Origin of the sequence: Prevotella sp. tf2-5, from assembly GCF_900115435.1 — a bacterium.
Taxonomy (GTDB): domain Bacteria; phylum Bacteroidota; class Bacteroidia; order Bacteroidales; family Bacteroidaceae; genus Prevotella.
On record NZ_FOWK01000011.1, the window covers coordinates 1 to 57,671 of the forward strand.

Genomic DNA, 57,671 nt, shown 5'->3' on the forward strand with positions numbered 1-57,671 from the left:
CGTTGATAATTGTTCTCTTCCATAGTTCTTTGCTTTTTATGATGCAAAGATACAATGTTTTTCCGATTTAGCAAAACATTCCAATCAAAAACTTGTCAAAGAGCGCCGTTGTTATTTTATTACTTTTTATTCCATTGGCTTAATCATTGATTCGATGAACTGGATTTTCTCATCAGTCAGTTTGTATTTCTTGTAGAGTTCTTCGTCCGTCCATGGCTTTGAGAAGTCTTGGAGGGGGACGAATTGGAAACTATCTTTTGTTATATGTATAGAAGTAAGAGCCTGTAACAAAAGGAATCGAAATGTTTTCGTTGAAACATAAGTGCACATATTATTTGCTTCCGATTCACAATCATAAGTGCCCATTATTAAATATGTTTCTGTACAAACTTCATTGGGAGTCAATACCTGTAGTGAAGAAACAACTTGATAATCGCCATTAGATGAAGGTTTATTACCACCAGACATTGCATAAGTAATGATAACTTTATATTTTTTTAAAAGCTTTTCTCTATCTGTTATTAATTGCTTAGGATAAAAACCTTTCCCTTGACTGGATAACAAAATAACATCATCATTACTATTCTTAGTAACATTTCCTCTTCAACGAGGATGAGTATTAAGAAGGCATCTTAGAAAAAAGCCCTGGCATCATGTTGGTGCCAGGGCTTTTTTGCTAACGAATGTCGATGTCTAAGCCTTCGTCACTTTGAGGGAAGACCAACCCGTCGTCTGTCAGATTGCTATCCAGCAATTCATACAGACTGGTACAGATAATGCCGCTGTATTTCAGCTCGAGTACTACTACGTCGGGTTTTATATATTGTTTTTTCATATTCTTTTCTGTTTGAGAAATTACCATTCTTTATCAATAATCACTTAACCACGACTACTTGTCCATTGTGGATGTAGAGACCCTTTGACAATTTACTATTTGAAATCTGACGGCCCTGCAAGTCGTACCAGCGGTTGGCTCTGTTGTTGCCTTTTTCTTGTTCGATGGTGACGATGCCAGTAACGGTGTCTCCGTCGAAGTTCATCTCGAAGGAACGTACTTGGCTGGCAATGCTGGTGTCGACCTTGAAAATGGCGCGGAAGGCATTGACGGTCTTGTTGGCACTGGGCCAGTAGAGCTTGTTATCTGCGCCAAGGTAGAGGCTGCCCTTGTCGCCGCCAGTGAGCACTACGGGGTCGTAGTTGCCGATGAAGGTCACCTTGCCGTCCTCACTGACAAGCTTCGTCTCGTCGGGGTCATCGTTGAAAATGGTGAAATTGTTGAAAACAGGGCTTTCGATATTGTCGCCACTTGCCCACTTTACGAGATAAGGTACGCCGGCCTCTATCCAGTCGGTCTCTTCGAAGTAGAGCGAGAGCACACCAGTAGAGGCATCATAGCCGGTCTTCTTGTCGCCATACGTACCCTCCACATCCAGCGTCATCACCGTAGCGCCTTCAAGCGGTGTGCCGGTGAAGTCATAGATGTCAAATGGCAGACAAAGCGTGTTCCACTTGCCGTCTTTGTAGAGTGTGCGACCGTTGAGCTCAACGTTGACAGGACATAAAATGTTTTCGCTGATGGCTTCGGTGTTGTCACTGCCGTTCTGGAGGGTGAGGTCATCGACGACGTCATAGCTGTCGGTAAATTCATAGGTATGCCCGTCAGAGTTGGTCCAGTTGCAAGTAGCGTTGTAACGCGTGCCGATGATGATTTCCACCTCTTGGTCATCTACCGTCATCGTTTCCGTCAGGTATTCCGAGGTGATGTTCATTTTATTTGAGGAGCCTGATGTCTCCGATGCTACGGTCTCACCTTTGTGTTTGATGGTCACCGTTGCCTGTGCGCCACCGGCAGTCCTTATCCATGTCCATGAGGTGGTATAGACTTTGGCGAAACGGGCGTAGTACTTGGCATAGTCCATGCCAGCCTCAGCGGTTATCGATGTCTGTGGCTGAACGAGGCCGTCCGGTGTGTGACACCATTTGTTTTCATTCTCTTCTGTGGGATCCTTCTCCCATCCTTTGAACTCGTAGCCCTCGGGCACGCTGCAGGCTGGCATAGTGAACTGCTTGCCGGCACCTACGATTTTCAGAATGCCAGCTGCGTAAGTATTCTCTGTTGTTCCAGGATTATGGATGCCGATCTGTACCATTGAATTCTTGCCACAGACGCAGGTCACGTCGTAGTGACTTTCCTTCCATGTAGCGTTGCAGTAGCGGCAATGCTTGGTGTGGGTATTCTTGTCATCAATGGTGTAATAGATAGCCTCTGTTTTGTCGCTGCCGTCGGCAGGCGCAGTATGTAGGCAGGCTTCCACCTTTGCCCATGTACGATACTGGCATGCAGCCTCGCGCTCGGCGTTGGTGAACACACGCTCAGTATTGGTTTTGAGCTCATAATTGCCTCTCTCTTTACGTGTTGCAGTTCCGGCCATGACCTTCAGGTTGTCGGCAAAGGTGATGGTGCCCTTGTCCTTGCCTCTGTAGCCGCCGATAGCTGAGCATTTCTCACCACCGCGTGCTTCTACCGTGCCACCGTAGATGTGTACGTCGCCACCCTTGCCACCGTCGGCGCCGCCAATGCCGCAACCATCTTTTCCGCCGATAGCAATGACATGGCCGCCCCAGATATTCACTGTGCCGCCGTTGCCGTCCCATCCGCCGCCGCCGATGCCGGCACCATGCGAGCATGATTGCCAATCTCCATCAATCATAGATCCCACGGTACCGCCATAGATGTTTATCGGTCCACCCTGATTGGCTTTCATGCCGCCGCCAATGCCAGCACCGGAATAGTTGTCGCTAAAGACGTGAGTTTCGACAATACCACCGAAGATTGTCACCTCGCTGTTGACACCGATGCCCCACTCAAGACCGCCACCGATGGCAGCACCTAATCCGCCTTGGTAGACTTCGACCGTTCCGCTGTGTACATAGAGGCTGCCCATAGGACCATCTTCGGAACCGCCGGTGCCGATGCCTGCTGCTGTGTGATAAACGCCGTGGGTAGTTGTATAGGAACCATTGCCATATTTTCTTTTACCGGCTTTTTTAGTATACTCTTTATGATTCTCCACGATGAGTTTGCCCGAGCTTTGGTCGGACACGTCGTGAATGTGAAGCTTGTAGCCGTCTTTCAGCTTCACGTGTACGCAGTTGAGCTCAGCGCCGTTCGAGAGGATGAGGTGTACGTCGTTGCCAGTGATGTTGAGCACCTTGTACTGCGTATGGGAATTCACCACGTAGTAGCCGTTGCCGAGGGCTATCCAGTCGTTCTCGTGCTCACCGCTGAGCACGGTGGCATCCTTTGTGTCGGTGGTGGTCACCACCTGGTTGTTTTTTGCGTCCCATGAGCGCACACGGAACGTCACGTTTTCGCCCTGCGCTTCGAGAACTGTCAGCAGGGACAAACACCAAATAATAAAGAAAAATTTAATCTTCATAACAATCTTTTGTTTAACAAAAACTTTTTTCCGGGGTGCAAAATTACAATTTATTTTGGAATATGCCAAAGATATTCCGCGAAATTGAAAAAAGCAGTTCAAAGGCAAGTCTTTCAATGGATTTTTTAAAGATATATGGTTCCACATAGTTGCAGAATATGTCATAGGACGGGTATTACCCCCATAATTATTTTTGCTAATATTCCTGCATGAAAATGCTACATATTTTGGCAATAACAAAAATAATTAGTAACTTTGCAAGAATAAAGGTCTGTACCTTTTAAAGTAACAACATGAAGAAACTCAATATCAATAAAGAGACGATCGGAGAAATGATTCGGTTTTCCATAGTGGGTACACTGGTGACGGTTATCCACTATGGAGTATACTGGCTGCTGCAACTGGTGATGAACGTGAATATAGCATGGACAGCGGGATATATTGCCGGATTCATTTTCAACTATTACATGAGCGCCTACTACATCTTCCGCAAGAAGACCTCTGCTAAGAACGGAGCTGGTTTCGGTGTGGCTCACATCGTGAACTACCTGTTGCAGATGGGTCTGCTGAATTTCTTCATCTGGACAGGTATGAGTGCCGAGATGGCTCCAGTGGGAGTCTATGCTGTTTCCATACCCGTGAATTTCCTGTTGGTAAGATTTGTCTTCAAAAAGATGGATAAATAAATAATATGAGAAAAAGACTGATCATGAGGAAGTTTCTGATAGCGGCACCAACGAGCGGGTCGGGAAAGACGACGGTCGCACGGGGACTGATGGCTCTTCTGACACAGGAGGGCTATCGGGTACAACCGTTTAAATGTGGTCCTGACTATATCGATACGAAATTCCATACGGCAGTATGTGGAAGACCGTCGGTGAATCTTGATACCTTTATGGCTACTCCAGAACACGTCAGGGAGTTGTTCGTCCGCTATGGACAGGATGCTGACGTGTGTGTCGTGGAGGGTATGATGGGACTCTTTGACGGCTATGACCGTGACAAAGGATCAACGGCAGAGATAGCCCGTGTGCTGGACATTCCTGTGATACTGGTGGTGGATGCGAAGTCAGCTGCCTATTCGATGGCACCGCTACTGTCTGGCTTTATACACTTCAACAAGGATGTCCGTATTGTGGGAGTCATTTTCAATAAGGTAGGTAGTGAACGACACTTTCAGATGCTGCAGCAGGTATGTGATGACCTTCATATAGAATGTCTGGGGTATCTGCCTAAGCAAACATCCTTAGAGCAAGGTTCCCGCTATCTGGGATTGGATTTCTCGAAGACAGCCGAGAGTCGTGAGTTAGTGAGTTTACTTAAAAAGAATGTGAGATGGGAAAGACTCTTAGAACGCTGATAGCACGCAATGACGAGTCGTTCTCCTTTCTCTACCAGGAGACGATAGACGCATTGGGTGAGGTCACATTCTTCGACCCGGAGACGGAGGTGCCGGAGTTGGATGATATCGACTTGTTATACCTGCCTGGCGGTTATCCAGAGAAGCATTTAGAGGCATTGGTGCGGAATGAAGTCTGCAGGAAAGCTATCAAAGACTTTGCGGAACGTGGTGGTCGCATACAGGCAGAATGCGGCGGTATGATGTATCTCTGTGAGTCAATCGTTACAGACGAAAGGCTACGGGTTGGCGCGTCAGCGGGAATGGGTGAGTATCCGATGTGTGGGGTATTACCCTATAAGATTTCCGCACGGAAAGCAGACCGCAGGCTCTCCTTGGGCTATCGTCGTTTTATGCTTGACGGCAAGGAGTACCGAGGTCATGAGTTTCATTATACACAGTTCCTGGGAGACATACCCAAGAGTGTCACACAGGTCTATAATGCGAAAGGGGAACCCGTAGACACGCCAGTATTCCGTTACAAGAACGTGCTGGCAAGTTATACCCATCTTTATTTAGTTGAGAGTTTATAGTTGAGAGTTTATAGTTGAGAGTGGAGGATATAGAATTGAAAACGGAGAGACTTCATCCAATCATGTTCGTAGGAACAGGCAGTGACGTGGGTAAGAGTGTGATAGCTGCTGGTTTTTGTCGTGTGTTCCTGCAAGACGGATATCACCCGGCACCCTTTAAGGCACAGAATATGTCACTGAACTCCTATGCCACCTCAGAGGGTTTGGAGATCGGACGTGCGCAGGCTGTACAGGCAGAGGCGGCAGGAATCCCCTGTCATACGGATATGAATCCTATCCTGCTGAAACCTCAGTCGGACCACACCTCCCAGGTGGTACTGAACGGGAAACCCGTTGGCAACCAGTCGGCAGGCAGTTATTTCCGTAATGAGGGCAGGGATGAGTTACGTAAGGAGGTACATGCCGCCTTCGACCGTCTTGCGTCCGTCTATAACCCTGTTGTGATGGAGGGAGCGGGGAGTGTCTCTGAGATCAACCTCCGTAAAATAGATCTGGTGAACATGCCGATGGCGATATATGCGAAGGCAGATGTCATCTTAGTTGCCGATATTGACAGAGGAGGTGTCTTTGCCAGTGTGTATGGGAGTATCATGCTCATGACGGAAGAAGAGCGCAAGCATGTCAAAGGTATCATTATCAATAAATTCCGCGGTGACATAGAACTGTTCAGAGACGGTGTGAAGATCATCGAGGAACTCTGTCATGTCCCCGTCTTGGGTGTCATCCCATATTACAACGATATTCATATAGAGGAAGAGGACAGTGTGTCTTTGGAACGGAAATCCTATAACAGTCAACGGTCCATGATCAATGTCGCAGTGGTGTTACTCCGTCATATGAGTAACTTCACCGATTTCGATGCGTTGGAACAGGATCCTCGTGTCCATCTTTATTATGCCAGTACACCCGACGACCTGAATGATGCTGACATCGTCATCCTACCTGGATCGAAATCGACGATTGACGACCTGTATCACCTGCGTCGTCATGGGATGGCGGAGGCGATTATCCGTGCCCGTCGTCGCGGGGCTACCATCCTGGGAATCTGCGGTGGTTATCAGATGATGGGACAGTCTGTTGAGGATCCAGAGGGCTTTGAGGGTGACATCACCAATATGCCGGGACTGGGTCTGCTACCTGTCCATACTACGATCACAGCGGAGAAGATTACCCGTCAGGTGACCTTCCTGTTTGATGGTAAGACATGTCAGGGTTATGAGATCCATCAGGGTATCAGTGATACTGACGAGGTGATACTGATAGAGGACCGTTGTATCGGAACCTACGTTCATGGTATTCTTGACAACACCTCGTTTGTGGACTATCTGCTCCGTCCTTATAAGGAAAAGGTGAAGAGCACTCCGGCTTTTGATTACCATACCTTTAAGGAACAACAATACGACAAACTTGCCGACCATATCCGCCGCTATGTGGATATACCTGCCGTCTATCGGATTCTTGAAGTAAAAAATGAATGATTATTTTTGTCATTTGCGTATAATGTATTACTTTTGCATCTGCAAAAAAGTTCATTAGAACAAAGGATGAAAAAGATTGTCACATTTCTGGGTGTTTCGTGGATGTCGTTAAGTGCTGTGGCACAGACAGATACCATCACTGGTCGTGTGCATCAGTTGGAGGAGGTGACGATTACGGAGACCCAACGGAAGCATACTGTCACCAGTACGGCACCCCTGCATCTGTTAGATCGTCAGGACATGCTGACGATGGGAGTGACGGATATCGCCGACGCCCTCCATCGACTGCCTGGTATCACCATCCGTGACTATGGTGGGGCAGGAGGTATGAAGACGGTCTCCGTACGTGGCTTCGGTGCCAAGCATACGGGGGTATGCTATGACGGGGTGATGCTCTCAGAGTGCCAGAGTGGTGAGATAGACCTTTCCCGTTACTCGCTGGATAATGTCGACAACCTCTCGTTGGTGATAGGTGATAATGATGACATCTTCATTCCCGCCCGTCAGGTGACGACTCCTGCCGTACTGAATATCCAGACACTCCGTTTGCCGACAGCGGACACCAGAGCTCATCTCACCACACAGGTGAAGTTCGGCTCTTTCGGCTATGTCAGTCCTTTCCTCCGTTATGAGCAGAACTTCTCCGACAAGTTTGCCTTCAGTGCCGTTGGGGAATATACTTATGCGGAGAATGACTATCCGTATGAGTTGCAGAACGGACTGCAGACTATCCACGACCGTCGTGCGAATAGCAGGATGAACAGCGGGCATGGGGAGCTGAACTTCCTGTGGAGCATCAACGCTGTCAACCGCTTGTCGGGAAAGATCTATTATTATGACAATGACCGACAGTTGCCAGGACTGGTGCGTTATTATACCAACCTCAGCGGGGAGAATCTCCGGGACCGGAATTTCTTCGCCCAGATGATGTATCAGACTCGCTGGGGAGAAAAGCTGTCGTTGAAGTGGAATACTAAGTTCAACTGGTCTGCCTCTATCTATGAGGATGCTTTGAAACCAGGTGGTATCAATGACGCCAGTTATTGGCAAAGAGAGGTCTATACCTCTGTGGCATTGCTTTATGCTCCTGATGACCACTGGACTTTCGACTATTCGGCAGACTATGCCTTCAATAACCTGAATGGCAGTTCCTGGCGTGCCGTCACGGGACGACCGTCTCGCCATACGTTACTGCAGTCTGCTACGGCGAAATACCACAACAAACGTCTGACGGTCTTAGGAAGACTGCTCTATTCCCTTTATCTCAACGAACAGAAGGATGTCCCCGACGTGGACAGGATTGATATACAGAAGAACTCCGCCGGTAACATGAGAAGACTGTCTCCTTCTGTGTCCCTCTCATACCGGTTGCTGGAGGCGTACGACCTCTATGTACGTGCCTCTTATAAGAATATCTTCCGTTCTCCGACTTTCAACGAGAGTTATTTCTATCACTATGGTTCCCCGAACCTCCAACCGGAGTTGACGGATCAGTATAACATCGGAGTCACCTTCTCCCATACCCGTTCCAAGAACTGGCATCTCTATTTGACGCTTGACGGCTATTATAACCATGTGAAGGACATGATAGTCGCTATACCTTATAATATGTTTATATGGACCTGTGTGAACATCGGCAAGGTGTACACCTATGGTATGGACGCCACCATCAAGGCGTCTTACCGTTTCTCTCCACGTTATGCTCTCTTGTTTTCCGGCAACTACAGTTACCAGAAGGTGGAGAACCGTTTTAACCCCGAGTCACCTAACTATAAGAAACAGATAGCGTATATGCCTAAGCATACAGGCAGTTTGGCGCTGACTTTCGAGAACCCGTGGGTGAATGTATCGCTGCATGGAGTGGGGGTGAGCAGTCGGTGGCCCAATAACGACCACTATAGCGGGACGATGATTGACGGCTATATGGATTTCGGTGTCACCGCCTACCGTCAGTTGACTTTCGGCAGACACCAGATAGAGGCACGTCTCGACCTCAAGAACCTGTTCAACACACAGTACGAGATTGTGTCACATTATCCGATGCCACGACGTAGTTATCAAGTAACCATTAATTATAAATTTTAATGTAACATGAAAAAGTATCTTTTAAGTTTTGCGGTAGTACTGAGTGCGACACTCTTTACCGCTTGTAATGACAAAGACAATGGAGGTGGTACCTATACCATTCCTGTGACAAATGGCGCTTTTGTGATCTGCTCTGGTAATGTATGGAGCGGTATCGATGGTAGTCTGACCTATATAGACTATGCCACAGGAACCTCTGTCAATGATCAGTTCTATGCTAAGAACGGTCGTAAACTGGGTGGTACTCCTAACGACATCATGGTCTATGGCGACAAGATGTATATCGCTGTCACAGACGAGAATACCCTGGAGATTGTGAATGCCAAGACACTGGCGTCTATCGCACAGTTGAAACTCACTAACCTGATGGGTGCTGACAAGGGTGTCGCTCCCCGCCACCTGGTAGGTGCTGACGGCATCGTCTATGTGTCAACCTATGGCGGTTGCTCTAACACCTTTAATTCTGAGACTTGGGAGACGACGACAGAGGGTAACGGTTATGTAGCCGCTATTGACACGACGTCCTTTGCGTTGAAGAATGTCTATACCGTAGGTTCTTATCCTGAAGGTGTCGCAATTTCCGGAAGTTTGTTGTTTGTCGCCAACTCCGACTATGGTGCCCAGACAAAGGCATCCATCTCTGTGATCAACGTGAGTACGAAAGAGTCCACGACCATCACTGACAGCAAGATCACCAATCCTACTGATGTGGCTGTGGCTGGTACCGATCTCTACATCTTGGATCAGGGTAACTATGCTGATGTGAAGGGTGGTATACGTCTTGCCAAACTCGAAACCGGTAATGTGACGACACTGTTCGACTGCACGAACGCTACGTTCGTCGGATATAACATCTTAGCGGCAGACTGCTCTGAGTATGGTAAGAGCGTGGATCATTTTATGGTCTATAACATCCAGTCTGGTGTCAAGAAAGACATCCCTTCTGGTGTCAACAAGTTCTTCTATCCCAATGTCGTGACAGCTGACCCGGTGACAAACCATATCTTCGTGGCATCCTATAGCGAGAAGGCAGATACTCCCAATACTCCTGACTATTCCGCCAACGGATATGTCGTTGAGTATGACCAGTATGGCTCTCCAATCAAGGAGTACTCCTGTGGCGTAGGTCCTGCTGCTATTGACTTCTATGTATCCTATGAGGAGGTTAAGTATTAATATCATTAGAAATCTCCTTATATTTGCCCTTGTGGCAATGTCGCTGTCTTCCTGTGGGAACCGGACAGGTTTCTCACAGGAGGGTGGCGACACTTTACATCTTAAATACTCTTCATTACTCTCTGTCGTCCAACATGAGGGTTATACGGAGGTGGACATCCGTAATCCTTGGAAGGAAGGAATGCTGTTGCATACCTATATCCTCGTTCCTCGTCAAAGTGAACTCCCCCAAGACCTCCCTCATGGTACTATTATCCGCACTCCCGTAGAACGTGCCGCTGTCTTTACCACTGTCCATTGTTCCCTGCTGAACACGCTGGGTCATGGAGAGAATATCGTCGGTGTCGCCGATTTGAAATATATCAAGATCCCTTTCATTCACGAACAAGTCAGGAAAGGTAAGGTCGCTGACTGTGGTAATGGACTGAGTCCTGTGGTGGAGAAGATCATGGATATCAAACCGGATATCATCATGCTCTCCCCGTTTGAGAACAGTGGGGGCTATGGTAAACTGGAGGAGATAGGCATCCCGCTGGTGGAGTGTGCGGAATATATGGAGAATACTCCGCTTGCCCGTGCGGAATGGATGAAGTTCTACGGGATGCTCTTCGGAGAGGAACAGAAGACGGATAGTCTTTTTGACGTGGTAGAGAAGAACTACCTGTCGTTAAAGGAGGAAGCCCGGAAGATGGGACAAGGACGTTCTGTCCTTGTGGATAAGATAGTTGGTTCCGTCTGGTATGTGCCGGGAGGTAAGAGCACCATCGGACAGATGATACTGGATGCCGGCGGACGTTATGCCTGGCAGGATGACACTCACGGTGGCAGTCTCTCCCTGCCTTTTGAGACAGTACTGGAGCGTGCTGGTGATGCCGAGGTGTGGATCTATCGTTATAGCAGTGATCATCAACAGACTTACCATGAGTTACTGAGTGAGTATCGCGGCTACCAACAGTTGCAGGCTTTTGCTGACAGGAATGTCTATGGCTGTAATGTCGAGCTGTCGTTGTTCTATGAGGAGTCACCATTCCGTCCTGACTGGCTCTTGAGTGACTTCATCCAGATACTCCATCCCGACAAGAAATCAGCGTCTGCATTGCGTTATTATCATCATCTGAATGAATAAGGGAGTCATATACTGCACAGGACTGACACTGGTCATCGTCGTACTCTTCATCCTTAACCTGATGATGGGCTCTGTCTCTATTCCTGTGGAGGATACGATTCGTATACTGATGGGAGAGGGGAGTGTCAAACCCTCGTGGCAATATATCATTCTGGAGTCTCGTATGCCCCAGGCACTGACGGCAATACTCTGCGGAGGGGCATTGGCAGCCAGTGGACTGATGTTGCAGACGGCATTCCGCAACCCTTTAGCGGGTCCGAGTATCTTTGGTATCAATAGCGGGGCAGGACTGGGTGTCGCTCTGGTGATGTTGTTCTTGGGAGGCAGCATCTCCGCAGGCTCCGTCAGTCTGTCGGGGTTTGTCGCTGTCCTGACAGCTGCGTTTGCGGGTGCTATGGCGGTGATGACGCTGATCTTCTTCTTTTCCACAATTGTACGTAATCACGTGATGCTGTTGATCATCGGTATCATGATCGGTTATATCTCCAACTCAGCCATCTCCCTTCTTAATTTCTTTGCGACAGACGAGGGGGTGCGTTCCTATATGGTATGGGGCATGGGGTCCTTTGGAGGTGTCTCGATGAGGATGATGCCTGTCTTTGCCAGCATCACCTTGTTGGGGCTGTTAGGTTGTCTGTTACTGATCAAACCTCTCAATGCCTTGATGCTGGGTGACCGTTATGCGGAGAACTTAGGTGTCAACATCATCCGTACCCGTAACTGGCTCTTGATAGTGACAGGTATCCTGACAGCGGTCACCACAGCGTTCTGCGGACCGATAGCATTCATCGGACTTGCCGTACCACATATCACACGGCTTCTGTTGACAACAGACAATCACCGTTCCCTGCTTCCTGCCACCATACTGATGGGTGCCGTGATAGCCCTTTTGTGTAATCTGATCACCGTCCTTCCTGGTGAGACGGGTGTCATCCCCTTGAACGCGGTAACCCCGTTGATAGGTGCTCCCGTCATTATCTATGTAATCATTAAACGTTGAGGAAAATGAAAAACGATGTTAATGAACACGTACGACTATACCCTGATGGGAAATACCGGTGGGTATATGAAGTGAATATGCTGACCAACTTCTCTATCCTTTTTGATGTGTTGAAGGTGTTGGGAATCAGTATGGGAATCCTTGTCCTGTTGTTTGTTGTCATTGCCGTTTTTGATGGCGATTGGGATGTTGACATGCTCATCGGAATGGCTTCGACATTAGGTATCGTCGCTTTGGTGATGCTCGTTTTGGGACTGATCGGTTATTTTGTGTATGCGGCCATCTCTGGATGGAAATATGCAGTGCTTTTCATCATGGATGAGAAAGAAGTGGTACACCAGCAGATGCCTAACACGGTGAAGAAAGGTCAACTCATCGGTGCATTGACGATATTGGCTGGTTTAGCATCGGGACGGCCGGGAGCAGTGGGCACTGGTGTACTGGCTCAGTCACGTCTGTCCATGACCTCCACTCTTGCCCATGTTGAGCGCTTGGTCTCATGCAGAAGGATGAATCTCATAAAGGTAAATGAGCGCTTTGAGAAGAATCGTGTCTACGTCAACACAGAGGATTTCGATTTCGTGTACGACTACCTTCTCACACATTGCACACATCTTAAATTCTCAAAATAATTTCATGTCCAGAACTCCTTTTCTCCAGTATCTGTCATTTCTCCCTGACATTTGGGACAGGTCCGTAAATCCCATCTTCTGATTTGGTCGCTGCCACATTGCAAGCACAGTCGACCAGCCTCACTTCTATAGGATGGTGCCACATCGGCTATGATACCTCCCACAACGATATTCTGGATCGTCTTGCAGTCTGGGCACGACATTGCTATGATTTGTTGACGGAACAAGCCATGCCCCTCATACACCTCAGCCTCATACCCACATGCCTTACAGCGATATTTCCGTTTCCAAGCCATCAGTTAACCTTTCGTTGTTTCGATGCGGCAAAGTTAATCATTTTTATTCGATTTCAAATCATCAGTCGTTATTATTAGAATTGTTTATGAAGAAAGTAAAATAAAATATTTGGTTTTTTACTCACTTCTTTGTAATTTTGCAGGCATGATAGGAGATACAATATCGAGTATGCAGAATCCGAGGATCAAACAACTGCTGCTGTTGCAACAGAAATCCTCGGAGCGTCGCAAACAAGGTGTGTTTGTGGTGGAGGGGAAGCGTGAGCTACAGCATTGTATGGAGGGTGGCTATGAAATGGTGACCCCTTTCGTATGTCCTGAATTGTATCAGGACAATATGCCACAAGATGCTGTACTGGTGACACCTGCTGTGTATGAGAAAATAGCCTATCGTGGAACGACGGAAGGAGTCGTCGCCATCATCCGTACCAAGTCCCAGACGCTGAATGACCTGCGGTTGCCTGCTCATCCGTTGCTGATGATATTGGAAAGGGTAGAGAAACCTGGTAACCTGGGGGCTGTCCTTCGTTCCGCTGATGCTGCCAAAGCAGATGCCGTTATTGTTTGTGACCCTTTGACAGACCTTTACAACCCCAATCTGATACGAAGTAGTATTGGTGCTGTCTTTACCGTTCCCACTGTTGCCTGTACGTCAGAGGAATGTATCCGTTTCCTGCAAGAGCGTAACATACAGATTCTGACCGCACAATTACAGGACTCCCATCTGTATTATGATACAGACATGCGGAAGGGTACTGCTATCGTAATGGGGACAGAGGCAACAGGACTAACTGATCAGTGGCGTCAGGTAGCCACAGCACATATCCGTATTCCTATGCTGGGCAAACTCGACTCTCTGAATGTCAGTGTGTCGGCAGCTATTCTCTTGTTTGAGGCAGTCCGTCAACGAACCGTATAAAAATTGATGAGTTTTGTGAGTGCCTGTTGACAGACAGGACAGAAGTCGGGATGCTCATTGGTACGCATCCTGCAATCCTCTTGTCCGCGCCAGACACCCTTAGAGAGATAACCGCCTCCCTCAATGAGTCCAGCTTTCCCGGCATCTATCAGATTCTGCCATTTGGCAGGATTCTTCGTTGTCGTCGTCAGGTTAGGCTCCCACGGCTCTGTGTCTGCGAAATACATCGGGTCACTGTCGCCATAAGGATACTCGTCACCCAACCCACCGAAGGAATGTCCGAACTCATGGACAACGACGGGGCGGAAATGCTTTCCACGAGTATAACTCAGGTTATAAGAGTTATAGATGCCGCCACCCCCGTAATGGGCAGTGTTTGCCAGTACGATGATATGCTCATAGGGAGTCCCTGCAAGCCAGTCGTGAAGCTGTTTCAAATGCAAGGTCGTCAAATAGCGAGTCATATAAAACGTGTCGAAATGGGAGGCTAAGGCAGTATTTCTCCAAATGCCTTTGCCCGGTTGACTGACATCACTGTCATGAGAGGGTGAGCAAAGAGCGATAACATTGAACCGGTTGCGTAAGGTCTTAAATGGTTCATGTTCAAAGAGTGCCTCCATTGCCACGTGGCAGTCGTCTAAATACTGATCCATCTGTTCTGCTGTATATCCCTCTGCGACATATGCGATATGGATACAACAGGTGGTATCGGCAGCCTGTTGGAGTGTGATATATGGTGCCTCTTTCTTCCGTTGTAGTTGTCGTATCAGAATATCTTTTGGATCTACCTCATGCACCAATTCGGCAGTGACCTTATCATGGTAGTCACGTAGCTCCACTTTGATGCGGACCGGTTGTTGGGGATAGGGGATGAGAAACACATTCTCGAACGACTTCTTGGTATGCTTCGCCTCATCCGTAGCAAGCCACTCTTGGAAGAGGGTTGAGAAAGAATGGCGATAGATCACGATGCCCGTCATTTTGTCGAAGACGGTAATCTGACCATTGCCAGCCAGAGGCAGCTCTGCCAAACGATGTCTGCGTCCATACCAGCGGTGACTCTTTGAGAGCTGGTCGACATAGATATACTGTTGGTTGACATCACCTGCAAAGATATAGTCGAGGCGAAGGGTGCTGTCGGAAAAAAACTGCTCAAAGTCCTGAGCCTGTACACTCAACGAGAAGAGCGTCATTAATAGGAGAAGGTATTTCTTCATAGGATATCATGGATAATATTTTGAACATAAGGGCGTTGCCAGTCTTTCTCATGATAACGCTCCTCGTCATACTGCATCAAGTCAAGGTCGATGGTCACCATTGTTTTCGTTCGTCCTGTCACAGCCTCCATCTCTTTCAACAAAGCCTGCAGGTCATCCGTTGACAGATCCGTCATTCCTACAGCAAGCCTGTTCATGTACCATTTGCCCGAGCCTTTTATATCGGCAGTCCATAACCGACGACTTAACAGACAGCCGTCCAACAGATTGATAAGCCGTTCGGATGCCCATTGGATATGGACAGCCTGTTGCTGGCACGACCCTAAGGCAATGATGACTCGATGTTTCATTTCTTCTCTTTCAAGATACCATGACGGTAGGCGTAGAGCAACTCACGAAGGTCTTCTATCTGTGAACGGAGTTCGTCACCCTTGTCAGTGTCAGCCACCAACATACGATGTGCAGAGAGTTCCACGAGTTGGGTACTAGACTTGATGTCCGTCCCTTTTTGAATGGCTTCCGTAGCACTCTTGAACGGCTCGTGCTGTACAAGTTGAAAACCGCGGCTGTGGTACACTAATGTGTATCCTGCAATGCCCGTCTCATGATGATATGCCTCAGAGAATCCTCCGTCGATAACCATCAGTTTTCCATTAGCCTTGATAGGATTCTCACCCTTTGAGGCATGTACGGGGACATGTCCGTTGATGATATGACGATTAGGTCCTTTGACTTCAAAAGCATCAAGGATGCGGTCACATATCTCCTCAGAGTCACGCAATTGGAAATAATAGCCTTTTTCCTCTTTGTAAGTATCCTTGTCTGTCAGGAAATAACGCTCAAAAGTTGCCATCTTCGACTTATCGAACAATGGAGAGTCCTTGCCGCACCAGAGGTACAGGAAGAAGTCTTTGGCATACTGGCGCATCTCCGACTCTGTGTCACTGGTAAAGGCGGCACGGATCATCATACCGATATTGTGCATCAGGTCTTTTCCTGTATATCGTTTTCCAGGATATATCTCCACTTCTTTCAGACTACCGTCTGCATTTAACGGGCATGATGCATGGAAGAGCAAGTTATGGTTGCTGATAAGATACATACAGCCATGAGAGAGTAACATTTTCATGTGTTTACGCAGTTTCTCACAGACACGGAAGCTATGATGTAGCTTTTGCATGAGTAGTTCCTCCTCAGGGGTTAGCTGACTGGGATCGGCAGGGTCAATCGTCGGGAAATGGCATGATGTCATCTCATAATCTTTACTACCAATAGTACAAATGCCTTTCTCATAGTTGACAGCCTCCAAAAGACAACGGTCTTCCATCTGCCATTGAGGACGACGTTTGAAGATCTGTGCCTCCGTCTTGAACTGAATGACGGTAATTGCCTTGTGCATCTGTGCTGTCAGGCGCATGGTCTTCTCATCAAGAGAATTTCCTTTCAGGAGTATGGGGATAAATTCCTCACAACGGTCATCCCCATAAACATCCATAGCAAAGGTGGCAAGAGGGACGAGGTTGATACCATAGCCCTCCTCAAGTGTAGCAAGATTGGCATAACGGAGAGAGAGACGCAGCACATTACAGATACAAGCGTCATTACCTGCACAGGCTCCCATCCACAGGATGTCGTGATTGCCCCATTGGATGTCCCAGGAGTGATACTGTCGCATGGTGTCGAGGATGATATGAGCACCAGAGCCGCGATCATAGATATCTCCTAAGATATGCAGTTGGTCGATGGCTAGTCGCTGGATGACATTACACAAAGCGATGATGAAGTCATCAGCACGTCCTGTGGATATTATCGTATCGACGATCACACTGACATACGCCGCCTTATCTGTATCATCAGTCCGCTCATGTAACAACTCCTCGATGATATAGCCGAATTCCTCCGGCAGGGACTTACGCACTTTTGAGCGAGTATATTTGCTACTGACATCACGACATACGGCAACGAGCCGGTGGATGGTGATATGATACCAGTCTTCGATATCTGGTTCAGCAGCCTTGATGAGTTCTATTTTCTGCTCAGGGTAATAGATGAGTGTACACAACTCCCTGCGTTCTTTGTCACGGATGTCACCGGCAAAAAGTTCCGTGACCTTACGTTTAATATTACCAGAGGCGTTCTTCAACACATGCAGGAAAGCCTCACTTTCCCCATGCAGGTCAGCAAGGAAATGCTCTGTACCCTTTGGAAGATTGAGGATTGCCTCCAGGTTGATGATTTCTGTCGATGCAGCTGCTATCGTCGGGAAGGAGTTGGAAAGCAGTTGCAGGTAGTGCATATCACGGCTCAGGTTAGTAGTAGTCTGGTTCATATTTTAAGGTGATTATAGATTTGTTGTCTGATTCTTCTTGTAATTCTGTCATCAAGGGGTGTGACAGGCATAAAGCCCTCGTCAAAACCTGTGAAGTCATGAAGGAGTTGCATGGTGCGACAGGCGGTCTTGTATAGCTTTGACTCCTTCAGCGTCTCTGTGAGATGGTCTTCCTCCACGTCATGTTCCCGCAGTTCCTTGTCAATCTCACACAAATGACAGATGGTGAGCTGATGGTGAAGGATGAGTTTGCGGATATGCTTGAAAGTTGCCATCAGCCGGTCATTCTCTGATGCATACTGCATACCGATGGAATCCTGTATGGATTTAGGTACGTTATAGTTTCTCGGTAGATAGCAAGGGATATTGTCTGTCTCTAAATCAGGGATGCGGTAGTTCAGCAGATGAGCCCCACGCAGCACAATCCCTTTGATATTCTCGTAATGAGCATAAATTAGGATGTATCGCCACTGCTCTGGATCGTTCAACTGATACAGGTCCTCTGTGACCCACTGACTATCACCCGTTATTCCTGCCTTGATGAGACAACGAAGGAGATGGAGGGTCTGTTCACGCATCAGTTCTATCGTATGACTGTCGAGGACTTTCCGATAGACGAAGTATGTTTTCTGTGCCATCTCAGTGGAAGAGATGGAACGGGTAATGATCGGGTTACGGATAATCTCCATACGATCGCTCCATCCTAGTTTCTTGATACACTCTTCTTCCATTTTTCCTTGGATGATGACGGCATAGGCATTTTCAACAATCCTTTTCTGGAAGAGTATCTTTTTGGGGAGCTTCTCTTTCCAATAGTTCTCCTCCATGATCCAAGGCTCCAGTTGTCCATAAGGAGAGAGAACGATACGAGTTCCATTCTTCATTGCGATATGAAGGATACGATAGGCGGAATAGTACCAACAACCATGGATATGCAGGATGTCGAAATGGAGAGTCTGCAATTTCTCCTTGGCAGCAATCTCATTGTCTGCGAAGATATTCTCTGCCTCCAGTCCCATACTGCTCAACAACATGTCCACATAGTTAATGATCATGCTGTCATCCTTGGGTATGTAGTGAAGTATTCTCATAACCTATTGTTCTTAGCTCTTACAAAACACCAGCATGCGCAGTGCCAATAGTTTACCACTCTTGACATGTTGGTCATACTGTCGTATTGCCTCATAGATACAGTCCCGGTGGATAGCGACAGCATCATAGATACCACGTCTTCTTTTCAGGAACATACCATGATGTCCTTTGCCGGAATGCCGTTCAGTCTTTTGTAAGATAGGAATAGCATCCTCCAAATGCTGGTATGAGGCAAACTCCACGATTTCCGGATTCTTACGGTCTGTGAAGATCATAGCAACCTCTACGGCTCCCGATACTGTTTCCTTTGCCAGTCCATCAATCCATTCTGAGGATGTTGGTGGACGATGGATGTCGGCAAAGACAACCCAGTCACTCTTGGCAGCTTTTGCACCAATATACATCGCTAGTTGTTGTCTGCTAGGGTTTGGTACCGACTTCGGCAGGAAGGTGATATGCAGGGCAGGGCATTCCTCTTTGAATTGTTTCAAGACATCAGATGTCCTGTCCGTGGAGAAGTCATCCACCACAATCACCTCATAGGGTGTGTCACATTCTTGATGCAGGAAGAGGGGCAGGTTCTGTTCCAATGCCGTCTCCTCATCGTGAACGACAATCACGACAGACAGTTGTATGTTTGTATTCTTCGCAGTATTATTTGTCATCTTGAATTGTTAAATATCATCACTGGTAAAACCTTGCGGCAGACGGCGACAGTTATATTGTGATGCCATAATCTCACCATAGGCTCCTGCCGAGCGTATCGCCAGCAAGTCACCACGACGGCAGCCGTTCAGGTCGATTTGTTTGGCAAAGACATCCGTCGATTCACAGATAGGTCCCACCACGTCATAAACCTGAACAGGTTCCTCGCTGGTGATGTTCTCTATCTTATGGTACGCTTGGTAAAGAGCGGGACGGATGAGGTCCGTAAAACCCGCATCCACGATACAGAACTGTTTTAATGCTCCTTTCTTTATATATAAGGTTCGTGTGATAAGACTGCCACACTGAGCAACTACCGCACGACCGAGTTCGAAATGGAGGGTCTGTCCTGGGCGTAGCTTGAGCTTCTTAGCATACGTGTCGAAATATGCCTTGAAGTCTGGGATAGGAATGCGGTTAGGATGTTGGTAATCCACACCGAGACCTCCTCCCACATTGATATGCTCCACAATGATACGATGGCGCTCCAACTCATTTTGCAGTTCATTGATACGATTACAGAGTGCCTCGAAATCACTCATGTCGAGTATCTGACTACCAATATGGAAATGGAGTCCTACAACTTTCACATGATCCATACCTGTCGCCTCCTCGATGACGCTCATCATGTCACGCATGGCGATACCGAACTTGTTTTCGGCAAGTCCTGTGGTGATATTGGCATGTGTATGGGCTCCCACATTAGGATTCAAACGGAAGGCGACACGAGCTACTTTGTCTTTCTTTGTGGCAAGCTCATTGATGACCTCCAATTCTGGGATGCTCTCCACGTTAAAACAGAAGATATCGTTATCAAGACCGAGGTTGATCTCCCAGTCGCTTTTACCGACACCGGCATACACGATTTTCGAAGCAGGGAATCCTGCTTTGAGGGAGGCTTCTATCTCACCACCACTCACACAGTCGGCTCCGAAACCTGCCTGTCGGATGATACGGAGCAGAAGAGGATTGGCATTTGCCTTGACGGCATAGTGTACCACAAAGCCCTCATGCTTACCTGCCTCTTCCTGGATGGTCTGCAAAGTCTTTCTCAACAGCTCCGTATCGTAATAATAGAACGGTGTCTGGAGCTGCTGGAACTTATCTGTTGGAAATTGTCCTTTTGTCATTGTGTTGTGTTGTGGATATATTACTTGTTGAACAAAGTGTCACTCAGACTCTGCAATGCACGCTTCTTATCTTCCTCACGAATTAGGAAGGAGATATTGTAGTTGGAACCACCATAGCTGACCATACGGACAGGGATATTCTTCATGGCATCCATTGTCAGGGTCTCAAAACCAATATTCGACCAGTCGAGGTCACCGACGACACAGATGATGCACATGTTGGTGTCAACTGTTACTGTTCCGTATTTCTTCAACTCATCAACGATCTCTCCTAAGTGGGAGGAATTGTCAATTGACATGGAGACGCCGACCTCTGAGGTACATACCATGTCTATAGGTGTCTGGTAGCTTTCGAAGATTTCAAAGACCTTACGTAAGAAACCTGTGGCAAGTAACATACGACTGGACTTGATCTTGATGGCAATGATATTATCTTTAGCAGCCACAGCCTTGATCTTGCCATATTCTGTACTATTGCTGATTGTGGTTCCCTCTGCATCAGGATCCATCGTGTTCAATAAACGAACAGGGATTCCGGCGTACTTAGCAGGTTGCACACAGGTAGGATGCAGGATCTTAGCACCGAAATAGGCAAGCTCAGCAGCCTCCTCGAAATGCAACTGATGAACAGGAGAAGTCTTGTCAACCACACGAGGATCATTATTGTGCATACCATCAATATCCGTCCAAATCTGGATCTCCTCCGCATTCAAAGCAGCACCAATCAAAGAAGCGGTATAGTCTGAGCCTCCGCGTTGTAGGTTGTCAATCTCACCATAGGCATTACGGCAGATAAATCCTTGGGTAATATAGACCTGCTGTCCCTCATTCTTTTCCATGATAGCAGAGAGTTTCTCGCGGATATATGCGGGGTCTGGCTCAGAGTTCTTATCTGTACGCATGAAATCGAGGGCATTGAGTAATACCGCATTGATACCAAGCTCTTTCATGTAGTTAACAACCATGTTGGTAGACATCATCTCTCCCTGTGCCACGATACTCTTCTCCTCAAAAGAGGTGAAGAGTTCCTTAGTGAAAGAACGTAGATAGTTCATTTCTGCAACAATGAAGTCACGGGTGATGTTCTTCATCTCCTCTGTGGAGTAGAGCTCTTCGATGTGCTTCATATACTTCCTCTCCAGTGTGTTGATAACCTCGTTGGCACCCTCAGGGTTCTTCTTGTAAAGGTAGTCCGAGATCTCAACCAGTGAATTGGTTGTTCCAGACATTGCTGACAAAACCACAAAGACAGGTTCGCCAGACTTGGTGACCAGTTTCGTTACTTCTTTCATGCGGGCCGGTGAACCTACCGACGTACCGCCAAACTTCATTACTTTCATAGTGTTTATGTTTTTTTGTTTATTTCCTACATTAAATATCCTCCCTAGAGGAGTAGTCTACCTTACGTATCTCCTCTGGCTCGTTCTCTTGCTCGTAAGCGGCAATCTTATTATAGTCGTTGGTGATTTCCTCCACATGTCCGTCAATACAACGATAGACAATACCAGGATAATCTTTTAACAAGGGAATGTTATGAGTGGTCATCACAACAGCTGTTCCCATCTGTGTAATGTGACGCAGCAGACTGATGATATTAGCGGCGGTCTCAGGATCGAGATTACCTGTCGGCTCGTCAGCGATGATAATTTTTGGCTTGTTGAGAATAGCACGGGCTATGGCGATACGTTGTTGCTCACCACCAGATAACTCATGGGGGAAACGGTCGGCATAGTCCTGCATCTCCACATCTTCCAACACGTCATTGATACGTTCCTCTATCTCGTCCTTGTCTTTCCATCCTGTTGCCTTCAGCACAAAAGAAAGGTTGTCATGAACAGTACGGTCGCTTAACAGTTGGAAGTCCTGAAAGATAATACCCATCTGTCGACGGAGGGCAGGGATATACTTACGTTTCAGTCCGCGTAGGTCATGATTGAGAACGAAGGCGTTCTCTGCCTCATTGACATCCAACTCGAAATAGAGGGTTTTTAACAAGGTACTCTTACCGGCTCCTACACGACCGATAATATATATAAACTCTCCCTCGTTGACGTGGAAGTCTACTTCCTTGAGTACGAGGATTCCATCTTTCTGATAGATATTTGCTTTCTGATAGTCTATAAGCATCTCTCTTACTTATTTTGATTACATCTTATTTCATGGCTCCACTTGCTTTGGCTTCACGGCGTTTCTTATCCCAGTCGGGATCATGCCGTTTTTGCAACTCTGCTGCCACCTCCTCGATACGCAGTCCTTTCTCTGTTAAGAGTACCAGCAGATGATATAGCAGGTCACTTGCCTCATAAATCAGATGGTCTTTCGTACCATTCGTCGCCTCTATGACGGTCTCCAGAGCTTCTTCACCCACTTTTTGGGCAATCTTATTGACACCGTCACGGAAGAGTTTGGTGGTATAAGAACCTTCTGGCATCTCTTCCTTACGCTTATTGATGAAGTCCTGAAGTTCCGTCAGGAAGAGTAGGGGATTCATGTCATTTTCCTCCCCCCAGCAGGTGTCTGTTCCCGTATGGCAGGTAGGACCGATGGGATGAGCTTTCACTAGTAGAGTGTCATTGTCGCAATCAATTTGCATACTGACGAGATTCAGGAAATGTCCGCTAGTCTCACCTTTTGTCCACAGGGCCTGACGGGTACGACTCCAAAATGTCACATGTCGAGTCTCTATCGTTTTTTGATAGGCTTCCTCATTCATGAATCCTAACATTAACACATTCTTGGTCGTCGCATCTTGTATGATGGCGGGTACCAGCCCGCCCATTTTCTCGAAATCTATCTTCATAGTCTTACGTTAATTCCTTCTCTTGTTAAGTATTGTTTAAGTTCAGGCACAGGAATCTCTCCGAAATGGAAAACACTTGCTGCTAAGGCAGCATCAGCGTGCCCCTCGACAAAGACATCACGGAAATGCTCTTTCTTCCCGGCACCGCCACTGGCAATGATTGGAATAGAAAGGTGGTCGGCGAGTTCGCGCAATGCCTCGTTGGCATATCCGTTCTTTGTTCCATCATGATTCATCGACGTAAACAGAATCTCACCAGCTCCACGCTCTTGTACCTCGTGAGCCCATTCGAAGAGTTGTCGCTCTGTCCGTTCACGGCCTCCTTTCAAATAACAATGCCAGCCGTCCTCATCAAGACGGGCGTCAATTGCACAAACACATACCTGACTTCCAAAACGCGTCGTAATCTGGTCTATCAATTCTGGATGACGGATAGCGGCACTATTGACACTCACTTTGTCAGCACCAGCATATAACAGACGTTCCACGTCAGCAAGTTCATTAATTCCTCCACCTACGGTAAACGGGATATTCAGGGTCTCTGCTACTTTCGTAACCATTTCCGTAAAAGTCTTGCGGCCTTCATAAGAGGCTGTGATATCAAGGAACACCAGTTCGTCAGCACCTTGCTCACTATATGCTTTTCCCAGTTCTACAGGGTCACCGGCAGAACGGAGATTGACAAAGTTCGTGCCTTTGACCGTCTCACCGTCTTTTACATCCAGACAGGGTATTATGCGTTTTGCCAGTCCCATAACTCCTTTAAATTAATTTTACCTTCATAAATAGCCTTGCCAAAGACGACTGCGGGAATGCCTGCTTGATCCAACGCTTGTATGTCAGCCATACATGACACTCCGCCACTGGCTATCAGGTGCAACTGAGGGTATGCTTCCATAACCTGGCTATACAGCTCAATGGCGGGTCCCTGTAAGGTACCGTCTTTAGATATCTCCGTACACAGCACGTTTCTCACACCGGCATCAATATATTTTTGGAGGAAAGGTAACAGGTCCTCTGTGGAGTCCTCCTTCCATCCATTGATACTGATCTTGCCATTTCGCACATCAGCACCAAGAATCATATGCTCTGCCCCATATTTCTCCATCCACGAGATAAACAAGTCGGGATTCGTTACTGCGATAGACCCTACAGTCACCATCTTCGCACCATTGGCAAAGGCGGTCTCAATATCCTCATCCGTCTTGATACCTCCTCCAAAGTCCACCTGTAATTGGGTCTCGGATGTTATTTGATGGAGAGCCTGACTATTGACGATATGTTTGGATTTCGCACCATCAAGGTCAACAACATGTAATCGCTTGAAGCCAATCTTCTCAAACTCATGTGCCACAAGTGACGGAGAGTCGTTATAGACGGTCTTCTGATTATAGTCACCCTTTGTCAGACGTACACACTGACCGTTGATGATATCTATAGCGGGAATCAGTTCTATTGAATTCATAGTTTGAGGAAATTCTTAATGATTTGCTCACCCACCTTACCACTCTTCTCGGGGTGGAACTGGCATGCATAGAAATTGTCACGATGCATCGCAGCGGAGTAGGGAAGGATATAATCAGCAACAGCCGCCGTATCAGCACAAAGTGGAACGTAATAGCTGTGTACGAAATAAACATACGGATGCTCTCCCAAGCCCTCAAAGAGTTTGTTATCTCTCTTCTCAATAACGTTCCATCCCATACAGGGCACCTTATCTTCGTGGCGCTGGGGCTGGAAACGTTTTACCTCTGCGTCGAAAACACCAATGCAATCCACATCACCTTCCTCGGAGTGCTTACAGAGCAACTGTTGTCCTACACAGATACCGAATACAGGTTGCTTGAGGTCTCGGATCACCTCATCCAGTCGTCGTGCCTTCAGATAATCCATCGCACCACGAGCCTCTCCTTGTCCGGGAAAAAGCACACGGTCTGCTTTCCTCAATTGTTCTGCATCATCCGTCAGCAGAGGGTCTATACCTAATCTACGAAGAGCATTAACAACTGAGTAGATGTTTCCTGCATTATATTTTACGATAGCTACGTCCATTAGCTGAAGATAATCGTTTTGTTCTTATAGGTCAATATCTTACGCTGGATGTGCTTGGAGACGGCATGTGACAAGACAATTTTCTCCAAGTCCTTACCTTTCAGTACCAGACTCTCTGGCGTATCCTTGTGAGTGATACGAGTGACATCCTGTTCGATAATTGGTCCTGCATCCAGTTCTGCCGTCACATAATGGCTGGTAGCTCCAATGATCTTGACACCACGTTCCCATGCCTGATGATAGGGCTTGGCTCCCACAAAAGCTGGAAGGAAAGAGTGGTGGATATTGATGATATGATTGGGATAGGCAGCAATCATCTCGTCACTGATGATCTGCATATAACGGGCAAGGACGATGAAAGTCACCTGGTTTTTCTTAAGCAGTTCCATCTCAGCAGCTTCTACCTCTGCCTTGTTAGAATGGTCTTTCTTGATGCTAAAGACATAGTAGGGGATGTCAAACTGCTCAGCAACATATCTTAGATCTTCATGGTTGCTGACGATACAAGGAATGTCGATTTCCCATTCCCCTGCTTTCCAACGTGCCAGTAAGTCATAGAGACAATGACTCATCTTCGATACGAAAATTGCCATACGAGGGCGTTTGTCACTGAAATACAACTTACATGTCATCTGGTAACGCTGAGCATAAAGTGTATTGATATATTCTTGTATCTTCTCCTGAGGAATCAGGAAATTCTCCAGTTCCCATTCGATACGCATGAAAAACATGCCGTCCTGTTTGTCTACATACTGGTCGAGGTATACGATATTCCCTTGATTATCAGTAATAAAGCGAGTTACTTCTGAGATGATACCCTGTTGGTCGGGACAGTGCAGAAGCAATATTGCTGTTGGTTTCTTCATTGTCTTTATTTAGTCCTAATTATTAATTTGACGTGCAAAATTACTAAATAAATCTCACATTACCAAAGGTAATGGGAAAAAATACGATAAAAGGACAAGAATCCTCATAAACTATGATGAGGATTTCTATTTTATTATCAGATCCAAAGGGGTCTCTATAAAATCAGTTGCGCCATGAGCTTCCAGGAACTGGCGGTCACGGAATCCCCAAAGTACGCTTATGCAAGGTAGTCCCGCATTGTGAGCCGTTTGGATATCCACCTCACTATCACCTATGTAGACTGCTGAGAGATGGGAGGAATAGGGAGAAGGGTACCCTAATTGACGCAATGCCTCATAGACCAAATCCGGGGCAGGTTTTTTACGGATACCACTCTCTTCATGTTCGCCAACCGCCACGTCAACCTCTGGAAAGAAATGACGGATGAGTTCTTGGGTGGCTGCCATCATCTTGTTGCTTACTACTGCCAACTGACATCCATTTGACTTAAGATGATGTAATAATTCAGGAATATGATCGTAAGGACGAGTCGTATCAAGGGAATGTGCCATATAATACTGCCGGAAAGTTGCGAAGACATCCTCAAATTGTGGATGGTGGGCTCCTTCTGGAATTGCACGTTCCATCAGCAGCCGTACGCCATTGCCGACAAAGCGGCGAATATCGTCAAGAGAATGCTCAGGCATACCATATTGTCGAAGGGCATAATTAACTGCGGATGCCAGGTCTTGAAGCGTGTCTAATAAGGTGCCGTCGAGGTCAAAGATATAGATATTGAATGTTTTCATGATGCAAAATTACAAAAAAATTTGCTATTTCACCTAATTTCTATTAACTTTGCAAACAGAAAGCAGTGCCTTGGCTTGTCGCTGGTGTCAACAGCCGTATAGGTTGAACACGAGAGGAAAGTCCGGGCAGCAAAGGGCACCCCACTTCTGAAAATGGAAGCAGCTGGTGACAGTTGGTGTCGGGAGAAGAAAATAACCGCCCGCAAGGGTAAGGGTGAGAAGGTGGTGTAAGAGACCACCAGCCACTGGGTGATCAGTGGGCTGTTCTATCTGGGGGCTGCAAGTTCATGTAAACCATCGTCTGAGGGCTGCCCGTCCGAGTAATACGATGGAGGGTAGAATGCTAGAGCCGCAGGGTGACTTGCGGAGTAGATAAATGACAGGCTCCTTCCTGTATGGGAAGAGACAGAACCCGGCTTACAGAGGCAGTGCTTTTTTTTAAAAGAGAAGACTATGGCAGACATTATAAGAAAGATCACGTATTTTTTTGAGACAGGTATGTGGAGGATTACCAAGAACGAGGTGTCCCCTGTCACATTCCTGATGGTGGAAATCCTGAAAAAATTAGTGATAGCCATCCGTTTCTTTATCTCAAAGAGAGTGATGACCAGGGCTGCCGCCCTCACTTATAGCACATTGCTCGCAATTGTACCGATTGTGGCTGTTGTCTTTGCCATTGCCCGTGGCTTTGGATATAGTAAATATATCGAGATATGGTTCAGGGACGCATTTAAGTCACAGCCTCAGGCTGCAGACACCATCATCGGTTTCGTAAATAGTTACCTGGTCCATACTAAGAGTGGTATTTTCCTGGGAGTGGGTCTGTTGTTCATGCTTTATACAGTACTGATGCTGGTAAGTAATGTGGAAGATGCCTTCAATGAAATATGGCAAGTGACAAAACCTCGCAGTATCTTTCGTACGTTCACGGATTATATGGCGATGTTTTTCTGCTTTCCCATCATCATCGTTGTAACCTCAGGTATCTCTATCTTTATGGCGACGATTGCGGACTCCATGCCAAACTATTTGATGCTTGGTCCTGTTATCCGCTTCCTCATAGACTTGAGCCCTTATGTGCTGATGTCCTTGTTGTTTATCGTCCTCTACACCTTTATGCCCAACACCCATGTGAAGGCAAAACATGTGATCATACCTGGTATCCTGGCTGGTATCGCCATGCAAGGACTGCAGTTCTTTTATATTCACTCTCAGATGTTCCTCTCTGGCTATAACGCCATCTACGGGTCGTTTGCAGCCCTCCCGTTGTTTATGCTCTGGGTACAGATCTCATGGACTATCTGTTTGTTTGGCGCAGAGCTTTGTTATGCGAACCAATATTTGGATTATTACGATTTTGACGCTAATACCAACGAGATCAGTTATCGCTATCGAGTCATGATGTGTGCCCTGCTGATGAGTTGTATCTGCCGACGTTTCGCAGAGGGAGGAAAACCCTATTCTGCCTCACATCTTCGCTATGAGACGGGAATCCCTATTCGTATTGTCAACGACCTGTTGGTGGAATTGATGAATGCGGAGCTAATAGTGGAACTCACTAGTGATGAGAAGGGTGAAACTTCCCGGTTTCTGCCAGCAGAGGATATTAACAACCTTACGTTAGGGACGATGATTGACCGCATACAGTCCTATGGACAGTGGAAATTGAATTTAGATCTGGCTGGACAGTTTTCTGAGAAATGGGGAAAAGCGATGGAACTTCGTTCCAATTACCTCCATGCCCTACGGGATATCAAGTTGCAAGACTTGCGTCCCCTTATACAAACTTCTGAATAAGGGCAATAAAGCGAAGTCCGTATTTCTGCTTCTTGAATTCCCCTATACCTTGTATGTAACCAAATGTCTCTAGTGTGGTAGGCTTAATCATTGCAAGGGAGTGCAACACCTTGTCGCTGAAGACAATATAGGGTGGGAAGTTCTCTTCGTCAGCACACTGTCGGCGAAGCGTACGAAGTGCCTCGAAAAGTTGTTTGTCCTCCACACCTGTCGTTTCCGGCAGACCAGGGATTGTTATCGTGGGAATCTGTAAATGCAGCCTACGTTTGGGCTTGAGTGTTTCTTTTACAGTATGATCTAACTCACATAACTCAGCCCGCTTCCTCCCATATAGGATGTCATAGCCGCTGTCTGTGATCTTCACGATATTACTTTGGTCGTAGGCAATCTCAATGAATCCCATCTGCAACATCTGTAATAGATAGTCTTGCCAGTCGTTGGTGGACAATGCCTTGCCGACGCCAAAAGTTTTCAATTGATTATATCCCTTCCGTCTGACAGTAGGGGAAGCTATTCCTTTAAGAATCTCTACAATTGTTGCCGTTCGTATGCTCTCATCAGTACGTTTGACTGCACTTAGAGCCATTTGGATATATTCCGTACCGTCAAAACGATGTGGTGGATTCTCGCATACATCACAATTGTCACAATCGTAATCACGTTGCTCTCCGAAATAATTTAACAAAATACGACGCCGGCAAACATTTGATTCCGCATATTTCCGCATTTGATGAAGTTTGTCGAGATTGATCTCTTTCTGACCACTATCCTTGGCGAATTGCGACAACTGGACAACATCCGCAAGAGAGTAGAACAGGATCGTGTCAGCAGGGGCTCCGTCACGCCCGGCACGACCGATTTCTTGATAAAAACTCTCAATGCTTTTTGGCAGGTTATAATGAATCACCCAACGCACATTACTTTTGTCTATTCCCATACCAAAAGCGATGGTCGCACAGATGACCTGTACGTCATCACGCTGAAACCTCAGTTGGGCAACATCCCTGTCGTGTTGTGTAAGTCCGGCATGATATATAGAACAACGTATTCCTTTTTCACTCAGAAATTTAGCTATTTTCTCTGTAGTTTTTCTACTAAGACAATATATGATACCACTCTCTAAGGGACGTGCTTTGATGAAGTTTAAAATGTAATTGTCTTTTTCCTTAGTGGCGTACCCTCGCTTGACTGTAAGACTGAGGTTGGGACGATCGAAACTAGAGATAAATATCTGAGGGTCCTGTAGTTGAAGTTGTGTGATAATATCATTCCGCGTAATCTTATCAGCGGTAGCCGTCAATGCTACGATAGGAACTTGAGGAAACTCTTGGTGAAGGATGTTCAACTGTGTATACTCAGGACGGAAGTCATGTCCCCACTGACTAATACAATGGGCTTCATCAATGGCAAACAAAGATATGTTCATGTTTCTTAACAAAAACATGGATTCTGCCAATAATTTCTCAGGAGAAATGTAGAGTAATTTCAGTGTTCCGTCAAGACATTTCCTTCTGACGACCGTGTCAGCACTGAAATCATTACCACTATTTAATGCGGCAGCCTCAATTCCATTGATCCTCAAACTCTCCACTTGGTCTTTCATCAGACTGATTAATGGAGAAATGATAACAGCGGTACCCTGCATGGCTATTGCGGGAATCTGATAACATAGACTTTTACCACCTCCTGTTGGCATCAAGACAAGACAATCACGTTTTTGCAGAACAGTGTTGATAATTTCCTCCTGATTTGAGCGAAAGGAATCATAGCCGAAATAGCTTTTTAGAATCGTTTTTGGGTCCATTTTTGTTGTTTTGGGAACAAAATTAATAAATATTTTCAAAAAAACTGTTGAGAAATTGTGTAATATTGATTTTTTTTACTATATTTGCAGTGTAAAAACAAAATAATCACTCTGTTACAATTAATTACTCGTATGGCAAAGTATAATATTTCTGAAAGGAAGGAAAAGGAAGCAGCGTATAGGACGCTGGTTAATCCTCAACTCATGGACAACCTGAAAGGGCGGATCCTTGACATTATTGTCATGCAGAAGAAATACAAAGACAAGGATTATTCTGCTAAAAAGCTGGCAGAGGATCTGGGTACCAACACCCGATACATCTCTGCTGTGGTGAGTGTTCAGTTTCATATGAACTACACGTCGTTTGTGAACAAGTTCCGCATTGAGGAGGCGATGACCATTATGGTGGACAAGCGCTATCAAGAGCTGACGATGGAAGAGGTGAGTGACATGGTCGGTTTTGCGAACCGGCAGTCGTTCTATGCCTCTTTTTATAAGTTCATGAACATGACACCTCGTGAGTATCGCATGAAACATTTTGAAAATCATCCTTCTCAAAAGGTTAAACGTACGAAATCTAAAACGAGAAAACAGTATGTTTGATTATTCTGACGAACGCTTCGCCGACCTTCAACTGCTCAGATACCAGTTACCTGGTTTTGAGCAGTTATCTTTGTCACAAAAACGATATATATATGCATTGTCCCAAGCTACCTTATATGGTCGCGACATCACTTTTGACCAGTTTGGCAAACATCATCTGCGTATTCGTAAGATGTTGGAGACAATCTATACGACAACAGGTATCGACCATGATACCGACGAATTCAAAGCTTTGGAGATCTATCTGAAAAGGATATGGTTCTCCAATGGTATCTATCACCATTATGGTTGCGAAAAATTCCAGCCTGGTTTCTCAGAAGACTATCTCAAGGATGTCATCAGTCAGATACCTGTTAATAAGTTGCCTTTGAGACAGGATGAGACGATAGAGGCTCTCTGTGAGGAGCTCTTTCCTGTGATCTTTGATCCTGTAGTGGCTCCCAAACGGGTTAACAAAAATGATGGGGAAGACTTGGTGACAACATCCTCCTGTAACTTCTATCAGGATGTTAGTCAGCAGGAAGCAGAGGAATTCTATCAGCGGCAGAAAGAGCAATATCATGGCGAGGAGCCTCCTTCCTTCGGACTGAACTCCACCTTGGTCAAACACAATGGTCAGATATATGAAGAGGTGTGGCATGTCGGTGGAAGATATACGAAAGCGATAGAAAAAATCGTCTATTGGTTGGAGGAGGCTAAGCGATTCGCTGAGAACAAGCACCAAGAGCGTATCATTGACCATTTAGTCAATTATTACCGGACGGGTGATCTGCAGAGTTTTAATACCTATTGTAAAGAATGGGTGAGCGAGCATGAGGGGAGGATAGATTTCGTAAATGGATTTATTGAGGTCTATGGTGACCCTCTGGGATTGAAAGGATCTTGGGAAGGTATCGTTGAGTACAAAGACCTGGAAGCGACCAAACGTACCCAGACCATCAGTCAGAACGCCCAATGGTTTGAGGATCATTCACCCGTTGACCCTCGTTTCCGCAAAAAAGAAGTAAAGGGTGTCACCGCCAATGTGATATGTGCGGCAATGCTGGGAGGCGACGAGTATCCCTCCACCGCTATCGGCATTAATCTTCCTAATGCAGACTGGATAAGGGCAGAGTATGGAAGTAAGAGTATCACGATCAGCAATATCACTGACGCTTATAACAAAGCTGCTCACGGTAATGGTTTTAAAGAGGAGTTTGTCATTGACAAGGAAACATTGTTGATGATAGAAAAATATGGGGATATCTGTGATGACCTCCATACAGACCTGCATGAATGTCTTGGGCATGGAAGCGGTCAGCTGCTGCCTGGTACGGATCCAGATGCTTTGAAAGCTTACGGCAATACGATAGAAGAGGCACGGGCGGACCTCTTCGGTCTCTATTATATTGCAGACAAGAAACTGGTGGAACTTGGACTGACTCCAGACGACGAAGCTTATCAGTCACAATACTACACCTATATTATGAATGGGTTACTGACACAGTTGATTCGTATACAACCCGGTAACCAGATAGAGGAAGCCCACATGAGGAACCGTGCGTTGATCGCCCATTGGTGTTACGAGAACGGGGACACCATATCCTTAGTAAAAAAAGACGGTAAAACCTTTGTGAGAATTCGTGATTATCGTGAGCTACGCCAGTTGTTCGCGACACTCCTGGCAGAGATACAACGCATAAAAAGCGAGGGAGATTACGAAGCGGCACGTCAGTTGGTGGAGCGATATGCGGTCAATATTGACCCTGTTATCCATCAGGAGATACTGGAACGTTATCAACGTCTGAACCTGGCACCCTATAAAGGTTTTATCAATCCCAAATTGATACCGGTGAGGGATGCCTTCGGTAATATCACAGATATAAAAGTCGACTACACGGAAGGATATGCAGAGCAGATGCTACGCTATAGTACAGAGTATGGTACATTGATATGAGAGAGAACATTCAAGAGCAAGTCAAGGAGATCAAACAGTCTTTCCGCCTGCTGATGGACGGTCAAACGGCACAGTCCATGCGCGAGAAAGGAGTTGAGTACAAACTTAACTGGGGGGCTGCGATACCCATGCTTCAGGAGAAAGCAAGGGAGATAGGGAAAGATTATGATCTTGCCATAGAACTCTGGAAAGCGGATGTGCGGGAATGTAAGATCCTCGCTACGATGATTATGCCGGCAGAGAAAATGCTGCCGGAAATTGTAGACATCTGGATGGAACAGACCATCTCACAGGAGATAGCGGAGCAGGCAGCTTTTAATCTATATCAGTATCTTCCCTTTGCCGCAGAGAAAGCTTTCCAATGGATGGCATCCGAGAAAGAGTTATATCAATTATGTGGGTTCCATATACTGACTCGTTTGTTTATGAATAAGCAGAAACCTAACGAGAGAGGGATCAATGAGTTCATTGACCAGGCATTGGCAGCTTTGCAAAGTCCCGCTATAAGTGTGAGGAAAGCCGCCATGCAGTGTATGATACGCTTTGCGGAACTGGGACTCGTTTATGAGCGAATGGCTAAAAGTGCGCTTAAAAGTCTTAATTTAGAACTTTTTTAAATTATTAATTCCTTTTTCTGAATAAAATATTGTAATTTTGTGCGGTTTTAGGTATTAATGTATTTATGAAAGAAAGCGTAAGGACAATAGTCAGACAGATTCTGACGAATTATCTGGAGATGAATAATCACCGGAAAACGCCTGAGCGATATGCCATACTAGATGCGATTTATGATATAAACGGTCATTTTACCCTTGAGCAACTTAGTGATAATCTCGCCAAGGAGAATAAGTTTCCAGTCAGTCGTGCCACTCTTTATAATACATTGAAATTATTTATGGAGTTACGATTGGTGATACGCCACCGTTTTCAAGGACAAACGAAATATGAGGCATGCTATGACAACAACAGTCATAGTCACCAGATATGCACCGTTTGTGGAAAAGTGACAGAGATAAAATCCCCACAGATATCTGAGACCATAGACAACATGCATCTGAAGCGTTTCCGCAAGGATGGCTATTCTCTGTATATCTATGGTATCTGCAGTACCTGTCAGGCTAAGATAACAAAGTGGAAAAGTAAGGAGAAAAATACAAAAACTCAAAATAAGAACAAAGAATGAATCAAGGAAAAGTTGATGTCCTGCTGGGCTTACAGTGGGGCGATGAGGGAAAAGGAAAGGTGGTTGACGTGTTGACACCACAGTATGATGTTGTTGCCCGTTTCCAAGGTGGTCCTAATGCGGGACACACACTGGAGTTCGAAGGACAGAAATACGTGCTTCGCAGTATCCCGTCCGGTATCTTCCAAGGTGATAAGGTCAACATCATCGGCAATGGTGTGGTGTTGGCTCCCGATTTGTTTATGGAGGAGGCGAAAGCCTTGGAGGCAAGTGGTCATGAGTTGAAAAGCAGACTGCATATTTCCAAGAAGGCTCATCTTATCATGCCTACCCATCGTGTCCTGGATGCGGCTTATGAAGCTCAGAAAGGAAAGAACAAAGTGGGAACGACAGGAAAGGGAATAGGACCTACCTATACGGATAAAGTAAGCCGTAACGGTTTGCGTGTCGGTGATATCCTCGAGAACTTTGAGGAGAAATATGCCAAGGCAAAGGCTCGTCATGAAGCGATTCTCAAGTCATTGAACTTTGACTACGACATTACAGAGGTTGAGAAGAAATGGCTGGAGGGTATTGCGTATTTACGTCAGTTCCCCATTGTCGATTCCGAGCATGAGATTAACAATCTGCTGAGGAGTGGCAAGAGTGTTCTCTGTGAGGGTGCTCAGGGTACGATGCTGGATATCGATTTCGGATCCTATCCCTTCGTGACCTCCTCCAACACTATCTGTGCGGGTGCTTGTACGGGATTAGGTATCGGTCCTAACAAGATCGGTGATGTCTATGGTATCATGAAAGCCTATTGTACCCGTGTCGGTGCCGGTCCCTTCCCCACAGAGCTCTTTGACGAGACAGGCAAGCGCATTCGTGACCTTGGTCATGAGTATGGTGCTGTGACAGGTCGTGAGCGCCGTTGTGGATGGATTGACTTGATCGCGCTGAAATACTCTATCATGGTGAACGGTGTTACCCAGTTGATTATGATGAAGAGTGACGTGCTGGACGACTTCGATACGATCAAGGCGTGTGTCGCCTATAAACAGAATGGTACTGAGATTGACTATTTCCCATATAATATTGAGGAGGGAATCGAACCCGTCTTCAAGGAACTCCCGGGATGGAAGACGGATATGACATCGTTTACCAGTGAGGAGCAGTTCCCACAGGCATTCAAAGACTATATCAAATTCCTGGAGGACTTCTTGGAGACTCCTATTAAGATTATCTCTATCGGTCCGGACAGAGCACAAACAATTGTAAGAAAGTAAATGGCACAGAAACCAAGTATACCTAAGGGAACGCGCGATTTCGGACCCGTCGAGATGGCAAAGCGTAACTATATCTTCAATACGATTCGTGAGGTATATGCTTTATATGGGTTCCAGCAGATCGAGACACCTGCTATGGAGACCTTGCAGACCTTGATGGGGAAATACGGAGAAGAGGGGGATAAGCTGCTCTTCAAAGTACTGAATAGTGGAGACTTCATGAGTAAGGTGACAGAACAGGAACTACAGGAACGTAACTCCCTGCACCTTGCTGCCAAGCTCTGTGAGAAAGGACTGCGTTACGATCTGACAGTACCCTTTGCCCGTTATGTGGTGATGCATCGGGAGGAGTTACAACTGCCTTTCAAGCGTTATCAGATACAACCTGTATGGCGGGCTGACCGTCCCCAGAAGGGTCGCTATCGTGAGTTCTACCAGTGTGATGCCGATGTGGTGGGCTCCGACTCCCTGCTGAATGAGGTGGAGCTGATGCAGATCGTGGACACTGTCTTCACTCGCTTTGGCATCCGTGTACAGATAAAGATCAATAATCGTAAGATATTGTCTGGTATTGCGGAAGTCATTGGCGCCGCTGATAAGATTGTCGACATCACTGTCGCCATCGATAAGCTCGACAAGATTGGTATTGACAATGTCAATGCGGAACTGCGTGAGGATGGTCTCACTGAGGATCAGATCACGAGACTCCAGCCTATCATTTCCTTGTCGGGTACGAATGATGAGAAACTGCAGACCATCGCGAAGGTGCTTAGTGGCAGCGAGACAGGACTGAAGGGTGTCGAGGAGACGCAGTATATCTTGGATGTCCTCAAGTCTGTCGGTTTGAGAAATGAGATCCAGCTGGACCTGACACTGGCTCGTGGACTGAACTACTATACGGGTGCTATCTTCGAGGTGAAGGCTCTGGACGTGGAGATGGGTAGTATCACTGGTGGCGGTCGTTACGACAACCTGACGGGTATCTTTGGAATGCCTGGGTTGAGTGGGGTAGGTATCTCCTTCGGTGCTGACCGCATCTATGATGTCCTCAACACGTTAGATCTCTATCCGAAGGACTCTATGACAGCCACACAGGTTCTCTTCATCAACTTCGGAGAGAAAGAGACTGCTTATTGCCTATCTATTATAAATAAGGTTCGCGCGCGAGGCATCCGGGCTGAGATCTACCCTGATACTGCCAAGATGAAGAAGCAGATGAGTTATGCTAACGCCAAGCAGATTCCCTTCGTCGCCCTCGCTGGAGAGAATGAGATGAAGGAAGGGAAGATCACTCTCAAGAATATGGAGACTGGTGAGCAACAGATGGTAACCCCAGAAGAACTGATAGCCAAGTTATGAGAAAGGTATTCATGGCATTGCTGGTCTTGGTGACACTGACCTCTCTGAAGCCGGACCGTCTGACGACTATTTTCGTGATAGGCGACTCGACAGCGGCTAAGAAGGACCTCTCTACCGGTTCGCCGGAAAGAGGGTGGGCGATGGCATTGCAGGAGTATTTCGACTCTACCTATATACGGGTTGACAATCATGCCGTCAACGGTCGTTCCTCTAAGAGCTTTATCGACGAGGGACGTTGGGACAAGGTGCTGTCACTGATCCGTCCCGGTGACTATGTCATCATCCAGTTTGGTCATAATGACGAGAAGGCACAGCCTGCCCGTCATACTGACCCGGGTTCCACCTTCGACTATAATCTTGCGAGATTTGTGCGTGAGACAAGGGAGAAAGGTGGCATCCCCGTCATCATGAATCCTGTCGTACGTCGTAACTTCGCTACGAAGACGGTGAAGAACGATGATGACGAGGCTTTGCGTAACACCACCTTCGCTGATGGCGCCAAGGTAACGGAGGGTGACTCTCTGATAGATACCCATAAGCTCTATGCTGTAGCTCCTCGTGATGTGGCAATGCGTATGAACGCACATTTTGTGGATGCCAATAGGATTACGCATGACCTGGAGCAGTCGCTGGGTGTGGAGGGCTCTAAGAAACTCCACATGTGGTATAAGCCCGGGGAGCATCCTGCTTTGCCGCAAGGTCGTCAGGACAATACACATTATAATATATATGGCGCCCATGTTGTGGCAGGACTCTTGTCTGACGCACTTGTCAAGGAGATACCTGTATTGGGGAAATATCATATTAAGAAGTAATTGTTATGGATGAGATGCTCCGACCAGTAAAGAAACCTAGTGGATGCTTGTCTTTCTTAGGATGGCTGTTGACGATAGGCAGCATACTCTTTATCGCCTTATGTATCGCTATGATCTTTGAGGGTGAGAAACACATGGATGAGCTTCGTGCGGAATATGCGGCATCGCAGGAAGAATATGAGAAGGCGATGGAAGTATATAACGCCGACTCCACTCATTTACAGCAAGAGTATCAGCGTATCCAAGCGATGATTGACAAGGCGGAGGAAGCTGGTGATACGGCATTGGTCACGGAGTTGAGCGATAGCTTGTCACTATATGCTGAGCCTGTGTATCAACGTCGTGGAGCCATCGGCTTCAACATTGCAGGAGCCTTCTTCTTTGTCTTTGCCCTCTGTGCCTGTGTCCCCTTGTTGATAGGTGTCATCCTTCTTGTCTATTATCATAGGCGTAAACAGAAATACAAACAACAAACTAAAATAATATAGTTGATATGAGACATTTAATGAGGATATCAGCCCTTGTGCTGACAGGTGCACTGCTCACTGCCTGTGGTAATAAGGAGCAGAAGAGTGAGACAGCCGTTAATGAGAACCCTGTCCAGGAGAAAGTCGAGGTAAAACAAGTGGAAGGTCGTAAGAACTTCAGTGACAAGGCTGTCATCACACCATTACCTGCCATCATGATTGCCACATGGGATGAGAACAAGAATCCTGATGTGATGATGGCTGCATGGGGTGGTCAGTGCGGTCCCAAACATATCACTTTCGTGCTCTCTAAACACAAGACGACGGACAATATCCGTCTGAAGAAGGCTTTCACCATCAGCTTCGCCTCGAAGGACGATATCGTGCAGAGTGACTATTTCGGCATCGTTTCTGGTAACGACGTTCCTGACAAGGTGGCAAAGGCTGGGTTCACCATCACACCGAGTCCTAATGTGGATGCCCCCATCATCAACGAGTATAAGCTGACACTGGAGTGCAAGGTGGTTACTTTTGAGGAAGACGACAAGGGTGGTGCCCGTGTGGTTGGTGAGATCGTCAACATGAGTGCCGACGAGAGCATCCTCGACGCAGAGGGTAATATCGACCTCGGCAAGCTTCAGCCTGTTATCTTCGACTCCTCCAAAGGTGAATACCGTGTGGTGGGTGAGAAAGTCGGTACAGCATGGGGCTCTGGAAAGTCTATTATTGAAAAAGAGGTGAAATAAGGATATAGATACTGCCATGACCCTATGAAGGCGGCACCTTCGACCCTTGAAGGTGCCGCCTTCGACCTAAGGAAGCGGCACCTTCGCAGGCAGGAGGTGCCGCCTTCGTAAAACACCCCTGTTAGATGCTTTTTATTCCGATATCTCCTATCTCAGTAAATTCACTGAATTTGGTGAGTAAATTCACTGAATTTACTGAGTAAACACACTGAATTTACTTTCATAGGAGATTCTTCCATATAAGGACAATTCGAAAAAAACTACTCCCCTTCTCCCGTCATGTGGCTCAAAGCCCGATAAATAAAGGGCGCAAGGCACGGGAGTAGTTGGCTGAACATCTCCCATACTACTCCCGTCTCTCATCATCTGCTCCTCCCTCGTCTCTGCGTTTACTTCAAAAAAGCAAGGGGTAGTCCAAGCGAAAAGGGACTAGTACGGGAGTAGTTGGAGCAACTATTCCCGTCTTGAAACGCCCTGTATATCGGTGTTTCAGAAGAAAAAGGGAGAAGGGGAGTAGTTTTTGCGAAATTCTTAAAACTTCTATGAAATCAGTTACCGACTGAAGCCCATTTTCATACCGACTAAAGCCCACTTTCATACCGATTAAGGGCTTTATTCGACCCGATTAAAGCCCTCATTCAAGTTAATTAAAGCCTTTATTTGCTAATCACCTTAACCATGAACCATGAATCCTGAACCCTTCACCCTGCCCCCTGACCCCAAATTTTGATGAGTACCTCTAAAGTCTAAAGCCCCCTCTTCCCAGTTCAATCTTTTAATATAAAAAAGAGTAGGGTAATGATGTGGTATTTTGCGGAATTTTTAGTATATTTGCCGTTGAAACATTACAAATACATAAATATTACGACTATGAGAAAGACGATCTTCGAGCTTTGGATGCTCATCCTGCCGGTGATTCTGGGCCTGGCATCGTGTACAGACAAGGAGGACTGCTCCATAATGATAACTGAGATTGACCCCGGAAGTGTGAACCAATTCGACCCCGAAATGCTGGCACCAATGGCGGGTTTATTCGTGGCACAGGACGTAGATGCCGACTTGAAACAGGCATTCGTTTGGGGGACCAACCCGGAATTAAGTGCTATGAACAATGTAGAAACAGCCGACGTGTATGTGTTGAACAAACTGACCGATATCAGCGAAGATGTATTGAGAAAAGTGCTCACGGAAGATCCTGATCAGAAACTCGTTTGTGTGGTCAATCCCGTCAAGGATGAGTTTGATGCTTACGCCATGAGCCACGAGTGGTTTGACATCGAGAGTGAATACATCGACAACTCTGTCTTCATTTACGGTTTCAATGGTGATGAAAGCCACTACTTCATCTACACACCCGAGAGCGACGAGGTGGGCGATCCCGTAGAGGAGAACATGAACCGTGCTCAGAACAACTATGTGATGATATCTGGCATGCTGTCAGACTATACCAAACGTGCCAATAAGAACGACAAAACCGATAGCGACAGCGGTTTACCCGACATGGAGCAATTTGCCTCGCACAATCACATTCAAGAAACGTGGAAAACCTCAGCCAATTGCACGTTCAGGCAATTGGCTGCCGGGTCGGATCCTGATGTTTTCAATGGCATTTTCACGCTGACCGCCACCTACGACATCTACACGGTACACGTTTACGAGGGCGAGCCAGGAGCGGGCGACTACTACGGTGTGAAGATGAATGCCAGCGTTGCCAGTGACAAAATGTGGAAGGGCAAAGGCTGGAACAGGCATGGAGGCACTCTTGTGCGCTGGTGCGGAGCCTACTGCAAGAACTTCATTGTCGAGTCGCACCTCATTTCAAATTTTTCGGTTGACGATGAAAGCTGGATGGAAGATACCAGCGACCACATCATATTCCCGGCAGGTGCGACGCCATCGCCATTAACGACGAACGGCACGACCACTGTAGAGAACAAGAACTCCTTCAGTCTGAAGTTGAGCCAAAGCATTGGCGGCACGAAAAAAAAGGAAAATGGGAGTGGAAGTTTAGAATTCGGTTTCAGCGAGGGCTGGGAGTGGAGCCACTCCGAGACACGTCAGATAAAAGACGTGGACGTTGTGAACGAGAAAAACAACGGCAACTGGGCACGCTGGCGCCTGCAGTTCAACAACCTGCCAGAGTTCAAGTGGAGCGAGGAGTACGGTTTCAACCTCAACAACAACCAGGCTGCCCGCGGCACAATGGACATCCAAACATCATGGATGTGGTATGATAAAAATGGAAAGGACAACGAAGACCGTGAGCCCTACACTCTCTGCACATGGCTGATGGGAGAATATGGGATTCAGAGCTTTGTCACAACAAAAGCTGACCTGAACGAAACTGTAATGACGAAGTCGAAAAGGTCCATCAAAAAGATGCCAAAGATTGTGAATACCACGGCTGGACGGCTGAAGATAGTTAATAACATGCCCGACGGCATAACCATATCGAACATCAAGGTCATCACAACCGACGGCAAAGAGGCAAGTGAATTTGAGTACACCGTACCCAACGGCGGCGAGAAGATACTGGGAGCCTACGATACTCACTACCAGTATATCGTAACCTTCGTGGGCAGGACGACGGACGGTCAGACCCGCAACTATAAATTCACGCTGAACCCGAGCATAAAACTCGACCACAAGACCATGGTCACTATTTATGCCGCCAGCGACTTCACTGCGCAGTAATTATTCCAATATCTCCTATGGGGGGTCCAATATCTCCTATGAGGAACATCAGGGACTGGTACCTGTCTCGTTTAATGGGAAAATTAGCTACGGTATAATCCAAAGAGCAGCAACAGATCAGAGTGTCCTCTGATCTGTTGCTGTGTTAGATTAGAAACCCACATGTGGTTTTGGTTTCGGAACGTCTATCGGCTGTACGTCAGCAGGTGTGATCGTGAAGCATTTCTTGATGGTCGGAGCATCCTCCGCAAAGGCATAGTTCACACAGCGTTTTGCATGTGCCAAGTAGATATGCTCCAAGAGATTCGCCACGAAGCGGGCATTGCCCCATGTGTTAGCGTCATGTCCGGCATAAGCCTCAGTCAGCAACGCCTTGTATTTCGCCTTTGCAGCACGAGTGAAGTGATATTTATACTCGTCCATCCTGCGAAGGGTTATCTCCATCAGCTCGTCGACGGTGAAGTCGGCAAACTCAAAACGGTTAGGAAACCGTGAGGCGAGTCCAGCGTTAAGGTCGAGCAGTTGTTGCATCGGCTCCTTGTAGCCACAGAGGACGATGGCGATGTCACGATGGTACTCGTTAGCGAGTATCTCCATCAACAACTGGATGACCATTTTGCCAGGATCGTTCGGATGGGGAGAGTTCAGCAGATAAGCCTCATCGATCATCAGTACGCCACCCTCAGCCATCTCCAGTACCTGTCGCACCGCTTTCTCCTCGTCGCCCCAGTTTGTTCCGAGGAATGTGCTACGGGTGCATATCACCACATGACCTTTGCTGAGTACCCCTACCTCTCTCAATAACGAGCCATAGATCTTACAGACGGTCGTCTTTCCCGTTCCCGGTTTTCCGAAGAAGATGGCATGCAGTGATACGTTATGCTCCTTCCATCCAGGGTTTCCCATTGCCATACAGCGATTATAAGTCGTGAACAGCAGCAAATCGCTAATCTGCTGTTTGATATTCTTACATCCCACCAGTTGATCCAGTTTCTTCCTAGGATTCCTGAGAGGTTTCAGGATTTCCACCTTCACCGTGTTTTTCTCGTTGAACTCCACCGAGCCCTCTGGAAAGTCTTCGAGGTTTATCTCCTCGTCCTCATCTTTCTCCTCGTCGTCTTCCTCCTCATCATTTAAAAAAGAGGTCGTTTCCTGATTGTCATTGTCATCATCCAATGCACTGTCCACGAACTCTTTCAATAACAAACTGAACTCATCATCCTCCATCATAGACTCTTGTGTTTTGTCACTCATAGTTAAATTAATCAATTAATGTTCATGAATAGGTATATCGTAGTCACTCCCCCTCAAGGGAGCGCATGAGAGAATAGTCCGCGATTTCAAAGAACGCTTTAAGCGAGCGAAGAGTCAAACTTGTTTGAACTCTTCCGAGTGTTGCGTTTTTCGAGCTTCAAGCTCAAAGAGCGCACAAATATCCACACACAGTGCTACACCATGTGCTGTATCTGACAGTTATTAAAATTTAGGTTATATTTCCTTTCCTTTCATATTTGCGGATGCAAAGATAGAAGAAATTCCAGTATGTTCCAAATGTTTTCCCAAGATTTTTTCGACTTTAACACTTTCCTATCTAAATAAATAAAATGATGTTCACAAGTAAAAGAGCAAAGTACCAAATAATATCTTGTTTTTTTTCTTTTGAGAGTTTACAAAGAATGGAAGAAAGGAGGTCGTTAATATTTTTTAAGGGCAATATGAATTGGTTTTATAGGGAAAAGGTGTATCTTTGTAAAATATAAAGAGGAAGATAGAGCCAAAGTAAAACATCTACTAATAATCACTAAAACTACACAATGATGAAAGACTTAAGAATGTACATTGACGGTCAGTTCTGCCAAAGCAGTAACGACCAGTGGATCGACGTGTTAAACCCCTCAACAGAGGAAGTCATCTCCCGTCAGCCTAACGGTACTATCGAGGATGTGAACCGTGCACTGGATGCGGCGCGTGCTGCCCAGAAAGGGTGGGCAAAGACTCCAGCCATCGAGCGTGCCGCCTGGCTTAAGAAACTAGCCAACGGCATCCGTGAGCGTCGTGAGGAGTTCATTGACATTATCATGCGTGAACAGGGAAAGACCATCACATGGGCTACCATCGAGGTTGACGTGACGGCAGAGTACTTTGACTATATGGCATCCTTCGCCCGTCATATCGAGGGGGAGATCATTCCCTCAGACCGTCCTAACGAGACGATCTTCCTCACCAAGAAACCCATAGGTGTCGTTGCCGGTATCCTCCCATGGAACTTCCCATTCTTCCTGATTGCCCGCAAGGCGGGTGCTGCCCTGATCGCCGGTTGTACCATCGTCATCAAACCCTCTCAGTTGACTCCGGAGAACTGTACGGTTTTCGGTGAGGTCGTCGATAAGGTCGGACTGCCGAAGGGTGTCATTAATATCGTGACAGGCAAGGGTAGTGTCATTGGTAACGAGATGGCTGGCTCTCCTAAGATTGACATTGTCAGTGTGACGGGATCGGTGGGTGCTGGTGAGAGTATCATGGCTGCCGCTTCCAAGAATATCACGAAGGTCAGTCTTGAGCTGGGTGGCAAGGCTCCTGCTATTGTCTGTAAGGATGCTGACTTGGAGAAGGCTGCCCAGTGGATTGTAGACTCCCGTATCGGTAACAATGGACAGATCTGTAACAACGCTGAGCGTGTATATGTCGACAAAGCCATCAAGAAGGAGTTCACTGATATCCTCGTCAAGAAGATGGAGGCTGTCAAGGTGGGTGATGTCTGCAAGGATCACACCGTAGACATGGGACCATTGGTAGAGGCTCGTGCCCTCGAGAGCGTCACCGAGAAGGTGGAACGTGCCATCAAACAGGGTGCCCGACTGCTTTGCGGCGGTCATCGGGTGGGGGACAAGGGCTACTTCTATGCTGCCACTGTCCTTGACAACTGTACCCAGGATATGGACATCATCCACGAGGAGACCTTCGGTCCCGTCATCCCGTTGGTGGAGTTCGACGGCATCGACCAGGCTATCCAGTGGGCTAACGACTGCGAATATGGTCTCGCATCCAGTGTCTTCACCAAGGATATTGATACCGCCACCCGTGTGGCTCGTGAGCTGGAGTTCGGTGAGACGTATATCAACCGTGAGCACTTCGAGGCGATGCAGGGCTTCCACGCCGGCGTGAAGAAGAGTGGTATCGGCGGCGCTGACGGAAAGCATGGTATTGAGGAATACCTCGTGACCCATGTCACTTACCTCGACACCCATTACGAGTAAGATCAGAACGAGTGACGCATAACGTCCTATAAAAGCAGAAATCCCAAACCTCGTGAGAGATTTGGGATTCTGTGTTTGTTTGGAGTAAAAATTTTGTTCTCGTCGGTGTTATGCCTCAGGGATTACTGAAACAACACTCTTATCACGCTTTCCCTTGTGGAACTGAACGGTTCCGTCAACGAGTGCAAAGAGAGTGTCATCCTTACCTATACCAACATTGTTACCGGGGTTGTGCTTAGAGCCACGCTGGCGAACAATAATGTTGCCTGCAACAACCTTCTGGCCACCGAAAATCTTAATGCCAAGTCGCTGTGAAGCTGACTCGCGGCCGTTCTTAGAACTACCTACACCTTTTTTATGTGCCATTTCTTGTTCCTCCTACGTTTTAAGCAATTACTGATTTAACTTCTACCTGTGTGTACTGCTGGCGATGTCCGTTCTTCTTGCGAGAGTCCTTACGACGCTTCATCTTGAAAACGATCACTTTCTCACCCTTAACGAGAGGGTTGATAACCTCACACACAACTTTTGCACCACTTACGGTGGGCGCACCTACCTGTACTGAACCATCATTGTCGACAAGCAGTACCTTGTCGAACTCAACAGTCTTACCGGCTTCCACATCCTTCATGTGGTTAACGAAGAGCTTCTTTCCTTGCTCTGCCTTGAACTGCTGACCGTTAATTTCTACAATTGCGTACATTGTTTTGTTATTGTTTAAACGGGTTTTTCCGCATGGCGCATGGCATTGTGCCACGACTTAACTGAGCCACCACGGACTAAATCGGCTGCAAAATTACTAAAAATATCTGAATCCACCAAGAAAAAAGGTAGAAAAAACAAAGCGATGACCCTCACAGGCAATCGCTTCATATCTTCAATAGGTATTAGTCCTTTTAAGGTAAAAAGATTGTTTTCAGGATAACTGCTGCAAAAGTACAACATTTTTTAATACTGACAAAACTTTTTACCCATTATTTTTCGACAAATTGCTTGTGTACCCACACAATTCAAATTATTTTAAGGAAAATTCGTAAAAAGAGTGTGCAAACGATTGTTATTCTTGTTTTTTCTCTTTCTTCTCTTTCTTTCCTTTCCTCCCTTGACGACGGTTACCTCCATGCTTCTTGTTGCCAGAACCCTTACCACCTTGATGTCTGCCACCACGTCCTCGTGTTGTCTTACGAGGTGCCATGGGCTTGTATTCGGGAGCCTCTCCAAGACCTTCTGGTAATGGGTTCTTGAGGATATCCTTCTCCAAGAAGCGTTCTATATCGGAGAAATAGCGCATGTCATTATCCGAGACAAAGGTGATGGCGACACCGTCACGCTGTGCCCGTGCCGTGCGTCCGATACGATGCACATAATCCTCGGCATCACGAGGTACGTCATAGTTGATGACCATCAGGATATCATCGATGTCAATGCCGCGTGCCACAATATCTGTCGCTACTAAGACATCCACCATTCCTGCCTTGAAACGGTACATGACCTCGTCACGTTCCTGTTGGGAGAGATCGCTGTGCATCGCCGCACAGTTGATATGCATCCGTTGTAGTTCACGGGTGATTTCCTTAACCTTATCCTTCTTCCCAGAGAAGATAATGACCCGTTGAAGTTCCCCTGTCTTAAACAGGTAACGGATGATGTGCAGTTTCTGTGGCTCATAACACAGGTATGCTGATTGTTGTATTTTCTCCGCAGGTTTGCTGACGGCGATCTTTACCTCCTTAGGATTATATAATAAGGTACGCGCGAGCTGCTGTATCTTCTCTGGCATCGTTGCCGAGAACATGATCGTCTGGTGATCTTTCGGTAACAGCTTGGCAATTTGAAGGATATCATCAGAGAATCCCATGTCCAGCATGCGGTCTGCCTCGTCAAGAACGAAAAAGGAGAGGCGGGAGAGGTCAACATGTCCCATGCGGATATGGGAGAGCAATCGCCCAGGGGTAGCGATAATCACATCAGCCCCCATCTTCAGTCCACGCATCTCCTGGTCAAAACGACTGCCGTCATTTCCTCCATAGACAGCTACGCTAGAGACACCTTCCAGGTAATAACCGAAGCCTTGCATTGCCTGGTCGATCTGTTGTGCCAGCTCACGGGTAGGTGCCATGATGATACAGTTGATAGCGTCTTTAGGGAATCCGCCATCGTCCAGCATGCTGATGATCGGCAACAGATAAGCTGCCGTTTTTCCTGTACCCGTTTGTGCCACCCCGATTAAGTCATGTCCATCCAGGATCTCAGGAATACATTTCTCCTGAACAGGAGTCATCTCCTCAAAGCGCATGTCATAGAGTGCGTCAAGGATATTGTCATTCAGATATGTTTCTTCAAATTTCATTTAGTTCGGTGCTTGTCTGTAACAGAAATAGGCGATGATGGCATATAGTATGTTCGGGACCCATGCGGCAAGCATCGGTGGCGTATCAGCATTGATGGCAAAGGTCGCACTGATTGTCTGTAAGAGAATATAGGAAAAAGAGAGGGCGAGACCTATACCTAAGTACATACCCATACCGCCTTTCCTCTTCCGGGAAGAGAGTGATACTCCAATGATCGTAAGGATGAATGAGGCAAAAGAGGTGGCTATTCGTTTGTGGTATTCCACTTCATACTGCACGACATTACTCGATCCGCGTTCCTGTTGTTTGGAGATATACCGCTTCAACTCTGGTGAGGTAAAAGTCTCTTGCTGTCCTTTAGAGAAGATCAGGTCCATTGGCTCCATCTGGATGAGTGTGTCTATCTCCGACCCACTTGTTATCTTCTCACGCATACCCTTCATCTCACGGATCTTGTAGTTACGTGCTTTCCAGTGATAACGGGAGTCACTGATGGTGTCATACTGGATAATACTGGAGGTCATATGGCTCACCAGTTTCTTCTTGTCAAACTTATAGAGCGAGAAGCCATAACCCGTTTTGCGGATGTCGTCATATTGAGAGATATAAGCGACAGTACCGCGGTCGACCATTAACTGGATATTGGTAGCGGTCGTGTTCTTGGTGTTATTCTTATACAGAGACTCAAAGTCGTGTCTGACGACTGTCCCTTTAGGAATCACATAAGCTCCCAGGTAATAGTTCAGAACGGCGATCAGTGCCGCCGAGAACAAATACGGGCGTAACAGTCTCTTGAAACTCATGCCACAAGCTAGCATGGCGATGATCTCAGAGTTACCAGCCAGCTTGGAAGTAAAGAAGATGACCGCGATAAAAACAAAAAGAGGTGAGAACAGGTTGGCGAAATAAGGTACGAAATTCATGTAATAGTCAAACACGATAGCACGCAAAGGAGCGTGATAAGTCGTGAATTTCGCCAGGTTCTCGTTGACGTCAAACACAATGGAAATGGAGATAATCAGGATAATGGAGTAGATATAGGTACCTATGAACTTCTTGATGATATACCAGTCCATTCGCTTGATATACTGGAATGGATTGTATTTCTTCAAAGGCTCAAGGCGGTCCCATGGTAATTGTTTCCACAACAACCTCAGTCTCCGTATGATATTATTCCATTTCTCTTTCATTTTATATTCTGCGTCCTAAATCATCAATTACCGAGCGCTTCCATGATACGAAATCACCTTGTTCTATATGCTGGCGGGCATCAGTCACCAGTCGCAGATAGAATGCAAGGTTATGAATAGAGGCTATTTGCATGGCAAGGAGTTCCTGTGCCTTAAACAAATGGTGCAGATACGCTTTTGAGTGGATGCGGTCGATATCGCAACCGTCAGGGTCGATAGGAGAGAAATCATCCTCCCATTTCTGATTGCGCATGTTCATGGTTCCCTGGTAGGTGAATAACATGGCGTTACGACCATTGCGGGTCGGCATCACACAGTCGAACATATCCACGCCACGCTCGATGGCCTCAAGGATGTTTTGCGGAGTACCGACTCCCATCAGGTAACGAGGTTTGTCTTTGGGTAATATCTCATTGACGACCTCTATCATCTCATACATCACCTCCGTAGGCTCACCGACGGCAAGACCGCCAATGGCATTGCCGTCGGCACCCTTGTCTGCGACATACTTCGCAGCTTCCTGACGTAAGTCTTTATAGGTACATCCCTGTACGATAGGGAAGAGACTCTGCTGATAGCCATATAACGGTTCCGTCTCGTTAAACCGTTTGATGCAACGGTCCAGCCAGCGTTGTGTCAGTCCTAATGAGTTCTTGGCATACTGATAGTCACTTTGTCCGGGAGGACACTCATCCAGTGCCATCATGATATCCGCACCGATGATACGCTCAGTGTCCATCACATTCTCGGGAGTAAAGATATGTTTCGACCCGTCAATATGACTCCGGAACTCACAGCCCTCCTCTCGCAGTTTGCGAATACCCGTCAGAGAGAAGACCTGAAAGCCCCCCGAGTCTGTAAGGATAGGACGGTCCCATGTGTTAAACTGATGTAGTCCACCGGCTTTCCGCAGGATACTCAACCCTGGACGGAGGTAGAGATGATAGGTGTTCCCAAGTATGATCTGTGCCTTCACCTGCTCCCGGAGCTCAGAGAAATGAACCCCTTTAACACTACCGACAGTACCTACGGGCATGAAGATGGGGGTCTTGATCTGCCCATGGTCAGTAGTGATGAGACCTGTACGTGCCTCACTCGCAGAATCGGTATGTTGCAGTTCAAAAGTCATTTTTCCTTCTTCTCCTCTTCTATCTCAAACTTGAGGGGATTGTCCACAATGGTGTCTGTCAGGGCAAAATCCCATACGTCCTGCACATTCTCCACATAGTGGAAATTAACACCTTTGAGGTAGATCTCAGGAATCTCTTCTATGTCCTTCTGGTTGTCACGGCACATCACGATATCCGTTATACCGGCGCGTTTCGCCGCCAGTATCTTCTCTTTGATGCCACCAACAGGAAGAACTTTTCCACGAAGTGTGATCTCACCAGTCATCGCGGTATTCTTGCGAACCTTCCGCTGGGTAAGCGCGGAGGCGATAGAAGTGGCGATGGTAATACCAGCAGAAGGACCGTCTTTGGGAGTGGCACCCTCGGGAACGTGGATATGGATGTTCCAGTTATCGAAAATACGATAGTCAATCTTCAGCTTGTCGGCATGTGCCTTTACATACTCCAAGGCAAGGATGGCACTCTCCTTCATGACATCTCCTAAATTTCCTGTCAGCGTGAGTTTGGAACCTTTGCCCTTTGACAATGATGTCTCAATGAAGAGTATCTCACCCCCAACGCTGGTCCAGGCGAGTCCGGTGACAACACCTGCGTAATTATTTCCCTGATAGATATCACGATAGAAAGGTGGCTTGCCTAATAAACCCTCTAACTCCGTAGGGGTAATCTTCAGGAAAGGCAAGTTCCCGTCTTTCGCTTTTTGGAACGCCATCTTACGAAGCGCCTTGTTGATTTGTTTCTCCAACTGACGGACACCACTTTCACGGGTATATTGCTCGATAATCTTCTCAATGGCAGCCTTGGTGAATGTCAGACCTTTGTCCGTTAAACCAGTATTCTCCTTCTCTTTGGGAATCAGGTGACGCTTGGCAATCTCATATTTCTCCTCGGTGATATAGCCGCTGACCTCAATAATCTCCATACGGTCGAGTAGGGGTTTGGGAATGGTTCCGAGATTGTTTGCAGTAGCGATAAACAACACTTTCGACAAGTCATAGTCAACATCGAGATAGTTATCATGAAACGCATTGTTCTGCTCAGGGTCCAACACCTCCAGCATGGCAGAGGCAGGGTCTCCATTATGTGTCATCTGTGTCACCTTATCTATCTCGTCGAGAATGAAGACGGGATTGCTGGAACCGGCTTTCTGGATATTCTTGATGATACGTCCGGGCATCGCTCCGATATAGGTACGACGGTGTCCGCGGATCTCAGCCTCATCATGCAGACCACCCAAGGACACACGTACATATTTGCGATTCAAAGCATCTGCGATAGACTTGCCCAGACTTGTCTTACCGACACCCGGAGGACCATAGAGACAAAGGATGGGAGATTTCAAGTCACCACGCAAAGAAAGGACAGCGATATACTCAAGGATACGTTCCTTTACTTTTTCCATGCCATAATGGTCACGGTCCAGTATCTTCTGTGCACGGTCTAGGCGAAGGTCATCCTCTGTGCATTCGTTCCAAGGCAGTGACACCAGTGTCTGCAAGTAGGTCAGTTGAATGTTAAAGTCAGGACTCTGAGGATTCAGTTGGTCGAGTTTGTCCACTTCCCGGTAGAAGATACGCTCAACCTCCTCACTCCACTTTTTGTTCTTTGCCTTCTCCAACAGCTCTTTCTTCTCTGGAGAACTCTCATTCCCCATCTCTGCCTGCAGGTTCTTAATCTGCTGCTGTAAGAAATAGTTACGCTGTTGCTCATCGATGTCGTCACGTGTCTTGTTGCGGATATCGAGTTTTAATGTCTGTAACTCAATCTCACGGTTAACGATCTTCATGGTGTTGAAAAGACGTTCCTTGATAGAGGACATCATCAACAGTCTGATCTTCTCTTTGACGGAGAAAGGCAGGTTAGAGCAGATGAAATTGAGTGTCAGGATGTTATTGGTCACATTTTTTATCGCAAATGACGCCTCCTCTGGGATATCATCACTCAATTTGATATACTCTGTGGTCTGATTACGCAAATCCTCAATGGCAGTGTTGAACTCTGTGTCATGACGGTCGGGCTCTATCTCCGGAGCCATCTCCACATGTCCCACCAGGTAGGGCTTGTATTTCTGTAGCTCTAACAGTTTTATACGTCCAAGTCCTTGAATAATGGCAGTGATGTTACCATTTGGTAATGTCAGCAGCTTAAGAACTTTCGCATAGACGCCCATATCATAGAGATCCGCGCGGATAGGCTGTTCTGTCTCCGGGTCACGTTGACAGAAAATACCAATCAGCATGTCGTTCTTTTCTGCCAAACGTACTATTTTCATGCTGGAGTCTCTTCCTATGAGGACAGGAGTGACAACACCAGGGAAAAGCACGATGTTCCGCACTGCGAGTATGGGGAGCGAGTCTGGAATTTCGACTTGGTTAAGATCGCTATAATCACCTTCCACATCGGCAATCATAGAGAACGCTCTGTTCTTATTATCCATATACATTGTAATTGTTTCTTCCATAATAGAGTGCAAAGGTACGAATAATTTGTTAGACATCAAAATTTACGTCCCTATTTTGATGTCATTTTTGTCATGTGACTCCTATTCGGATGGATTCGTACGAAGGATGATGCTGGTAGCGCCTATTGTAAACAAGGTGCCATTCTCAATGCGTCGACGCTCACGTGGCTTTAACTCAATGTTGTCAACAAAGGTACCTGTGTTGCTGTTGTTGTCGGAAAGAGTATAGCATAACTCCCCATGTTTGTCACGACTCACATTAATCGTACAGTGATTGAGGTCCACACTGGGGTCAACGGTCTCAAAGGGTGTGTTGACGGGATTACCTTTCTGGTATTTGCCAATGACATTATCACCCATACGTAGGGCTAGCTCTTGCTTATAATGAAAGACATTCTCTATGACAACGATACTGCCACATTCTGTTTCCAAGTTCGAGAACTGATTATTTGCCAGCTCATTTTCTTTATTCTGTGTCTCTCTCAATTTGGATACACCTATTCGTATACCAAACTGTTTGCCACATTCATTACATTGGAAAACCAAAGACTGACCAGGTTCGTATTTCGTCTCGTCGAATGTTATATAAGTGTCACATTTTGGGCATCTTACGCGCTTCATCCTTCAGTTTTTCTTTTATATACCCATGCCTCCTCGAATTCTTCATGTTCACGTAGCTTATGCAACGCTGAGTAAGCATCGGCTTCAGACTTGAAATGTCCATACACCACACGTATCACATTATTATATATATATAAATCCGTGTCCTTGAAACCTTTCGAACGCATTGTCTCAGCGAACAACTCAGCATTGCTACGCTTCACCTGGCTGGCTAAGACGATATGATAAACGGGCTCTGCTGGTGGTGCTTCCTTGACGCAGGAATCCTGCTTGGCCGTCATCTTCGCCTCTTCCTTGACGGTTGCCGATGGCTCAGAAGGAAGGATGGGAGTGGCAGGAGCCATATTCGTGTCTTTGGGAATAATCTTCGTGAACAAATTTGTTTTGAGGGAACTCATCGTCTGTGAGCCTAAATTACTGTTGACCACAGGGGTCGTCATCATGAAGAACAATATGATGGCGGCAGCGACGGCAATAGAATTGCGAATCCAGGACATCTTAATGTGAATGGCATGATCCTCTTCTTCTTCTTCTGAGTTATCCACCAACTCTATCAAAGAAATATCTTGAGAGGAGTCGTCCGTCGTCTTCTCATCAGACAATTCCACATTTGCCTCGATAGGTGGGGCAGGTGTTATATGGGTTGATTTTAGTGGTCTGAAATCAAAAGAGCTGAGACCATATAAGGTGGGGGTCAGCAAGCCAGACTCACAGGGCTCAAAGCAATAACTTCCCTCATCGTTAATGGTTAGCATACCAATGTTTTCCAATTGGTAAGAGCCATTATACATGATTTGTTTTTTGATATTGTCGACTTCCTGTTCGATTCTGCGGAGAGCCTCTGGATAACTGATATCATTAGCCTCCACATAAGACTGTACCAACAGGGAGTCGTTCATTTTCAATTGTGGATTGAACCCGACTGTCCGTGTGGGAGGTAGGAAGGTCTGGCCTGCCTCGTCAATACGGGCAGGGACATAGTGTGCGACAAAACCTCCAAAATCGGGTACTGTCACACAGTCGTTGCTCAGAAGGAGCACTTCCAAATGTCGTGCTAATTCAATCACGAGTGCAAAAATAGATAATTTTTGTGAAATGTGCAAATAAAACAAATCTAAAAGTCACATAAAGTTCCAAAACTTTTATTTTTCGATTGTTTTTTGTTATTTTTGCAAACTGTAAATCACACAATGGCAAAAATGAATGAAACGATGCATATTACACTGTTACAAACAGATATTAAGTGGGGGGAACCTGCGGAAAACATTTCTCAAGTAGAGAAAATCATCCATACTTGTAAGGATACTGATTTGTTTGTCCTTCCGGAGATGTGGAGTACGGGCTTTGCGACAAAACCGGAGAACATGGCGCATGAGGAGGATGCTAATGAGGCGTTGTTATGGATGCGTCAGATGGCTGCAGAGAGACGATGTGCCATCTGCGGAAGCCTTGCCGTTCATCTGCGTGACGGCTCCTACAGGAACAGACATTATTTTATAGACGGGAGGAACGGTCATGAAGTCTTTTATGACAAACATCATCTCTTCACCTATGGCGGAGAGAACTGTTATTACACACCAGGACAGTCGCATACTATTGTGGAGTATGAGGGGTTCCGTATCTTGTTACTCACCTGCTACGACCTTCGATTCCCTTGTTGGAGCCGTTATTCCGACGGACGGGAATATGACCTGATCGTCGTTGTGGCGAACTGGCCTCAGTCCAGACAGTCCGCATGGCAGATACTGACTCGAGCCAGAGCCATAGAGAATCAAGCTTATCTTGTAGGTGTCAACCGGGTAGGTGATGATGAGTATTCTCATTATGTGGGAGCTAGTTGCGTGATTGATCCTATCGGCAAGAGGATCGGGCAATGCCATTACAATCAGGTAGAAGCGATGACCGTTGAGGTAAAGCTGGAGGAAGTCCGACGCAGGAGGCTCAAATTCCGGGTTCTTGATGACAGGGATTGAAAAAACCTTTACTAAAACGTTGTCAATTCCTAAAAAAACAGTATCTTTGTAGTCGAAAACCAAAACAAGTTGTCTCATGACACTGATTATCGTATTATTACTGATTGTCTCATACCTGCTTATTGCCACTGGTCACCTGACAGGAGTCAATAAAGCTGCTATTGCCATGTTCCTTGGTACAGCGGGGTGGGTGTTCTACGTGTGCTATGGCACGGATTTCGTTATGCAACAGCATCCTGGTGAATACCTGGATTATCTGGCAGGGGCTCAGCCTGATAGCGATTTGGTGAAATATTTTATCTACGACAATATTTTTTTGAAATATGTGGGTAAGGCTGCGGCTATCGTCATGTTCCTGCTTGCCACGATGTCTATTATTGAGCTGTTGAATAATAACGGATGCTTCGATTTTATTACAGAATGGATACGTACCCGTAACTCTAAGCGCTTGTTATGGACGATTACTATCGCCACCTATATTATATCAGCAAATCTGGACAACCTCACAACCACCATGATGATGTTGGTGATCATGCACAATATCGTGCAGAGCGGTCGACAGCGTATGTTGGTGGGCTCGGCAATAGTGCTTGCCGCAAATTGTGGTGGATGCTTTACCGTGATAGGTGATCCCACTGGACTTATCCTGTGGGGTGACGGGGCTGTGACAGCAACTCATTTCTCTGCCTATCTTGCCTTGCCGTCCTTGTTGGCATGGGTTATCCCAACGGTCCTCATTAACTTCCAGCTGCCGGACCGACTGGATTGCGAATGGAGCACGTCACCCTATCGTGGAGACGATACACGCTTGAACCGCTGGCAGCGCTTCGTGATGTTGGTGGTAGGTATAGGAGGATTATGGTTCATCCCCACATTCCATAATATCACTAAACTGGCTCCGTTCCTTGGTGCGCTGTGTGTGTTGAGCGTTCTGTGGGTTGTTAATGAGGCTTTTAATCATAAGTTGATGAATGCGGACCAGATGGCTCAGCGCCGCATCCCCCGTGCCATTCAATATGGTGCTATCCAGCAGATGCTCTTTGTGATGGGTATCATGATGGGTATGGGTGTCGTCGCTGAGACAGGTGTTTTTGGCGATATCGCATCATGGTTTGATGAGAATATCCACAATATTTGGCTGATAGGATTATGCTCGGGAATCCTCAGTTCCCTTATTGACACCTTTACTGTCTCTGTCAGCAATATCATGCTTTATCCGATTGCTGAAGCTGGAGATATGGCCCAGAATGGTGCATATTGGAAAATGATCGCTTATTGTACCGCTGCAGGAGGATGCCTTCTTAGTGTAGGTTCTACCAGCGGTGTCGCCTTGATGAAGATGGAACATGTCCGTTTAGGATGGTATCTCAAGAATCTGACTCCGAAGGTCGCGGTGGGTTGGTTAGTGGGACTTGCTGTCCTGTGGCTGGAAATTAATCTGATATAATAGGATTAATGTCCAAAAACACGATAAAAATAAAACATTTCCGAACTTTTATTCGAAAATGTTTTTTTTATTTGAAATAATTTGCTAACTTTGCATCTATAACTATAAAAACAACAACTTTAAATATTCAAACTGCTTATGTCTAAAATTAATGGACGCATTTCCCAGATCATCGGTCCTGTGATTGATGTGTTCTTCAATACAGAAGGACAAGATGCCGAGAAAGTGCTCCCTAAAATTCATGAGGCGCTGACCATTCAGCGTCCAGACGGTTCGCAGCTGGTGGTAGAAGTTCAGCAGCACATCGGTGAGGACACCGTGCGTTGTGTTGCTATGGATAATACCGATGGACTGCAGCGTGGATTGGAGGCAAAGCCTATGGGGTCACCTATACTGATGCCTTCAGGTGAACAAATTAAGGGTCGAATGCTGAATGTGATCGGTCAGCCTATCGACGGTATGAAACAGCTTAACATGGAGGGTGCTTATCCTATCCATCGTGAAGCTCCTAAGTTTGAGGAGCTGTCGACAACGAAGGAGGTGCTTTCCACAGGTATCAAGGTGATCGACTTGTTGGAGCCTTATCTGAAAGGTGGTAAGATCGGCTTGTTCGGTGGTGCCGGTGTAGGTAAGACTGTGCTGATCATGGAGCTCATTAACAACATCGCCAAGGGACACAACGGTTTCTCTGTATTCGCTGGAGTAGGAGAGCGTACCCGTGAGGGTAATGACCTGATCCGTGAGATGATCGAGTCTGGCGTTATCCGTTATGGCGAGAAGTTCAAGGAGGCGATGGCACAAGGTAAATGGGACCTTTCCTTAGTTGACCCGGAAGAGATGAAGAAGTCGCAGGCAACACTGGTCTATGGTCAGATGAACGAGCCTCCCGGTGCCCGTGCCTCTGTGGCCCTCTCTGGTCTTACGGTTGCAGAGGGCTTCCGTGACGGTGGTGGAAAGGATGGCGGTGCAGCCGATATCCTGTTCTTTATTGACAACATCTTCCGTTTCACACAGGCTGGTTCTGAGGTGTCTGCTCTGTTAGGACGTATGCCGTCAGCCGTAGGTTATCAGCCGACGCTGGCTTCTGAGATGGGAACGATGCAGGAACGTATCACTTCCACCAAGAAGGGTTCTATCACATCCGTACAGGCTGTTTATGTCCCTGCGGACGACTTGACCGACCCTGCACCTGCCACGACATTCACTCACTTGGATGCTACCACGGTGCTTGACCGTAAGATCGCCGAGCTGGGTATCTATCCTGCTGTAGACCCACTGGGTTCCACCTCTCGTATTCTCGACCCGTTAGTTGTCGGTAAAGACCACTATGAGTGTGCCCAGCGTGTGAAAGAGATCCTGCAGCGTTATAAGGAATTGCAGGATATCATTGCTATCCTGGGTATGGACGAGCTCTCTGATGAGGACAAACTGACGGTAAACCGTGCACGTCGTGTACAGCGTTTCCTGAGTCAGCCGTTCTCTGTCGCAGAACAGTTCACGGGTCT

At 46.7% G+C, this 57,671-nt stretch carries 52 protein-coding genes, 1 other RNA gene and 1 pseudogene (1 of these 54 running past the window's edge); 25 read left to right on the forward strand and 29 right to left on the reverse strand.

What is annotated here, in order from left to right:
- Positions 1-126: 126 nt before the first annotated feature.
- From BM257_RS14600 to BM257_RS11310, 3 genes are all read right to left on the reverse strand, one after another.
- On the reverse strand, positions 127-564 hold the full coding sequence (locus tag BM257_RS14600) for a hypothetical protein (protein WP_143096839.1): 438 nt from the start codon (positions 562-564) through the stop codon (positions 127-129).
- A gap of 112 nt (positions 565-676) precedes the next feature.
- Positions 677-862, reverse strand: a complete 186-nt coding sequence (locus BM257_RS11305; RefSeq protein WP_092072594.1) for a hypothetical protein — start codon at positions 860-862, stop codon at positions 677-679.
- A 13-nt stretch (positions 863-875) separates the two neighbouring features.
- Positions 876-3,440: a hypothetical protein gene (locus BM257_RS11310; RefSeq protein WP_143096840.1), complete on the reverse strand. Its 2,565-nt coding sequence runs from the start codon at positions 3,438-3,440 to the stop codon at positions 876-878.
- A 293-nt stretch (positions 3,441-3,733) separates the two neighbouring features.
- Here BM257_RS11310 and BM257_RS11315 point away from each other — a divergent pair, with 293 nt between their 5' ends.
- From BM257_RS11315 to BM257_RS11350, 8 genes and pseudogenes are all read left to right on the forward strand, one after another.
- Positions 3,734-4,126 carry a GtrA family protein gene (locus BM257_RS11315; protein WP_092072600.1) on the forward strand — a complete coding sequence of 131 codons (393 nt, stop codon included), beginning with the start codon at positions 3,734-3,736 and terminating at the stop codon, positions 4,124-4,126.
- A gap of 5 nt (positions 4,127-4,131) precedes the next feature.
- A pseudogene (locus BM257_RS11320) lies at positions 4,132-5,372 on the forward strand (cobyrinate a,c-diamide synthase).
- A 62-nt stretch (positions 5,373-5,434) separates the two neighbouring features.
- A complete protein-coding gene (locus tag BM257_RS11325) occupies positions 5,435-6,850 on the forward strand; it encodes a cobyric acid synthase (protein WP_092072603.1) in 1,416 nt (471 codons plus the stop codon).
- A gap of 66 nt (positions 6,851-6,916) precedes the next feature.
- Positions 6,917-8,935: a TonB-dependent receptor gene (locus tag BM257_RS11330; protein ID WP_092072606.1), complete on the forward strand. Its 2,019-nt coding sequence runs from the start codon at positions 6,917-6,919 to the stop codon at positions 8,933-8,935.
- Between the two features lie 6 nt (positions 8,936-8,941).
- Positions 8,942-10,111 carry a YncE family protein gene (locus tag BM257_RS11335; protein WP_092072609.1) on the forward strand — a complete coding sequence of 390 codons (1,170 nt, stop codon included), beginning with the start codon at positions 8,942-8,944 and terminating at the stop codon, positions 10,109-10,111.
- Complete coding sequence (locus BM257_RS11340) at positions 10,092-11,237, forward strand: ABC transporter substrate-binding protein (protein ID WP_177216101.1); 1,146 nt, start codon at positions 10,092-10,094, stop codon at positions 11,235-11,237. The genes BM257_RS11335 and BM257_RS11340 overlap by 20 nt, the downstream gene beginning before the upstream one ends.
- Positions 11,230-12,237: an iron ABC transporter permease gene (locus tag BM257_RS11345; RefSeq protein ID WP_092072612.1), complete on the forward strand. Its 1,008-nt coding sequence runs from the start codon at positions 11,230-11,232 to the stop codon at positions 12,235-12,237. Before BM257_RS11340 ends, BM257_RS11345 begins: the two co-directional genes overlap by 8 nt.
- A 5-nt stretch (positions 12,238-12,242) precedes the next feature.
- A complete protein-coding gene (locus tag BM257_RS11350) occupies positions 12,243-12,869 on the forward strand; it encodes a hypothetical protein (protein WP_143096841.1) in 627 nt (208 codons plus the stop codon).
- 2 nt (positions 12,870-12,871) lie between these two features.
- Here the strand turns inward: BM257_RS11350 and BM257_RS11355 are convergent, their stop codons facing one another.
- Positions 12,872-13,165: a hypothetical protein gene (locus BM257_RS11355; protein WP_092072618.1), complete on the reverse strand. Its 294-nt coding sequence runs from the start codon at positions 13,163-13,165 to the stop codon at positions 12,872-12,874.
- A gap of 145 nt (positions 13,166-13,310) precedes the next feature.
- On the opposite strand from BM257_RS11355, the gene BM257_RS11360 reads away from it, so the two are divergent.
- A complete protein-coding gene (locus BM257_RS11360; protein ID WP_092072621.1) occupies positions 13,311-14,084 on the forward strand; it encodes a TrmH family RNA methyltransferase in 774 nt (257 codons plus the stop codon).
- Here BM257_RS11360 and BM257_RS11365 read toward each other — a convergent pair.
- The 14 genes from BM257_RS11365 to BM257_RS11430 form a co-directional block, all read right to left on the reverse strand.
- A complete protein-coding gene (locus BM257_RS11365; RefSeq protein ID WP_092072624.1) occupies positions 14,069-15,301 on the reverse strand; it encodes a M64 family metallopeptidase in 1,233 nt (410 codons plus the stop codon). The two genes, BM257_RS11360 and BM257_RS11365, sit on opposite strands and share 16 nt — an antisense overlap.
- The gene (locus tag BM257_RS11370) at positions 15,298-15,651 is read right to left on the reverse strand and encodes a 2-amino-4-hydroxy-6-hydroxymethyldihydropteridine diphosphokinase (protein WP_092072627.1); all 354 of its coding nucleotides are present in this window, start codon (positions 15,649-15,651) and stop codon (positions 15,298-15,300) included. The genes BM257_RS11365 and BM257_RS11370 overlap by 4 nt, the downstream gene beginning before the upstream one ends.
- Positions 15,648-17,630, reverse strand: a complete 1,983-nt coding sequence (locus BM257_RS11375; protein WP_092072630.1) for a fructose-1,6-bisphosphatase — start codon at positions 17,628-17,630, stop codon at positions 15,648-15,650. The genes BM257_RS11370 and BM257_RS11375 overlap by 4 nt, the downstream gene beginning before the upstream one ends.
- Entirely contained in the window at positions 17,627-18,721 is a 1,095-nt protein-coding gene (locus BM257_RS11380) for a glycosyltransferase family protein (protein WP_092072633.1), read from the reverse strand. Before BM257_RS11380 ends, BM257_RS11375 begins: the two co-directional genes overlap by 4 nt.
- 12 nt (positions 18,722-18,733) lie before the next feature.
- Positions 18,734-19,387 carry a glycosyltransferase family 2 protein gene (locus tag BM257_RS11385; protein ID WP_092072636.1) on the reverse strand — a complete coding sequence of 218 codons (654 nt, stop codon included), beginning with the start codon at positions 19,385-19,387 and terminating at the stop codon, positions 18,734-18,736.
- A gap of 9 nt (positions 19,388-19,396) precedes the next feature.
- Positions 19,397-20,557 (reverse strand): diaminopimelate decarboxylase, encoded by a 1,161-nt coding sequence (gene lysA, locus BM257_RS11390; protein ID WP_092072639.1) that lies wholly within the window; start codon positions 20,555-20,557, stop codon positions 19,397-19,399.
- A gap of 20 nt (positions 20,558-20,577) precedes the next feature.
- On the reverse strand, positions 20,578-21,897 hold the full coding sequence (locus tag BM257_RS11395; RefSeq protein ID WP_092072641.1) for an aspartate kinase: 1,320 nt from the start codon (positions 21,895-21,897) through the stop codon (positions 20,578-20,580).
- 31 nt (positions 21,898-21,928) lie between these two features.
- Complete coding sequence (locus BM257_RS11400) at positions 21,929-22,684, reverse strand: cell division ATP-binding protein FtsE (protein ID WP_092072644.1); 756 nt, start codon at positions 22,682-22,684, stop codon at positions 21,929-21,931.
- A 25-nt stretch (positions 22,685-22,709) separates the two neighbouring features.
- Positions 22,710-23,357 (reverse strand): bifunctional phosphoribosyl-AMP cyclohydrolase/phosphoribosyl-ATP diphosphatase HisIE, encoded by a 648-nt coding sequence (hisIE, locus tag BM257_RS11405; RefSeq protein ID WP_092072647.1) that lies wholly within the window; start codon positions 23,355-23,357, stop codon positions 22,710-22,712.
- The gene (gene hisF, locus BM257_RS11410) at positions 23,354-24,112 is read right to left on the reverse strand and encodes an imidazole glycerol phosphate synthase subunit HisF (protein WP_092072650.1); all 759 of its coding nucleotides are present in this window, start codon (positions 24,110-24,112) and stop codon (positions 23,354-23,356) included. The genes hisIE and hisF overlap by 4 nt, the downstream gene beginning before the upstream one ends.
- Positions 24,091-24,822 (reverse strand): 1-(5-phosphoribosyl)-5-[(5-phosphoribosylamino)methylideneamino]imidazole-4-carboxamide isomerase, encoded by a 732-nt coding sequence (gene hisA, locus BM257_RS11415; RefSeq protein WP_092072654.1) that lies wholly within the window; start codon positions 24,820-24,822, stop codon positions 24,091-24,093. The genes hisF and hisA overlap by 22 nt, the downstream gene beginning before the upstream one ends.
- Positions 24,819-25,409 (reverse strand): imidazole glycerol phosphate synthase subunit HisH, encoded by a 591-nt coding sequence (gene hisH / locus BM257_RS11420; protein WP_092072658.1) that lies wholly within the window; start codon positions 25,407-25,409, stop codon positions 24,819-24,821. The genes hisA and hisH overlap by 4 nt, the downstream gene beginning before the upstream one ends.
- Positions 25,409-26,275: a formyltetrahydrofolate deformylase gene (purU, locus tag BM257_RS11425; protein WP_092072660.1), complete on the reverse strand. Its 867-nt coding sequence runs from the start codon at positions 26,273-26,275 to the stop codon at positions 25,409-25,411. The genes hisH and purU overlap by 1 nt, the downstream gene beginning before the upstream one ends.
- A 126-nt stretch (positions 26,276-26,401) precedes the next feature.
- Positions 26,402-27,064, reverse strand: a complete 663-nt coding sequence (locus BM257_RS11430) for an HAD family hydrolase (protein WP_092072663.1) — start codon at positions 27,062-27,064, stop codon at positions 26,402-26,404.
- 62 nt (positions 27,065-27,126) lie between these two features.
- Here BM257_RS11430 and rnpB point away from each other — a divergent pair.
- Together rnpB and BM257_RS11440 are read left to right on the forward strand one after the other, a co-directional pair.
- Positions 27,127-27,500, forward strand: an RNA gene (rnpB, locus tag BM257_RS11435) — RNase P RNA component class A.
- A 17-nt stretch (positions 27,501-27,517) separates the two neighbouring features.
- Positions 27,518-28,861, forward strand: a complete 1,344-nt coding sequence (locus tag BM257_RS11440; protein ID WP_092072666.1) for a YihY/virulence factor BrkB family protein — start codon at positions 27,518-27,520, stop codon at positions 28,859-28,861.
- On the opposite strand, the gene recQ is transcribed toward BM257_RS11440, so the two are convergent.
- On the reverse strand, positions 28,842-30,665 hold the full coding sequence (recQ, locus tag BM257_RS11445) for a DNA helicase RecQ (RefSeq protein ID WP_092072669.1): 1,824 nt from the start codon (positions 30,663-30,665) through the stop codon (positions 28,842-28,844). The genes BM257_RS11440 and recQ overlap by 20 nt on opposite strands.
- 132 nt (positions 30,666-30,797) lie before the next feature.
- Here recQ and BM257_RS11450 point away from each other — a divergent pair, with 132 nt between their 5' ends.
- The 10 genes from BM257_RS11450 (at position 30,798) to BM257_RS11495 (ending at position 41,736) form a co-directional block, all read left to right on the forward strand.
- Positions 30,798-31,268, forward strand: coding sequence for a helix-turn-helix domain-containing protein (locus BM257_RS11450; protein WP_092072672.1), 471 nt, complete (start codon positions 30,798-30,800; stop codon positions 31,266-31,268).
- Positions 31,261-33,204: a dipeptidyl-peptidase 3 family protein gene (locus BM257_RS11455; protein ID WP_092072675.1), complete on the forward strand. Its 1,944-nt coding sequence runs from the start codon at positions 31,261-31,263 to the stop codon at positions 33,202-33,204. The genes BM257_RS11450 and BM257_RS11455 overlap by 8 nt, the downstream gene beginning before the upstream one ends.
- Positions 33,201-33,821, forward strand: coding sequence for a DNA alkylation repair protein (locus BM257_RS11460; protein WP_092072678.1), 621 nt, complete (start codon positions 33,201-33,203; stop codon positions 33,819-33,821). Before BM257_RS11455 ends, BM257_RS11460 begins: the two co-directional genes overlap by 4 nt.
- Positions 33,822-33,886: 65 nt before the next feature.
- Positions 33,887-34,387, forward strand: a complete 501-nt coding sequence (locus BM257_RS11465) for a Fur family transcriptional regulator (RefSeq protein ID WP_092072681.1) — start codon at positions 33,887-33,889, stop codon at positions 34,385-34,387.
- Positions 34,384-35,655, forward strand: a complete 1,272-nt coding sequence (locus tag BM257_RS11470; protein WP_092072684.1) for an adenylosuccinate synthase — start codon at positions 34,384-34,386, stop codon at positions 35,653-35,655. The genes BM257_RS11465 and BM257_RS11470 overlap by 4 nt, the downstream gene beginning before the upstream one ends.
- Entirely contained in the window at positions 35,656-37,014 is a 1,359-nt protein-coding gene (hisS, locus tag BM257_RS11475) for a histidine--tRNA ligase (protein WP_092072687.1), read from the forward strand. It begins immediately after the preceding gene.
- The gene (locus BM257_RS11480) at positions 37,011-37,829 is read left to right on the forward strand and encodes a rhamnogalacturonan acetylesterase (RefSeq protein ID WP_092072690.1); all 819 of its coding nucleotides are present in this window, start codon (positions 37,011-37,013) and stop codon (positions 37,827-37,829) included. Before hisS ends, BM257_RS11480 begins: the two co-directional genes overlap by 4 nt.
- A 5-nt stretch (positions 37,830-37,834) precedes the next feature.
- Positions 37,835-38,317, forward strand: coding sequence for a hypothetical protein (locus BM257_RS11485; protein WP_092072693.1), 483 nt, complete (start codon positions 37,835-37,837; stop codon positions 38,315-38,317).
- Positions 38,318-38,322: 5 nt separating this feature from the next.
- Positions 38,323-39,042 carry a flavin reductase family protein gene (locus BM257_RS11490; RefSeq protein ID WP_255405823.1) on the forward strand — a complete coding sequence of 240 codons (720 nt, stop codon included), beginning with the start codon at positions 38,323-38,325 and terminating at the stop codon, positions 39,040-39,042.
- 870 nt (positions 39,043-39,912) lie between these two features.
- Positions 39,913-41,736: a hypothetical protein gene (locus BM257_RS11495; RefSeq protein ID WP_092072699.1), complete on the forward strand. Its 1,824-nt coding sequence runs from the start codon at positions 39,913-39,915 to the stop codon at positions 41,734-41,736.
- A gap of 150 nt (positions 41,737-41,886) precedes the next feature.
- Here the strand turns inward: BM257_RS11495 and BM257_RS11500 are convergent, their stop codons facing one another.
- Positions 41,887-42,990 (reverse strand): AAA family ATPase, encoded by a 1,104-nt coding sequence (locus BM257_RS11500; protein ID WP_092072702.1) that lies wholly within the window; start codon positions 42,988-42,990, stop codon positions 41,887-41,889.
- 563 nt (positions 42,991-43,553) lie between these two features.
- Between BM257_RS11500 and aldA the strand changes: the two genes are divergently transcribed.
- Positions 43,554-44,993: an aldehyde dehydrogenase gene (gene aldA, locus BM257_RS11505; protein ID WP_092072981.1), complete on the forward strand. Its 1,440-nt coding sequence runs from the start codon at positions 43,554-43,556 to the stop codon at positions 44,991-44,993.
- A 108-nt stretch (positions 44,994-45,101) separates the two neighbouring features.
- Here aldA and rpmA read toward each other — a convergent pair whose 3' ends face one another.
- The 9 genes from rpmA to BM257_RS11550 all read right to left on the reverse strand — a co-directional run bounded on the left by rpmA (position 45,102) and on the right by BM257_RS11550 (position 53,813).
- On the reverse strand, positions 45,102-45,359 hold the full coding sequence (gene rpmA, locus BM257_RS11510) for a 50S ribosomal protein L27 (protein WP_092072705.1): 258 nt from the start codon (positions 45,357-45,359) through the stop codon (positions 45,102-45,104).
- 19 nt (positions 45,360-45,378) lie between these two features.
- Positions 45,379-45,696 carry a 50S ribosomal protein L21 gene (rplU, locus tag BM257_RS11515; protein WP_092072707.1) on the reverse strand — a complete coding sequence of 106 codons (318 nt, stop codon included), beginning with the start codon at positions 45,694-45,696 and terminating at the stop codon, positions 45,379-45,381.
- Positions 45,697-45,710: 14 nt separating this feature from the next.
- Positions 45,711-45,866 (reverse strand): hypothetical protein, encoded by a 156-nt coding sequence (locus tag BM257_RS14910; RefSeq protein WP_177216102.1) that lies wholly within the window; start codon positions 45,864-45,866, stop codon positions 45,711-45,713.
- A 184-nt stretch (positions 45,867-46,050) separates the two neighbouring features.
- A complete protein-coding gene (locus tag BM257_RS11525) occupies positions 46,051-47,343 on the reverse strand; it encodes a DEAD/DEAH box helicase (RefSeq protein ID WP_092072714.1) in 1,293 nt (430 codons plus the stop codon).
- A complete protein-coding gene (locus tag BM257_RS11530) occupies positions 47,344-48,534 on the reverse strand; it encodes an LptF/LptG family permease (protein ID WP_092072717.1) in 1,191 nt (396 codons plus the stop codon). It abuts the gene before it with no gap.
- Position 48,535: 1 nt separating this feature from the next.
- Positions 48,536-49,663, reverse strand: coding sequence for a tRNA guanosine(34) transglycosylase Tgt (gene tgt / locus BM257_RS11535; RefSeq protein WP_092072721.1), 1,128 nt, complete (start codon positions 49,661-49,663; stop codon positions 48,536-48,538).
- A complete protein-coding gene (gene lon, locus BM257_RS11540; RefSeq protein WP_092072984.1) occupies positions 49,660-52,101 on the reverse strand; it encodes an endopeptidase La in 2,442 nt (813 codons plus the stop codon). The genes tgt and lon overlap by 4 nt, the downstream gene beginning before the upstream one ends.
- Positions 52,102-52,206: 105 nt before the next feature.
- Positions 52,207-52,746: an FHA domain-containing protein gene (locus tag BM257_RS11545; protein ID WP_092072724.1), complete on the reverse strand. Its 540-nt coding sequence runs from the start codon at positions 52,744-52,746 to the stop codon at positions 52,207-52,209.
- Positions 52,743-53,813, reverse strand: a complete 1,071-nt coding sequence (locus BM257_RS11550) for an HU domain-containing protein (protein ID WP_143096842.1) — start codon at positions 53,811-53,813, stop codon at positions 52,743-52,745. The genes BM257_RS11545 and BM257_RS11550 overlap by 4 nt, the downstream gene beginning before the upstream one ends.
- A gap of 123 nt (positions 53,814-53,936) precedes the next feature.
- On the opposite strand from BM257_RS11550, the gene BM257_RS11555 reads away from it, so the two are divergent.
- From BM257_RS11555 to atpD, 3 genes are all read left to right on the forward strand, one after another.
- Positions 53,937-54,719, forward strand: coding sequence for a nitrilase-related carbon-nitrogen hydrolase (locus BM257_RS11555; protein WP_369821324.1), 783 nt, complete (start codon positions 53,937-53,939; stop codon positions 54,717-54,719).
- Between the two features lie 76 nt (positions 54,720-54,795).
- Positions 54,796-56,166, forward strand: a complete 1,371-nt coding sequence (gene nhaD / locus BM257_RS11560) for a sodium:proton antiporter NhaD (RefSeq protein WP_092072730.1) — start codon at positions 54,796-54,798, stop codon at positions 56,164-56,166.
- Between the two features lie 138 nt (positions 56,167-56,304).
- Positions 56,305-57,671, forward strand: partial view of a F0F1 ATP synthase subunit beta gene (atpD, locus tag BM257_RS11565; RefSeq protein ID WP_092072733.1) — the 5' portion only. Its footprint extends 160 nt past the window's final position; 1,367 of the gene's 1,527 nt are visible here — the first part of the coding sequence; the start codon lies at positions 56,305-56,307; its stop codon lies off the right edge, out of view.

What these genes read in the sequence shown, in the direction of transcription:
- BM257_RS11305 (WP_092072594.1), bottom strand. Translation starts at nt 862, where the DNA reads ATGGTAATTTCTCAAACAGAAAAGAATATGAAAAAACAATATATAAAA.
- BM257_RS11310 (WP_143096840.1), bottom strand. Translation starts at nt 3,440, where the DNA reads ATGAAGATTAAATTTTTCTTTATTATTTGGTGTTTGTCCCTGCTGACA.
- BM257_RS11315 (WP_092072600.1), top strand. Translation starts at nt 3,734, where the DNA reads ATGAAGAAACTCAATATCAATAAAGAGACGATCGGAGAAATGATTCGG.
- BM257_RS11325 (WP_092072603.1), top strand. Translation starts at nt 5,435, where the DNA reads ATGTTCGTAGGAACAGGCAGTGACGTGGGTAAGAGTGTGATAGCTGCT.
- BM257_RS11330 (WP_092072606.1), top strand. Translation starts at nt 6,917, where the DNA reads ATGAAAAAGATTGTCACATTTCTGGGTGTTTCGTGGATGTCGTTAAGT.
- BM257_RS11335 (WP_092072609.1), top strand. Translation starts at nt 8,942, where the DNA reads ATGAAAAAGTATCTTTTAAGTTTTGCGGTAGTACTGAGTGCGACACTC.
- BM257_RS11340 (WP_177216101.1), top strand. Translation starts at nt 10,092, where the DNA reads ATGAGGAGGTTAAGTATTAATATCATTAGAAATCTCCTTATATTTGCC.
- BM257_RS11345 (WP_092072612.1), top strand. Translation starts at nt 11,230, where the DNA reads ATGAATAAGGGAGTCATATACTGCACAGGACTGACACTGGTCATCGTC.
- BM257_RS11350 (WP_143096841.1), top strand. Translation starts at nt 12,243, where the DNA reads ATGAAAAACGATGTTAATGAACACGTACGACTATACCCTGATGGGAAA.
- BM257_RS11355 (WP_092072618.1), bottom strand. Translation starts at nt 13,165, where the DNA reads ATGGCTTGGAAACGGAAATATCGCTGTAAGGCATGTGGGTATGAGGCT.
- BM257_RS11360 (WP_092072621.1), top strand. Translation starts at nt 13,311, where the DNA reads ATGATAGGAGATACAATATCGAGTATGCAGAATCCGAGGATCAAACAA.
- BM257_RS11365 (WP_092072624.1), bottom strand. Translation starts at nt 15,301, where the DNA reads ATGAAGAAATACCTTCTCCTATTAATGACGCTCTTCTCGTTGAGTGTA.
- BM257_RS11370 (WP_092072627.1), bottom strand. Translation starts at nt 15,651, where the DNA reads ATGAAACATCGAGTCATCATTGCCTTAGGGTCGTGCCAGCAACAGGCT.
- BM257_RS11375 (WP_092072630.1), bottom strand. Translation starts at nt 17,630, where the DNA reads ATGAACCAGACTACTACTAACCTGAGCCGTGATATGCACTACCTGCAA.
- BM257_RS11380 (WP_092072633.1), bottom strand. Translation starts at nt 18,721, where the DNA reads ATGAGAATACTTCACTACATACCCAAGGATGACAGCATGATCATTAAC.
- BM257_RS11385 (WP_092072636.1), bottom strand. Translation starts at nt 19,387, where the DNA reads ATGACAAATAATACTGCGAAGAATACAAACATACAACTGTCTGTCGTG.
- lysA (WP_092072639.1), bottom strand. Translation starts at nt 20,557, where the DNA reads ATGACAAAAGGACAATTTCCAACAGATAAGTTCCAGCAGCTCCAGACA.
- BM257_RS11395 (WP_092072641.1), bottom strand. Translation starts at nt 21,897, where the DNA reads ATGAAAGTAATGAAGTTTGGCGGTACGTCGGTAGGTTCACCGGCCCGC.
- BM257_RS11400 (WP_092072644.1), bottom strand. Translation starts at nt 22,684, where the DNA reads ATGCTTATAGACTATCAGAAAGCAAATATCTATCAGAAAGATGGAATC.
- hisIE (WP_092072647.1), bottom strand. Translation starts at nt 23,357, where the DNA reads ATGAAGATAGATTTCGAGAAAATGGGCGGGCTGGTACCCGCCATCATA.
- hisF (WP_092072650.1), bottom strand. Translation starts at nt 24,112, where the DNA reads ATGGGACTGGCAAAACGCATAATACCCTGTCTGGATGTAAAAGACGGT.
- hisA (WP_092072654.1), bottom strand. Translation starts at nt 24,822, where the DNA reads ATGAATTCAATAGAACTGATTCCCGCTATAGATATCATCAACGGTCAG.
- hisH (WP_092072658.1), bottom strand. Translation starts at nt 25,409, where the DNA reads ATGGACGTAGCTATCGTAAAATATAATGCAGGAAACATCTACTCAGTT.
- purU (WP_092072660.1), bottom strand. Translation starts at nt 26,275, where the DNA reads ATGAAGAAACCAACAGCAATATTGCTTCTGCACTGTCCCGACCAACAG.
- BM257_RS11430 (WP_092072663.1), bottom strand. Translation starts at nt 27,064, where the DNA reads ATGAAAACATTCAATATCTATATCTTTGACCTCGACGGCACCTTATTA.
- BM257_RS11440 (WP_092072666.1), top strand. Translation starts at nt 27,518, where the DNA reads ATGGCAGACATTATAAGAAAGATCACGTATTTTTTTGAGACAGGTATG.
- recQ (WP_092072669.1), bottom strand. Translation starts at nt 30,665, where the DNA reads ATGGACCCAAAAACGATTCTAAAAAGCTATTTCGGCTATGATTCCTTT.
- BM257_RS11450 (WP_092072672.1), top strand. Translation starts at nt 30,798, where the DNA reads ATGGCAAAGTATAATATTTCTGAAAGGAAGGAAAAGGAAGCAGCGTAT.
- BM257_RS11455 (WP_092072675.1), top strand. Translation starts at nt 31,261, where the DNA reads ATGTTTGATTATTCTGACGAACGCTTCGCCGACCTTCAACTGCTCAGA.
- BM257_RS11460 (WP_092072678.1), top strand. Translation starts at nt 33,201, where the DNA reads ATGAGAGAGAACATTCAAGAGCAAGTCAAGGAGATCAAACAGTCTTTC.
- BM257_RS11465 (WP_092072681.1), top strand. Translation starts at nt 33,887, where the DNA reads ATGAAAGAAAGCGTAAGGACAATAGTCAGACAGATTCTGACGAATTAT.
- BM257_RS11470 (WP_092072684.1), top strand. Translation starts at nt 34,384, where the DNA reads ATGAATCAAGGAAAAGTTGATGTCCTGCTGGGCTTACAGTGGGGCGAT.
- hisS (WP_092072687.1), top strand. Translation starts at nt 35,656, where the DNA reads ATGGCACAGAAACCAAGTATACCTAAGGGAACGCGCGATTTCGGACCC.
- BM257_RS11480 (WP_092072690.1), top strand. Translation starts at nt 37,011, where the DNA reads ATGAGAAAGGTATTCATGGCATTGCTGGTCTTGGTGACACTGACCTCT.
- BM257_RS11485 (WP_092072693.1), top strand. Translation starts at nt 37,835, where the DNA reads ATGGATGAGATGCTCCGACCAGTAAAGAAACCTAGTGGATGCTTGTCT.
- BM257_RS11490 (WP_255405823.1), top strand. Translation starts at nt 38,323, where the DNA reads ATGAGACATTTAATGAGGATATCAGCCCTTGTGCTGACAGGTGCACTG.
- BM257_RS11495 (WP_092072699.1), top strand. Translation starts at nt 39,913, where the DNA reads ATGAGAAAGACGATCTTCGAGCTTTGGATGCTCATCCTGCCGGTGATT.
- BM257_RS11500 (WP_092072702.1), bottom strand. Translation starts at nt 42,990, where the DNA reads ATGAGTGACAAAACACAAGAGTCTATGATGGAGGATGATGAGTTCAGT.
- aldA (WP_092072981.1), top strand. Translation starts at nt 43,554, where the DNA reads ATGAAAGACTTAAGAATGTACATTGACGGTCAGTTCTGCCAAAGCAGT.
- rpmA (WP_092072705.1), bottom strand. Translation starts at nt 45,359, where the DNA reads ATGGCACATAAAAAAGGTGTAGGTAGTTCTAAGAACGGCCGCGAGTCA.
- rplU (WP_092072707.1), bottom strand. Translation starts at nt 45,696, where the DNA reads ATGTACGCAATTGTAGAAATTAACGGTCAGCAGTTCAAGGCAGAGCAA.
- BM257_RS14910 (WP_177216102.1), bottom strand. Translation starts at nt 45,866, where the DNA reads ATGAAGCGATTGCCTGTGAGGGTCATCGCTTTGTTTTTTCTACCTTTT.
- BM257_RS11525 (WP_092072714.1), bottom strand. Translation starts at nt 47,343, where the DNA reads ATGAAATTTGAAGAAACATATCTGAATGACAATATCCTTGACGCACTC.
- BM257_RS11530 (WP_092072717.1), bottom strand. Translation starts at nt 48,534, where the DNA reads ATGAAAGAGAAATGGAATAATATCATACGGAGACTGAGGTTGTTGTGG.
- tgt (WP_092072721.1), bottom strand. Translation starts at nt 49,663, where the DNA reads ATGACTTTTGAACTGCAACATACCGATTCTGCGAGTGAGGCACGTACA.
- lon (WP_092072984.1), bottom strand. Translation starts at nt 52,101, where the DNA reads ATGGATAATAAGAACAGAGCGTTCTCTATGATTGCCGATGTGGAAGGT.
- BM257_RS11545 (WP_092072724.1), bottom strand. Translation starts at nt 52,746, where the DNA reads ATGAAGCGCGTAAGATGCCCAAAATGTGACACTTATATAACATTCGAC.
- BM257_RS11555 (WP_369821324.1), top strand. Translation starts at nt 53,937, where the DNA reads ATGGCAAAAATGAATGAAACGATGCATATTACACTGTTACAAACAGAT.
- nhaD (WP_092072730.1), top strand. Translation starts at nt 54,796, where the DNA reads ATGACACTGATTATCGTATTATTACTGATTGTCTCATACCTGCTTATT.